General features: G+C 32.0%; 61 protein-coding genes and 4 tRNA genes (2 of these 65 cut by a window edge). 28 read left to right on the top strand and 37 right to left on the bottom strand.

The window, feature by feature from the left end; all coding sequences use genetic code 11:
- The 4 genes from OLM52_RS05480 to OLM52_RS05465 form a co-directional block, all read right to left on the bottom strand.
- Positions 1-170, bottom strand: partial view of a hypothetical protein gene (locus OLM52_RS05480; protein ID WP_264550131.1) — the beginning only. The gene continues 277 nt to the left of window position 1, outside the view; the window shows 170 of its 447 coding nt (coding positions 1-170); its start codon is at positions 168-170; its stop codon lies off the left edge, out of view.
- Positions 171-188: 18 nt separating this feature from the next.
- Positions 189-947: a dienelactone hydrolase family protein gene (locus tag OLM52_RS05475; RefSeq protein ID WP_264550130.1), complete on the bottom strand. Its 759-nt coding sequence runs from the start codon at positions 945-947 to the stop codon at positions 189-191.
- A gap of 71 nt (positions 948-1,018) precedes the next feature.
- Positions 1,019-1,804 (bottom strand): ABC transporter ATP-binding protein, encoded by a 786-nt coding sequence (locus tag OLM52_RS05470; protein ID WP_264550129.1) that lies wholly within the window; start codon positions 1,802-1,804, stop codon positions 1,019-1,021.
- A gap of 2 nt (positions 1,805-1,806) precedes the next feature.
- Positions 1,807-2,832 carry a FecCD family ABC transporter permease gene (locus OLM52_RS05465; protein WP_264550128.1) on the bottom strand — a complete coding sequence of 342 codons (1,026 nt, stop codon included), beginning with the start codon at positions 2,830-2,832 and terminating at the stop codon, positions 1,807-1,809.
- A gap of 137 nt (positions 2,833-2,969) precedes the next feature.
- Between OLM52_RS05465 and OLM52_RS05460 the strand changes: the two genes are divergently transcribed.
- The gene (locus tag OLM52_RS05460) at positions 2,970-4,274 is read left to right on the top strand and encodes an NAD(P)/FAD-dependent oxidoreductase (protein WP_264550127.1); all 1,305 of its coding nucleotides are present in this window, start codon (positions 2,970-2,972) and stop codon (positions 4,272-4,274) included.
- 29 nt (positions 4,275-4,303) lie between these two features.
- A complete protein-coding gene (locus OLM52_RS05455) occupies positions 4,304-4,861 on the top strand; it encodes a hypothetical protein (RefSeq protein WP_264550126.1) in 558 nt (185 codons plus the stop codon).
- 19 nt (positions 4,862-4,880) lie between these two features.
- Here the strand turns inward: OLM52_RS05455 and OLM52_RS05450 are convergent, their stop codons facing one another.
- Positions 4,881-5,933, bottom strand: coding sequence for a DUF3810 domain-containing protein (locus OLM52_RS05450; RefSeq protein WP_264550125.1), 1,053 nt, complete (start codon positions 5,931-5,933; stop codon positions 4,881-4,883).
- Between the two features lie 98 nt (positions 5,934-6,031).
- Here OLM52_RS05450 and OLM52_RS05445 point away from each other — a divergent pair, with 98 nt between their 5' ends.
- Positions 6,032-7,498, top strand: a complete 1,467-nt coding sequence (locus OLM52_RS05445) for an aminoacyl-histidine dipeptidase (RefSeq protein ID WP_264550124.1) — start codon at positions 6,032-6,034, stop codon at positions 7,496-7,498.
- Between the two features lie 59 nt (positions 7,499-7,557).
- Here the strand turns inward: OLM52_RS05445 and OLM52_RS05440 are convergent, their stop codons facing one another.
- From OLM52_RS05440 to OLM52_RS05405, 8 genes are all read right to left on the bottom strand, one after another.
- Positions 7,558-8,526 (bottom strand): hypothetical protein, encoded by a 969-nt coding sequence (locus OLM52_RS05440; protein ID WP_264550123.1) that lies wholly within the window; start codon positions 8,524-8,526, stop codon positions 7,558-7,560.
- Positions 8,527-8,656: 130 nt separating this feature from the next.
- A tRNA-Val gene (locus OLM52_RS05435) sits at positions 8,657-8,734 on the bottom strand.
- A gap of 82 nt (positions 8,735-8,816) precedes the next feature.
- On the bottom strand, positions 8,817-9,203 hold the full coding sequence (locus OLM52_RS05430; RefSeq protein WP_264550122.1) for a DUF4258 domain-containing protein: 387 nt from the start codon (positions 9,201-9,203) through the stop codon (positions 8,817-8,819).
- Between the two features lie 77 nt (positions 9,204-9,280).
- A complete protein-coding gene (locus tag OLM52_RS05425; RefSeq protein ID WP_264550121.1) occupies positions 9,281-10,477 on the bottom strand; it encodes an alanine dehydrogenase in 1,197 nt (398 codons plus the stop codon).
- An 81-nt stretch (positions 10,478-10,558) separates the two neighbouring features.
- Positions 10,559-10,972, bottom strand: a complete 414-nt coding sequence (gene tsaE, locus OLM52_RS05420) for a tRNA (adenosine(37)-N6)-threonylcarbamoyltransferase complex ATPase subunit type 1 TsaE (RefSeq protein ID WP_264550120.1) — start codon at positions 10,970-10,972, stop codon at positions 10,559-10,561.
- 42 nt (positions 10,973-11,014) lie between these two features.
- Positions 11,015-12,568, bottom strand: a complete 1,554-nt coding sequence (locus tag OLM52_RS05415) for a bifunctional response regulator/alkaline phosphatase family protein (RefSeq protein WP_264550119.1) — start codon at positions 12,566-12,568, stop codon at positions 11,015-11,017.
- 106 nt (positions 12,569-12,674) lie between these two features.
- On the bottom strand, positions 12,675-13,436 hold the full coding sequence (locus OLM52_RS05410) for a C40 family peptidase (RefSeq protein WP_264550118.1): 762 nt from the start codon (positions 13,434-13,436) through the stop codon (positions 12,675-12,677).
- An 87-nt stretch (positions 13,437-13,523) separates the two neighbouring features.
- Complete coding sequence (locus OLM52_RS05405; RefSeq protein ID WP_264550117.1) at positions 13,524-14,702, bottom strand: acetyl-CoA C-acyltransferase; 1,179 nt, start codon at positions 14,700-14,702, stop codon at positions 13,524-13,526.
- Between the two features lie 321 nt (positions 14,703-15,023).
- On the opposite strand from OLM52_RS05405, the gene OLM52_RS05400 reads away from it, so the two are divergent.
- The 5 genes from OLM52_RS05400 (at position 15,024) to OLM52_RS05380 (ending at position 16,401) form a co-directional block, all read left to right on the top strand.
- Positions 15,024-15,107 (top strand) — tRNA-Ser (locus OLM52_RS05400).
- Positions 15,108-15,120: 13 nt separating this feature from the next.
- Positions 15,121-15,195 (top strand) — tRNA-Pro (locus OLM52_RS05395).
- Between the two features lie 13 nt (positions 15,196-15,208).
- Positions 15,209-15,282, top strand: a tRNA-Arg gene (locus OLM52_RS05390).
- A gap of 106 nt (positions 15,283-15,388) precedes the next feature.
- On the top strand, positions 15,389-15,880 hold the full coding sequence (locus tag OLM52_RS05385) for a hypothetical protein (RefSeq protein WP_264550116.1): 492 nt from the start codon (positions 15,389-15,391) through the stop codon (positions 15,878-15,880).
- On the top strand, positions 15,865-16,401 hold the full coding sequence (locus OLM52_RS05380; RefSeq protein WP_264550115.1) for a GNAT family N-acetyltransferase: 537 nt from the start codon (positions 15,865-15,867) through the stop codon (positions 16,399-16,401). Before OLM52_RS05385 ends, OLM52_RS05380 begins: the two co-directional genes overlap by 16 nt.
- A 75-nt stretch (positions 16,402-16,476) precedes the next feature.
- Here the strand turns inward: OLM52_RS05380 and OLM52_RS05375 are convergent, their stop codons facing one another.
- From OLM52_RS05375 to tsaD, 8 genes are all read right to left on the bottom strand, one after another.
- Entirely contained in the window at positions 16,477-16,878 is a 402-nt protein-coding gene (locus OLM52_RS05375) for a RhsIA family immunity protein (RefSeq protein ID WP_264550114.1), read from the bottom strand.
- A 62-nt stretch (positions 16,879-16,940) separates the two neighbouring features.
- Complete coding sequence (locus OLM52_RS05370; RefSeq protein WP_264550113.1) at positions 16,941-17,510, bottom strand: hypothetical protein; 570 nt, start codon at positions 17,508-17,510, stop codon at positions 16,941-16,943.
- Positions 17,511-17,515: 5 nt separating this feature from the next.
- Positions 17,516-18,694: a class I SAM-dependent methyltransferase gene (locus OLM52_RS05365; protein WP_264550112.1), complete on the bottom strand. Its 1,179-nt coding sequence runs from the start codon at positions 18,692-18,694 to the stop codon at positions 17,516-17,518.
- A 2-nt stretch (positions 18,695-18,696) separates the two neighbouring features.
- Positions 18,697-19,791, bottom strand: a complete 1,095-nt coding sequence (locus OLM52_RS05360) for an AI-2E family transporter (protein WP_264550111.1) — start codon at positions 19,789-19,791, stop codon at positions 18,697-18,699.
- 74 nt (positions 19,792-19,865) lie between these two features.
- Positions 19,866-20,825, bottom strand: a complete 960-nt coding sequence (locus OLM52_RS05355; protein ID WP_264550110.1) for a zinc metalloprotease — start codon at positions 20,823-20,825, stop codon at positions 19,866-19,868.
- A gap of 279 nt (positions 20,826-21,104) precedes the next feature.
- Entirely contained in the window at positions 21,105-21,746 is a 642-nt protein-coding gene (locus OLM52_RS05350) for a DUF4159 domain-containing protein (protein ID WP_264550109.1), read from the bottom strand.
- Positions 21,739-22,443 carry a 16S rRNA (uracil(1498)-N(3))-methyltransferase gene (locus OLM52_RS05345; RefSeq protein ID WP_264550108.1) on the bottom strand — a complete coding sequence of 235 codons (705 nt, stop codon included), beginning with the start codon at positions 22,441-22,443 and terminating at the stop codon, positions 21,739-21,741. Before OLM52_RS05345 ends, OLM52_RS05350 begins: the two co-directional genes overlap by 8 nt.
- Before the next feature lie 4 nt (positions 22,444-22,447).
- The gene (gene tsaD, locus OLM52_RS05340) at positions 22,448-23,470 is read right to left on the bottom strand and encodes a tRNA (adenosine(37)-N6)-threonylcarbamoyltransferase complex transferase subunit TsaD (protein WP_264550107.1); all 1,023 of its coding nucleotides are present in this window, start codon (positions 23,468-23,470) and stop codon (positions 22,448-22,450) included.
- 159 nt (positions 23,471-23,629) lie between these two features.
- Here tsaD and OLM52_RS05335 point away from each other — a divergent pair, with 159 nt between their 5' ends.
- From OLM52_RS05335 to OLM52_RS05320, 4 genes are all read left to right on the top strand, one after another.
- On the top strand, positions 23,630-28,072 hold the full coding sequence (locus tag OLM52_RS05335; protein ID WP_264550106.1) for a translocation/assembly module TamB domain-containing protein: 4,443 nt from the start codon (positions 23,630-23,632) through the stop codon (positions 28,070-28,072).
- A gap of 134 nt (positions 28,073-28,206) precedes the next feature.
- The gene (gene pfkA / locus OLM52_RS05330; RefSeq protein ID WP_264550105.1) at positions 28,207-29,193 is read left to right on the top strand and encodes a 6-phosphofructokinase; all 987 of its coding nucleotides are present in this window, start codon (positions 28,207-28,209) and stop codon (positions 29,191-29,193) included.
- Between the two features lie 67 nt (positions 29,194-29,260).
- Positions 29,261-30,271, top strand: coding sequence for a type I glyceraldehyde-3-phosphate dehydrogenase (gene gap / locus OLM52_RS05325; protein ID WP_264550104.1), 1,011 nt, complete (start codon positions 29,261-29,263; stop codon positions 30,269-30,271).
- A 70-nt stretch (positions 30,272-30,341) separates the two neighbouring features.
- On the top strand, positions 30,342-31,193 hold the full coding sequence (locus OLM52_RS05320; RefSeq protein WP_264550103.1) for a BadF/BadG/BcrA/BcrD ATPase family protein: 852 nt from the start codon (positions 30,342-30,344) through the stop codon (positions 31,191-31,193).
- A 44-nt stretch (positions 31,194-31,237) separates the two neighbouring features.
- On the opposite strand, the gene OLM52_RS05315 is transcribed toward OLM52_RS05320, so the two are convergent.
- Positions 31,238-31,612: a PUR family DNA/RNA-binding protein gene (locus tag OLM52_RS05315; protein WP_262317676.1), complete on the bottom strand. Its 375-nt coding sequence runs from the start codon at positions 31,610-31,612 to the stop codon at positions 31,238-31,240.
- 69 nt (positions 31,613-31,681) lie between these two features.
- Positions 31,682-33,448, bottom strand: a complete 1,767-nt coding sequence (locus OLM52_RS05310) for an ABC transporter ATP-binding protein (RefSeq protein WP_264550102.1) — start codon at positions 33,446-33,448, stop codon at positions 31,682-31,684.
- Positions 33,449-33,641: 193 nt separating this feature from the next.
- On the opposite strand from OLM52_RS05310, the gene OLM52_RS05305 reads away from it, so the two are divergent.
- The 4 genes from OLM52_RS05305 to yajC all read left to right on the top strand — a co-directional run bounded on the left by OLM52_RS05305 (position 33,642) and on the right by yajC (position 36,534).
- Positions 33,642-34,745: a Glu/Leu/Phe/Val family dehydrogenase gene (locus OLM52_RS05305; protein WP_264550101.1), complete on the top strand. Its 1,104-nt coding sequence runs from the start codon at positions 33,642-33,644 to the stop codon at positions 34,743-34,745.
- Between the two features lie 83 nt (positions 34,746-34,828).
- Positions 34,829-35,770: a transcription antitermination factor NusB gene (nusB, locus tag OLM52_RS05300; RefSeq protein ID WP_264550100.1), complete on the top strand. Its 942-nt coding sequence runs from the start codon at positions 34,829-34,831 to the stop codon at positions 35,768-35,770.
- 11 nt (positions 35,771-35,781) lie between these two features.
- Positions 35,782-36,258 carry a DUF1573 domain-containing protein gene (locus tag OLM52_RS05295; protein WP_264550099.1) on the top strand — a complete coding sequence of 159 codons (477 nt, stop codon included), beginning with the start codon at positions 35,782-35,784 and terminating at the stop codon, positions 36,256-36,258.
- Positions 36,259-36,264: 6 nt separating this feature from the next.
- Complete coding sequence (gene yajC, locus OLM52_RS05290; RefSeq protein ID WP_264550098.1) at positions 36,265-36,534, top strand: preprotein translocase subunit YajC; 270 nt, start codon at positions 36,265-36,267, stop codon at positions 36,532-36,534.
- A gap of 82 nt (positions 36,535-36,616) precedes the next feature.
- Here the strand turns inward: yajC and OLM52_RS05285 are convergent, their stop codons facing one another.
- From OLM52_RS05285 to OLM52_RS05265, 5 genes are read right to left on the bottom strand one after another with little or no spacing between them, the layout of a single operon-like run.
- A complete protein-coding gene (locus tag OLM52_RS05285; protein WP_264550097.1) occupies positions 36,617-37,270 on the bottom strand; it encodes a DUF6565 domain-containing protein in 654 nt (217 codons plus the stop codon).
- Positions 37,271-37,279: 9 nt separating this feature from the next.
- Positions 37,280-37,609 carry a hypothetical protein gene (locus OLM52_RS05280; protein ID WP_264550096.1) on the bottom strand — a complete coding sequence of 110 codons (330 nt, stop codon included), beginning with the start codon at positions 37,607-37,609 and terminating at the stop codon, positions 37,280-37,282.
- Between the two features lie 10 nt (positions 37,610-37,619).
- On the bottom strand, positions 37,620-37,994 hold the full coding sequence (locus tag OLM52_RS05275) for a hypothetical protein (protein ID WP_264550095.1): 375 nt from the start codon (positions 37,992-37,994) through the stop codon (positions 37,620-37,622).
- Positions 37,995-38,007: 13 nt separating this feature from the next.
- Positions 38,008-38,277 (bottom strand): YtxH domain-containing protein, encoded by a 270-nt coding sequence (locus tag OLM52_RS05270; RefSeq protein WP_264550094.1) that lies wholly within the window; start codon positions 38,275-38,277, stop codon positions 38,008-38,010.
- 18 nt (positions 38,278-38,295) lie between these two features.
- Positions 38,296-38,448 carry a lmo0937 family membrane protein gene (locus tag OLM52_RS05265; RefSeq protein WP_264550093.1) on the bottom strand — a complete coding sequence of 51 codons (153 nt, stop codon included), beginning with the start codon at positions 38,446-38,448 and terminating at the stop codon, positions 38,296-38,298.
- 210 nt (positions 38,449-38,658) lie between these two features.
- On the opposite strand from OLM52_RS05265, the gene pyrF reads away from it, so the two are divergent.
- Positions 38,659-39,474: an orotidine-5'-phosphate decarboxylase gene (pyrF, locus tag OLM52_RS05260; RefSeq protein WP_264550092.1), complete on the top strand. Its 816-nt coding sequence runs from the start codon at positions 38,659-38,661 to the stop codon at positions 39,472-39,474.
- A gap of 3 nt (positions 39,475-39,477) precedes the next feature.
- Here the strand turns inward: pyrF and OLM52_RS05255 are convergent, their stop codons facing one another.
- On the bottom strand, positions 39,478-40,236 hold the full coding sequence (locus OLM52_RS05255) for a TIGR02757 family protein (protein WP_264550091.1): 759 nt from the start codon (positions 40,234-40,236) through the stop codon (positions 39,478-39,480).
- Positions 40,237-40,340: 104 nt separating this feature from the next.
- Positions 40,341-41,006 carry an ABC transporter ATP-binding protein gene (locus OLM52_RS05250; RefSeq protein WP_264550090.1) on the bottom strand — a complete coding sequence of 222 codons (666 nt, stop codon included), beginning with the start codon at positions 41,004-41,006 and terminating at the stop codon, positions 40,341-40,343.
- 146 nt (positions 41,007-41,152) lie between these two features.
- On the opposite strand from OLM52_RS05250, the gene msrA reads away from it, so the two are divergent.
- The 3 genes from msrA to OLM52_RS05235 are packed head-to-tail and all read left to right on the top strand — an operon-like array spanning position 41,153 to position 42,851.
- The gene (gene msrA / locus OLM52_RS05245; RefSeq protein ID WP_264550089.1) at positions 41,153-41,806 is read left to right on the top strand and encodes a peptide-methionine (S)-S-oxide reductase MsrA; all 654 of its coding nucleotides are present in this window, start codon (positions 41,153-41,155) and stop codon (positions 41,804-41,806) included.
- Positions 41,807-41,820: 14 nt separating this feature from the next.
- Complete coding sequence (gene folE, locus OLM52_RS05240) at positions 41,821-42,489, top strand: GTP cyclohydrolase I FolE (RefSeq protein WP_264550088.1); 669 nt, start codon at positions 41,821-41,823, stop codon at positions 42,487-42,489.
- A gap of 47 nt (positions 42,490-42,536) precedes the next feature.
- The gene (locus OLM52_RS05235; protein WP_264550087.1) at positions 42,537-42,851 is read left to right on the top strand and encodes a hypothetical protein; all 315 of its coding nucleotides are present in this window, start codon (positions 42,537-42,539) and stop codon (positions 42,849-42,851) included.
- A gap of 12 nt (positions 42,852-42,863) precedes the next feature.
- On the opposite strand, the gene OLM52_RS05230 is transcribed toward OLM52_RS05235, so the two are convergent.
- The 6 genes from OLM52_RS05230 to OLM52_RS05205 all read right to left on the bottom strand — a co-directional run bounded on the left by OLM52_RS05230 (position 42,864) and on the right by OLM52_RS05205 (position 47,596).
- Complete coding sequence (locus tag OLM52_RS05230) at positions 42,864-43,196, bottom strand: DUF6787 family protein (RefSeq protein WP_264550086.1); 333 nt, start codon at positions 43,194-43,196, stop codon at positions 42,864-42,866.
- A 3-nt stretch (positions 43,197-43,199) separates the two neighbouring features.
- Positions 43,200-43,631 (bottom strand): DUF6146 family protein, encoded by a 432-nt coding sequence (locus tag OLM52_RS05225; protein ID WP_264550085.1) that lies wholly within the window; start codon positions 43,629-43,631, stop codon positions 43,200-43,202.
- Positions 43,632-43,710: 79 nt separating this feature from the next.
- On the bottom strand, positions 43,711-44,265 hold the full coding sequence (locus tag OLM52_RS05220; protein WP_264550084.1) for a DUF937 domain-containing protein: 555 nt from the start codon (positions 44,263-44,265) through the stop codon (positions 43,711-43,713).
- Positions 44,266-44,307: 42 nt separating this feature from the next.
- Positions 44,308-45,264: a D-2-hydroxyacid dehydrogenase gene (locus OLM52_RS05215; RefSeq protein WP_264550083.1), complete on the bottom strand. Its 957-nt coding sequence runs from the start codon at positions 45,262-45,264 to the stop codon at positions 44,308-44,310.
- Positions 45,265-45,323: 59 nt separating this feature from the next.
- Positions 45,324-46,394 carry a 3-phosphoserine/phosphohydroxythreonine transaminase gene (gene serC, locus OLM52_RS05210; protein WP_264550082.1) on the bottom strand — a complete coding sequence of 357 codons (1,071 nt, stop codon included), beginning with the start codon at positions 46,392-46,394 and terminating at the stop codon, positions 45,324-45,326.
- A gap of 143 nt (positions 46,395-46,537) precedes the next feature.
- A complete protein-coding gene (locus OLM52_RS05205) occupies positions 46,538-47,596 on the bottom strand; it encodes an acyl-CoA reductase (protein ID WP_264550081.1) in 1,059 nt (352 codons plus the stop codon).
- Between the two features lie 140 nt (positions 47,597-47,736).
- Between OLM52_RS05205 and OLM52_RS05200 the strand changes: the two genes are divergently transcribed.
- Entirely contained in the window at positions 47,737-48,087 is a 351-nt protein-coding gene (locus OLM52_RS05200) for a 4Fe-4S dicluster domain-containing protein (protein WP_264550080.1), read from the top strand.
- A gap of 49 nt (positions 48,088-48,136) precedes the next feature.
- Here the strand turns inward: OLM52_RS05200 and OLM52_RS05195 are convergent, their stop codons facing one another.
- On the bottom strand, positions 48,137-48,673 hold the full coding sequence (locus OLM52_RS05195) for a hypothetical protein (protein ID WP_264550079.1): 537 nt from the start codon (positions 48,671-48,673) through the stop codon (positions 48,137-48,139).
- Positions 48,674-48,876: 203 nt separating this feature from the next.
- Between OLM52_RS05195 and ychF the strand changes: the two genes are divergently transcribed.
- From ychF to OLM52_RS05160, 7 genes are all read left to right on the top strand, one after another.
- The gene (gene ychF, locus OLM52_RS05190; RefSeq protein ID WP_264550078.1) at positions 48,877-49,971 is read left to right on the top strand and encodes a redox-regulated ATPase YchF; all 1,095 of its coding nucleotides are present in this window, start codon (positions 48,877-48,879) and stop codon (positions 49,969-49,971) included.
- Between the two features lie 101 nt (positions 49,972-50,072).
- Positions 50,073-50,738 carry a hypothetical protein gene (locus OLM52_RS05185; RefSeq protein WP_264550077.1) on the top strand — a complete coding sequence of 222 codons (666 nt, stop codon included), beginning with the start codon at positions 50,073-50,075 and terminating at the stop codon, positions 50,736-50,738.
- Positions 50,739-50,744: 6 nt separating this feature from the next.
- Positions 50,745-51,416 (top strand): TIGR02117 family protein, encoded by a 672-nt coding sequence (locus OLM52_RS05180; protein ID WP_264550076.1) that lies wholly within the window; start codon positions 50,745-50,747, stop codon positions 51,414-51,416.
- A gap of 21 nt (positions 51,417-51,437) precedes the next feature.
- Positions 51,438-52,013 (top strand): hypothetical protein, encoded by a 576-nt coding sequence (locus OLM52_RS05175; RefSeq protein WP_264550075.1) that lies wholly within the window; start codon positions 51,438-51,440, stop codon positions 52,011-52,013.
- A 123-nt stretch (positions 52,014-52,136) separates the two neighbouring features.
- Positions 52,137-53,993 carry a DNA topoisomerase IV subunit B gene (locus OLM52_RS05170; protein WP_264550074.1) on the top strand — a complete coding sequence of 619 codons (1,857 nt, stop codon included), beginning with the start codon at positions 52,137-52,139 and terminating at the stop codon, positions 53,991-53,993.
- A 73-nt stretch (positions 53,994-54,066) separates the two neighbouring features.
- Positions 54,067-56,775: a DNA gyrase/topoisomerase IV subunit A gene (locus OLM52_RS05165; RefSeq protein WP_264550073.1), complete on the top strand. Its 2,709-nt coding sequence runs from the start codon at positions 54,067-54,069 to the stop codon at positions 56,773-56,775.
- 193 nt (positions 56,776-56,968) lie between these two features.
- On the top strand, positions 56,969-57,671 hold the 5' end (the start) of the coding sequence (locus OLM52_RS05160) for a formate--tetrahydrofolate ligase (protein ID WP_264550072.1). It continues 971 nt past the right edge of the window; the window shows 703 of its 1,674 coding nt (coding positions 1-703); the start codon lies at positions 56,969-56,971; its stop codon lies beyond the right edge, outside the window.

The raw sequence follows: 57,671 nt of genomic DNA, 5'->3' as shown, positions 1-57,671 counted from the left end.
AAAAAAATAATATTAGGAATAAAATTAATGTTCTTTCCAATAAATTGAATTTTATCAGAAGTTGATATTTGAAAAACATCTTGAATGAAACCACGAAAAAATGATTCTGTCAGAAAAGCTATTCCTGCTCCTATAAAAAATATTATGATTCTCAATATTATTTTTTTCAATTTAAGAGTATTAAGATATTAAAAAATCTCCATAAAAAACGTTTTCATCGCTTCCCAACTTCTTTTGTCGGCTAATTCGTTGTAAGCAGCGCCTTTGCTGTTATCGCTTCCGGCATCTTTATGTGTAAAAGCATGAACCGAATTTGCATAGTAAATCATTTGCCAATCGGCTTTGGTTTCACGCATTTCGTTTTGAAACGCTTCAATTTCTTTTGCTGGAACATAAGGGTCATCTGCACCATGTAACACTAATACTTTCGTTTTAACTTCATTTGTTGGACTACTTTCAGCTTTCCCTAAACCACCATGAAAAGAAACTACACCTTTTACGTTTAAATTTCCTCTTGCCGCTTCAATAGCACCTGTTCCACCAAAACAATACCCAATTACCGCGATTTGATTTTTATCAGCACCAGCTTTCACTAATTGGTCAATTGCTAATTGAATTCTTTTTTGATATTCCACTGGATTGTTTTTGTAGAAACCTGCATTTTTTCCAGCTTCGCCTGTATTTTTTGGGTTATTACCTACACCATAAATATCGGCTACAAATGCATGATAACCCAGTTTAGCCAACGCTTCTGCAGATTCTTTAGCATGTGCATCGACACCCATCCAAGCGGGTAAAACGATGACACCAATATTCTTTGGATTGGCTTGTTGTGCTTTGATAAAAAAACCTTCTAATTTTTGATTACCGTCAGTGTAATCTACTTTGACTAATTGTCCAAAACTATTCATTGTTGCTAAGAGTAAGATAATGTAAATGTATTTCATAACTTTTTTTTAGTAAAATTATGAAAATAGTTAGTTTAGTGCGTTAAACAAAATGTAAAATTGGAATAAAACTATTTGATTTTAAATTTTCCAATGGAAGGATCAAAAGTCAAATGTTCGGTATCAAATAAGGTGTTGAAAATTCCAGTTTGAATTAAATTACATGGCTGGTCTTGCATTATTTGAGTTGGTGTAAACACAATCATTTCGTCACTCATTTGAATCGCTAAGTCGATGTCATGTGTAGAGTAGAGAATGGTTTTACCAGTTTCATGTGTGAGTTTTTGCAACAATTTTAGTAAAGTTGCTTTGTGAACCAAATCTAAATGTGTCGTAGGTTCATCTAAAATAATAATCGAAGTATCTTGTGCTAAAGCACGTGCAATCAAAACAATTTGTAATTGACCATCGCTAATTTCATCATGCTTTTTGTTGACTAAATGCTGAATTTCGGTTAATTCAATTGCATCGTTGATTTTGATTTTATCTTCACCAGATAATGTTCCCAACCAATTGGTATAAGGTTGTCTTCCTAAGGCAATAATTTCGTAAACGGTTAAATTGCTTGGGGGTAATTTTTCGGTTAAAACGATACTTAATTCTTGCGCCAAAACCAATGGTTTATAACTTTGAAGCGGTGTATTGAGTAGCGTAACTTCACCTTTTAATGGTGTAATAATTCCTGTTAAAGTTTTTAGAAGCGTAGATTTTCCAATACCATTTTCACCAATTAATGCAATTAATTTTCCTTTTTCAAAACTTAAATTAATATTTTTTGCAATAGTAATCGTCTCCGATTTTGATTTGTATCCAATCGAAAGATTTGAGGTTTGAAGGGTGAAATTTTGTTTGCTCATGATTAAAATCGTTTCTTTCTAATTAACAACCATATCACCACGGGTGCTCCAATTACTGAGGTTATCGCATTAATAGGGAGTGTAATATCATTTCCTGGAACTTGTGCAATCGTATCGCAACAAAGCATTACAATCGCGCCAAGCAATAGCGTACTCCAAAACAATACAAAATGATTACTGGTTTGAAATACTAATTTTGCCATGTGTGGAACCGCTAAACCGATAAACGCAATTGGTCCTGCAAAAGCGGTAATACTTCCTGCTAAAACACTCGTTGCAATAATGATTAAAAAACGCGTTTTTTTATAATTGATTCCGATACTTTGTGCATATTTTTCTCCCAATAATAAAGCGTTTAAAGGTTTTATAACTATGAAACTAATTCCAATTCCAATAACAACAAAAACCGATAAAAGTGAAATTTCATTCCACGATAAATTAGAAATACTTCCCATCGACCAAAATGTAAATTTCTGCAATTTTTCAGCTGTAGTAAAATAAGCTAAAACAGAAACTATTGCACTTGTAAAACTGCCAAACATTAGTCCTACAATCAATATAGCCATTGTGTCTTTTAATTTTTGAGAGACTACTAAAACAGCCATTAAAACTAGAAAACTGCCTAAACTCGAGGCTAAAACCAATCCGTAATTCGATAAAAAGAAAGATGAAATAAAAGTTGGTAAAAATCCAGTTCCTAAAATAATAAAAGCAACACCCAAACTCGCCCCTGAACTTAATCCTAAAACATAAGGTCCAGCCAATGGATTTCTAAATAAAGTTTGCATTAAAAGTCCGCTCATTGAAAGCCCAATTCCAACTAAAATAGCGGTAATGGCTTTTGGAAAACGAAAATTCCAAAGAATGATTTCCCAACTTTCCTTGCTCATTTTTTGAGATAAAAGGCCTTTTATAACCTCTTTCAACGGAATAGCAACTGAGCCTAAGCTAATATTTACCAAAAACAAAAAAAACATTGCTAATAGCAAAAGTAGGAAAAGGAAGTTTTGTTTTTTGGTAAACCGCATGCTTGAAATTTTGGCTAAATTACATTATTTGAAATAAATTATTTCTATGTAGTTTGAATTTAATTGATTTTTTCAAGTGATGATTTCTATGAGCATATTTTAAAAAATCCGTATCTTTGAAATTCAAGATTAAATCAATGAACATACCTCGTAGTAGTTTTCCTCGAATTGTCATCATCGGTGGTGGTTTTGCAGGAATTTCCCTAGCCAAAAAGCTTCGAAATAAAAATGTGCAAGTTGTTTTATTAGATAAACATAATTATCACAACTTTCAACCTTTAATGTATCAAGTGGCAACAGGCGGTTTAGAACCAGATTCTATTGCTTATCCTATTCGTAAAGTGGTACAAGAATTTAAAGATGTTTATTTTCGCTTAGCAGAAGTGCGAGAAATTGATGCTAAAAACAATAAAGTAATTGCTGATATTGGCGAACTAAAATATGATTATTTAGTTATAGCAACGGGTTCAAAAACCAATTATTTTGGAAATAAAGAAATCGAACGCAATAGCATGGCGATGAAAACGATTCCGCAATCGTTGAATATTCGTAGTTTGATTTTGGAGAATTTTGAACAAGCTTTACTTACGAATGATATCGATGAACGTCATAGTTTGATGAATTTTGTTTTAGTAGGTGGCGGACCAACAGGAGTGGAGTTGGCAGGCGCTTTAGCCGAAATGAAAAAAGCGATTCTTCCAAAAGATTATCCCGATTTAGATGTTCGAAAAATGGAAATCAATCTGATTCAAAGTGGTGATAGAATTCTGAATACAATGAGCGAAAATGCTTCAGAAAAAGCAGAAAAGTTTCTGTTGAATTTAGGTGTTAGCGTATGGAAAAACGTTCGTGTAACAGGTTATGATGGAAAAACAGTGACGACCAATTCAGATTTATCATTCGATTCCGCAACTGTAATTTGGACAGCTGGCGTGCAAGGCGCTTTGCCTCACGGTTTAAAATCGGATAGTTTCATCAAAAATGTAGACAGAATAAAAGTCAACCAATACAATCAAGTAGAAGGGTATGAGAACCTATTTGCGATTGGCGATATTGCGGTAATGACTTCTGAAGTCTATCCACAAGGTCATCCCATGATGGCACAACCCGCTATGCAACAAGGCAGATTATTAGCCGAAAATTTAATTCGATTATTAGATAAAAAAGAGTTGAAACCGTTTGTTTACAAAGACAAAGGTTCGATGGCAACTATAGGAAGAAATAAAGCGGTTGTCGATTTACCAAATTACAAATTTAGTGGTGTTTTTGCTTGGTTTGTGTGGATGTTTGTGCATTTGTTTTCACTAATTGGATTCAAAAATAAAGCAGTAGTATTCCTAAACTGGGTGTACAATTACATTCGTTTTGACCGAGAAGCAAGATTGATTATGCGTCCGTATAAAAAGAGAAAATTAGTAAGTTTTACAAGTGATGAGCTGTAATAATATAATTAGTTAATAAAGGTTAAATTATGAAATTAAGAGAAATAAAAAAGAGGTATTATTTGCTAATAATATTAATTGTTATCTCTATTGGCTTTTATAAATATCTATATACTTCTTGCCCAAAAATGAATCCTGATTATTTTAGTTGGTTTCCTTATATTGAAAATGATATTTTGATTTTTGAAACAGCTAATAAAGATCAAATACAATTAAAAGTTGATTATTTTGAAGTTAATCATACAGATAGATATAGTCGATTCACTAAATGTGGACATTGTGAAGACTATGTTCATATGATTTTAAATAATCAAAATGATACATTAGATATAACTATGAATAATTTAGATAATGAAAACAGTTATTTTGGTTATAGTTTTGATTGTTATTATAATTCTGAAGAGTTTTATGGATATCATAAAGATACAATCATTAATAATAAGAAAACAGAAATTATTTCAAATAATAAATGTTTAATTGTAAAAGATAAAGGAATTATTAGCTTTAAAGTTAATGATAAAATTTACAAATTAAGTAAAGTAATTCGAATTAATAAAGAAAGAAAAAACATTAAAGGAGGTTGCTAACTTTTCCCTAATCCCTTTATTACTTATCGTCATACCCAATCGCTAATCCCACAAACTTGCTATAGCCTTCCATGCCGTCTTTTTGTTGGTTGGCTTTTAGGAAATTATCGTAGAAATATTCAAAAAAGGTATTGATGGGCGTTTGGTATTGTTTCCAAAAGATTTTATTCTCTTCAAAGTTTTTCAAAACGCCTTTGTTGATTTTTTTTACAAAAGGCTTCGAACTTCCTTCTTGTAAGGCTTCCAAATTATTTAACGCATAACGCAATGCAAAACTGTATGCTGAATATTGGAAATACAAATCGTCATTTTTTGAAGCGGTTACAAATCCGATGAAATTGCATTCGCTTTCGCTTCCAATTCCTGTTTGATGTGCCATTTCGTGGCAAGTGGTTAAAGGCGAAGTGTATTTAGGTTTCAAATAATTGACTTGCGCTTCATTGGTAAACGGATTCAAATATCCACCAAATCCCATATAACTCAACGGATAACTAAACAACGACGATTTGATGCTTTTTACTTCGTAACGGAATTCTTGTAAATCGGTTGGGATGTTATCATACCCTTTTAAAGCCAAATTGTAAATTTCTTCATCCGAGTACGGAATCACAACGGCTAATGAATCATTTTTTGTGATTTGCAATTGTAATTCGTTGGTTTTTAATAACATTTTTTCAGCAAACGTTTTTAATTGTTCTGCCGAATATTCTTTTTCAATCTGCAATTTATCATGCAACGGAATACGGTAATAATTCATTCCCCAAAGAATATGAAAGAAAAAATAAAACACCGAAACCCAACTCAATATTGCTAATCCGTTATTTTTCCACTCTTTAAAAAAGCCAATTCGGTGCTTCCAAATCCATCTAAATAAGAGTAAAATCAGTATAAAATAGATTATATCACCAAATGAAAATGGCAACCAACCCAATGCTTTTCTCGACAAGAAAGCTAGTTTTGGATAAAAACCTTTGCTGTACCAATTTTCTACAAAATCAGGAAATAAACCAATCGTTTTCACAATGATGATTTGGAGGACTAAAAATAAAGGAAGGATGAATTTTCTTTTCACAGCATATTTTAAAATGTAAATATAATCACAAATCAATTTGTAAAGAAATTAAACTTTGTAACTTTGTTGCTTAGACACTTAAAAACTACAAAAATATAATGAGCCAAGAAATTAGAAATCTGGAACCAAAGCCACTTTGGAACAAATTTGCCGATTTGAATGCTGTGCCACGGCCTTCTAAAAAAGAAGAACGTGTGATTGAATTCATGAAGAACTTCGGAACCAGTTTAGGATTAGAAACGTTTGAAGACGAAATCAGAAACGTTATCATTCGCAAACCAGCAACGCCAGGAATGGAAAACCGCAAACCAATTGTTTTGCAAGGACATTTGGATATGGTACACCAAAAAAATAATGATACGAATTTTGATTTCGACACGCAAGGAATCGATATGTATGTCGATGGTGATTGGGTTCGTGCAAAAGGAACTACACTTGGTGCTGATAATGGGTTAGGAGTTGCGATGATTATGGCGATTTTAGAATCTACTGATATTAAACATCCTGCAATTGAGGCTTTGTTTACGATTGATGAAGAAACTGGAATGACAGGTGCTTTGAACTTAAAAGGTGGTGTGTTACAAGGTGAAATTTTATTGAATTTAGATACTGAAGAAGACGATGAAATCGACATCGGTTGTGCGGGAGGAATTGATGTAACAGCTACAAGAGGTTATAACGAAGAAGAAACACCAGAAGGTTCTGTAGGTTATACCATTACTGTGAAAGGTTTACAAGGTGGACACTCGGGAATGGATATTCATAAAGGATTAGGAAATGCCAACAAAATCATGAACCGTTTATTATTTGACGGATTTGAGAATTTTGGATTGCAAATTGCTGAAATTTCAGGTGGAAGTTTGCGTAATGCAATTCCGAGAGAAAGTGTAGCGAAAGTTATTATTGCTGAAATGTATGATGAAGCGTTTGTTTTTGACATGCAAGAAGTAATTGGCGACATCAAAACCGAATTCAAAACGATGGAACCAAATTTAACGATTGAAATTGTTAAAAATGATTCGATTCCAGCGAAAGTAATGGATTTGGGAGTGCAAGAAGGTTTGTTACGAGCGATTTATGCAGCACACAACGGCGTTTACAGAATGTCGGCTGATATGGAAGACTTGGTAGAAACTTCTAATAATATTGCAAGAGTGATTGTAAAAGACGGACAAATTTCGATTCAGAATTTAACGCGTTCATCAGTGGAAAGTTCTAAAATGGATTTAGCAAATAGCTTGCGTTCGGCGTATGAATTATTTGGTTGCGAAGTTGAATTTGGAGGAAGTTATCCAGGTTGGACACCAAACGTGAACTCGGAAATTTTAGACGTATTGACTTCTATATATGAGAAACAAAACGGAGATAAACCAAAAGTAGTTGCGTGTCATGCTGGATTAGAATGTGGTATTTTAGGTACGAATTATCCAAACATGGACATGATTTCTTTTGGACCAACGATTCACGGAGCACACAGCCCTGATGAAAGAGCATCCATTAAATCGTCTCAGAAATTTTGGAAATTTGTGATTGAAATTTTGGAGAATATTCCGCTGAAGAAGTAAAAAAATAAAGATAAAAATCCCGCATTTGCGGGATTTTTTTGTAGTGGGTTGTAAAATAATTATTTGGCTTGCATCTGATTAAAAAAGAATTTGATAACTTCTAAATTCATTTCTGAAGTTGTCCAATGTCCTACATTTTCATAAGTTACAAAAGTTGCGTTTACATTATTATTCTTATAGATTTCTTGGCATTTCAAATATCGATTTTGTACATCGTTTCCTAAATTTGAATTAATTAAATTACGCTCAATATCGCTATAAGCATCATCAAACTGTACGGCATCATTATCATCTAATTTTCCCATATAGATAAATTGAGGAATGGATTTAAATTGATTTATGTCAAAATTTTTATTGAATAAATGATGAAAATCATGAATCCCAAGAGGATAATTAAATTTCATTTGGTTGATTTCCTTTTCAGGAAGCATTAATTCTCCATTAAATCCGCCGATTGCTATTGCTTTAATTTTTTCAGGATGAATAAAAGCAAAACGATTTGTAAAAGTAGCTGATGCGGAAAAGCCATTCATGAAAATTTTGTCTTCTACTTGAATGTTAAATTTTGTCAAAATGTTTTTTGCCTCTTTAATCATTTCTAATAATTGTAAATCTAATCGTTTTAGTTCTTGTGAATCTTCTAGAATAACATCTCTATCTAAAGCATGTGTGTAAATTAAAGGATGAGATGAAGGTCTAGGAAAAATAGGAACTAATAATGGAATTTTTAACATCTTGGAAACGTTATTTCCGACAGAACTTACTGTAGTCAAATCGATAGCATATTTTTCATGAACACTTATACTGTCTGATGTTTTACCAGTATTATTGGGTTCAACAAGGAGAACTGTTTTTTTATTTATTGGAGTTCCTTTTGGAATAAATAAAATATAATCGTTTTGAAAACCTTTATCAATATTCTTTTTGATAATAAGTAAACTGTCTTTTTTAAATACTTCTAATTTTGAATCCTGAGCAATTGATAATAGAGAAGTTGACAGAAAAAGTAAAATTAAGATAAATCGCATAACTAAATCATTTAGATAAAGTAGACGCTTTGATTATTTATTTGTTACATTTTGAAATTGTGGATATTTTATAGATTCAAAATAGACAAAAGGTAAAATAAAAAAATCCCACATTTCTGTAGGATTTAATTGGTGGGCGATGAGGGGTTCGAACCCCCGACCCCCTCGGTGTAAACGAGGTGCTCTGAACCAGCTGAGCTAATCGCCCCAATAAGATGCTTTACTATTACCGTATTGCGAGTGCAAATATACAAGGAATATTTGTTTTTGCAAGTGTTTTGGTAAAAAAATTACTTTTTTTCTATCTTTTCTAATAAGACTTTGTTGGTGTAATTAACCATTGTGATGGTAATTTCTTCATTATTAGCAGTTTTGCCTTCAATAACATAAATCTTGCCTTTTTTGTAGGGTTCGTTACTTTTTGAAAAATCTACATCTCCATAACGTAAACTTTGTTTGATATCTTCCATTGTAACCCATTTTTCTGCTAAAGATTTTTTGGCTAGTGAGTCAATATCTAACGATTTACTTCTTAAATCTTTTAAAACACGACAATTTGGTAAGTAGCAAAATTCTACCCCTTTGTCACTCGCTTTTGCTTTTAAAAACCATATTACAAATATTGCTCCTAAAAACAGTCCAAATAAATAATAAGCCAAACGAAACTTAAATTTCATAATAGTATAATTTGTGCAAATTTAGTATAAATTAAACACATAAACACTGAGATTTATTAGTGTTTTTTTATGCAATTTTAAAAAACAATTAGGTTGATATCTCTGTGTTCTAAATTAAACCAATCGGCAATTGCTTTATTGGTTAACAAACCGTGATAACTATATATTCCGTTTTTTAAACCTCTATTGCAACGAATAGCACTCTCAATGCCTCCATCTTCTGCAATGTGTAGCAAGAAAGGTGAGATGATGTTACTAATCGACATAGAAGCCGTTTTAGAATAACGGGAAGGAATGTTTGGCACACAATAATGTATTACACCATTTTTAATAAAAGTTGGCTTTTCATGTGTAGTGACTTCTGAAGTTTCAAAACAACCGCCTGTATCGATGCTTACATCTACAATAACAGCGCCTTTTTTCATGTGCTCTACCATGGTTTCAGTAACTACGATAGGTGCACGGTTTTTACCTTTCATAGCTCCAATAGCTACATCACAACGACGTAAGGCTTTTAAAAGCGATTTTTCTTGTATAGTTGAAGTAAATATTCTTTGATTTAAAGTGTTTTGTAAACGACGTAATTTAGTAATCGAATTGTCAAATACTTTCACACTCGCACCTAATCCTAAAGCGGTTCTTGCGGCGTATTCTGCAACTGTTCCTGCTCCAATGATGACAACTTTTGTTGGCGGAACTCCAGTAATGTTTCCGAATAATAGCCCTTTTCCAATATTCTCACCAATCATTAATTCGGATGCGATTAAAATTGACGCTGTTCCTGCAATTTCTGATAGTGATTTTACAGCTGGATACGAACCATCTTCATCTTTTATGAATTCAAATGCTAAAGCGGTAATCCTTTTGGTAGCTAAAGCTTCAAAATATTCTTTTTTCTGTGTTTTTAATTGAATTGCTGAAATAACGATGGTTTGTGGATTCATCATTTCGATTTCGGCTAAAGTAGGTGGTTCTACTTTTAAAATCATCGGGCAACCTAACACTTTTTTGGTGTCTTGTGTTATTTCGGCACCTGCATCACTGTATTCTTTATCGGTATAACTTGAACTTTCTCCCGAACCAGATTCAATCATTACGCGGTGTCCATGAGAAACTAGTGAAGAAACGGCATCTGGTGTTAAACAAATACGACGTTCTTGGTAAGAGGTTTCTTTTGGAATTCCAATAAATAATTCGCTTTTATGTCGAGCAACTTCTAGCTTTTCTTCTTGAGGAAGTAATTGCGATTTTGAGAAAGGACTATAAATAGACATAGCGATTGTTTTTTGGTTGTGCCAATTTAGGAATTATTTTTAAATTAGGAAATAGAGATAAAAGAAAAGGATAAGAATCTTCTAATTCTTTAAAACCAATTCTCTTTTTCCATCTGCCATCACTTTTATTGAAATGCTAGCGTGGTCTATTGGAATTAAATTTGGCGTTTTTTCTGGCCATTCAATAAAGCACCAATTATCAGAATAAAAATATTCATCCAATCCCATATCATAACCTTCTTCTTCCGAATTCAATCGATACAAATCAAAATGATAGACGATTTCTCCTTCAAACGTTCTATATTCATTCACCAAAGAAAATGTTGGGCTACTTGAATTATCTTTTACCCCTAATTCTTTTACTAATTCTTTAATAAGAGTTGTTTTTCCAGCGCCCATTTGTGCGTGAAACGTAATGACTTTTTTTAATGAAGGCGTGGCTAATATTTGTTTGGCAACGTTTGTGATTTCGTCTAATGAAAAAATTATGGTCATATATTCTAAATTAACTGTACATTCAAACTTATTGCAACACTATTACCTTGGTTCTAAAACTAAAAACGGAATCACCATTTCTTCCAATGATATTCCTCCATGTTGATAGGTATTTCGGTAATAGCTCACGTAATGATTGTAGTTGTTTACGTATGCCAAAAATAAATCATTTTTTGCAAAAATGAACGAACTACTCATGTTTAACGCAGGTAAACCGATTGTTTTTGGGTCTTTTACTGCAAAAACATCCTTGTCTTCGTAGGTTAAACTTCTTCCTGTTTTGTAACGAAGGTTTAAACTGGTGTTTTTATCACCAATTACTTTTGATGGATTTTTACAATTTATGGTACCATGGTCTGTGGTTAAAATTAGTTTAAAGCCTTGTTGTTGTGCTTGTTGAATCATGTCTAATAGGGGAGAATTCTTAAACCAACTCACGGTTAATGAGCGATAGGCTTTATCGTTAGAAGCCAATTCTTTGACCACATCCATTTCAGTTTTTGCATGTGAAAGCATATCTACAAAGTTGTAAACAATAGTAGTCAAATCATTGTTTTTTAACGATTTGAAGTTGTCTGCAAGCTTTTTTCCTGAGGCAAAATTGGTTATTTTATAATATTCTTGCTTGATGTTTAATCCCAAACGTTTCAATTGTTCGGTTAAAAATTCGGCTTCAAATAAATTTTTTCCACCTTCATCTACATCATTTTTCCAATATTGCGGAAATTTCTTTTCCATTTCTAAAGGCGTTAAACCAGAGAAAATGGCATTACGTGCATATTGTGTAGCTGTTGGTAAAATAGAGAAGTAGCTCACTTCTTTTTCTAATTTGTAGTGATTATTTACGATACTTTCAAATGCTTTCCATTGATCATAACGCAAGTTATCAATTACTACAAATAGAATGGGTTTGTCTTTTTTACGGATTTCAGGCGCAACTAACTCACCAAAAATTTCATGAGAAAGTACTGGTTTGTCTGCTTTTGGAGTAAACCAATCTTCATAATTACGTTCGATAAATTTACCAAACTGTGCATTGGCTTCGGCTTTTTGACTTTCAAGAATTTCAACCATACTTTGGTCTTCTATATTTTCAAGTTGTAGTTCCCAAAACAATAGTTTTTTGTACAATTCAACCCAATCTTCATAGGAGCGCACCATAGCCATGTCCATTGCAATTTTGCGGAACTCTTTTTGATAATCCAAAGTAGTTTTCTCTGAAACCAATCGCGAATGGTCTAAATTCTTCTTCAAACTCAATAAAATCTGATTTGGATTCACGGGTTTTATCAAATAATCAGCAATTTTAGAACCGATAGCTTCTTCCATAATATATTCTTCTTCACTTTTTGTAATCATAATTACTGGAACTGAAGATTTTTTTTCTTTGATTTCTGCTAAGGTTTCTAAACCACTTAAACCTGGCATATTTTCATCTAAAAAAACAATGTCAAAGTTTTCGGTATCAAATAAATCAATGGCATCTTGGCCGTTGTTGCAAGTTGTTACATGGTAATTTTTCTTTTCTAAAAAAAGAATATGTGGTTTTAATAAATCAATTTCATCATCTACCCAAAGTATTTTTATCTGGCTCATTTCTTCTTAATTTGTGTGCAAGTTAGTACATTGTAAACGTTGAATGTATTAAGAAAAGTATAAAGTTTTAACTTATTTCCATAAAAAAATCCTGACAACATCAGGATTAAATTATCTTTTTAATAACTCTTAATTTATGGGTGTGTCGATTAACGTCTGCGTTATAGATTCCTAAATGGTCTAAACGATCAATTCGCACTTTTCCTGAAGCATGAATAATGTAATTATTTTCCATCATGATGCCTACGTGAATGATATTTCCTTCATCATTGTCAAAAAATGCTAAATCACCAGGCTCACTTTCCTCAATAAAACTCAAAGGTTCGCCTTGTGTAGCCTGTTGTGAAGCATCACGTAGTAGATGATAGCCGTTTAATTTGTAAATCATTTGGGTAAACCCAGAGCAATCAATTCCAAATGGCGATTTTCCACCCCATAAATAGGGCGCATTCAAATACATAAAAGCTGTTTTTACTAATTCCGATTTTGGTTTTTCACCGCAAACTTTCAAGCCTTCAAAACTGTATTTACTTGTGTTTATTTCTTCATTCTCTAAAAATGACAGAGAAGCACCTAAAGGAATTGGTGTTAATTGATTGTTTGGTGTTGTAATATATTCGATTAAATCGGCATTTAAAACACTTGGAGCTTCGTTTAAAAACAAATATTGTTCTTCGTTTATTGGCTGATATTGTTTGTTATCTATCCAGCCTACATAACCATCATAGGCCAATTCTACTTGTGCCCATTTAGCGGTAAGTTCAATAATTTTAAAGTGTTCGCCAAAGAGCAATTGCGAAACTTGCTCACTTCTGTCGCTGGCTTCGGCTCTAATAGGTACAATGGCTAAATTGCAAATTCCAAACATAGTTGGTTTAAATAAAAAATGATGAATTATGAATTCAATTACAAATGTAATTAAATTTCAAAATTCATCATTAGTAAAAGTTATAAATTATGCTCTTTCAATCACAATTGCAGAAGCACCACCACCACCATTACAAATTGCGGCCGCACCAATTTTTGCATTATTTTGATTTAAAACACTGATTAATGTTACGATAATACGCGCCCCTGAGCAACCAAGAGGATGACCTAAAGATACTGCACCACCGTTTACATTTATTTTAGAATTATCTAATCCTAAGATTTTTGCATTTGCTAATCCAACCACAGCAAAAGCTTCGTTGAATTCAAAGAAATCTACATCTGAAACAGATAAGCCAGCTTTTTCTAATGCTTTTGGTAATGCTTTTGCAGGTGCAGTTGTAAACCATTTTGGTTCTTGAGCCGCATCTGCGTATGATTTGATATAGGCTAATGGAGTTAATCCTAAAGCTTGTGCTTTTTCTTCGCTCATTAAAACTAATGCTGCAGCTCCGTCATTAATAGTAGAAGCATTTGCCGCTGTAACCGTACCCTCTTTGGTAAAAACGGGTGCTAAAGAAGGGATTTTATCTAATTTAACATTGGTATATTCTTCATCTTTTGTTACAACAATAGCATCACCTCTTCTTTGAGGAACTTCTACAGGGACAATTTCTGCATCAAATCTACCGGCTTCCCAAGCGGCTGCCGAACGTTCGTAAGACTGAATTGCGAAGTTATCTTGATCTTCTCTAGTGAAGTTATATTCTGATGCACATAAATCAGCACAAACACCCATTGCATTGTTGTCATAAGCATCAGTAAGTCCGTCTTTTTGCATGCCGTCTACTAAAGAAGTTGGTCCAAATTTTACACCATTTCTTAAGTGTACGTAATGAGGAATCAAACTCATGTTTTCCATTCCACCAGCAACCACAATTTCAGCATCACCCGCCATGATGGCTTGAGCACCTTGCATAACAGCTTTCATACCCGAAGCACAAACTTTATTTACAGTAGTACAAGCAACATTTTCAGATAAACCAGCATATAAAGCGGCTTGTCTTGCAGGAGCTTGACCGTTTCCGGCTTGAACTACATTACCCATTAATACTTCGTCAACAAGTTTTGGGTCTAAATTGATTTTATTTAAAGCACCTTTAATAGCAGCTGCTCCTAATTTTGTAGCAGGTACACTTGATAAAGCTCCCATAAAACTTCCAATTGGAGTTCTTACGGCAGAAACTATAACTACTTTTTTGCTCATGATTGTGATTTTTAATTTGAATTGCGAATTTACTAATTTTATTCTAATTTGGATAAAGAAAATATCATAATTCTAATAAAAAGGGGAAATGAAATTGGGTATTGATAATTTGAGAAAATGATTATAAAACAAAAAGGAAATACTGTTTTTGTAAAATAATTAAAATTATCTGTTTTTTTGGATAATGTTATTGTATTGAATATAAGCACTTTTAAGATTTATATTTAAAAATAAATAAAAAAAGTCTAATAATAGTTGTATATTAACGAATGAAAACATACATTTGCAACCGCAAAAAAGATAAGTTCTTGCAGAATTAAAGGAGAGGTGCCGGAGTGGTAACGGAGCAGATTGCTAATCTGTCGACGGGTAACCGTCGCCAGGGTTCGAGTCCCTGTCTCTCCGCTTTTTTTGTCTTCGGGGTGTAGCGTAGCCCGGTTATCGCGCCTGCTTTGGGAGCAGGAGGCCGCAGGTTCGAATCCTGCCACCCCGACAAAAATAAAATAGGTTGCGTAGCTCAGCTGGATAGAGCAACTCACTTCTAATGAGTAGGTCCCAGGTTCGAATCCTGGCGCGATCACAAAAAAGCCTTGCAAACGCAAGGCTTTTTTGTTTTTTATAGTTTCTTGATTATTTTTGGAATTTAGGTATATTTGAGAATGCTTAAAGGCTAAAAAATAATTTAAATGACAACTACAATTCAAGTATTAGTATTTATAATTTCATTTTCAAATTTATTTGGACAAAAAAATGGTACTATTAAAATAGATGATAATACTAGTATTTATTGGGAAATACAACAGTTTGATACTTCTAAACATACCTTTGAATATTGTTTAGAAAGTGATTTAAGATATTTGTGTAAAATTGACAAACAAGATTGGTTTGGTTCTGATAGAGGATTAGATTTTCCGAAAAATGAATTAAAGAAATTAGAATTAATTATAAGTCAAAAAAGAATTCCTTTAGAAACTAGTCAAATGTTTAACCCGAATTTTTCTGGAGCGCTTTTTGAATCACAATTCGAATTAAAAAGATTTAAAGATCATTATATTCTTTTTGCATTTTTTTCTGATGGAGCTGGAAGTTATTCTGCTCATTGGAAAATTGAAAATGGAAAATCGGAGCGAATTGTACTTTCTATTGAAGAAGAATTTTTTGAATGGCAATTGGAATAAAAGGCATTTTAGTTTTACTTGATATTTATACTAATTCACTCATGGAAGAACAATTTAACAAAACCATTATATCGAAAGCCATCACAGAAGATGCTAAAATTTTGACTGATATTACCAAAAAGTCAAAAGCGCATTGGGGTTATTCTAACGAACAAATGGAGAGTTGGTCTTCACAATTGACGATAGCCACAAATTACATTGGAACAAACGAAGTGTATAAATTGGTAATGAATGATTTGGTTGTTGGTTATTATTCTTATGTTATTTTAGAAGAAAATGTGGTTCAATTGGATAATTTATTCTTACTTCCTGAATATATAGGATTAGGATTGGGAACATTTTTAATGAGTGATTTTTTAGACAGATGTAAAGCTTTAAAATTTCAAAAAGTAGTTCTCGAAGCTGATCCAAACGCTGAGAATTTTTATAAAAAACACGGTTTCAAAACGATTGGACAAATAGACACCTCTATAAAAGATAGGTTTTTACCAATAATGGAACTCCATTTAGATTTGAAATAGAATTTTATTCACTCTATTTGTTAAGTGCAATAAATGATAACTGGTTGAATTTCAATTTTTAAGATAATATCATAATTAAATCCCTTCATATTTTCCCTCTTCGTCAATTAGATATATTTCCTCTAAAAACCATTTTTCATCTACTTTTATAAAATGATACTCATAATCTGATTCTAAATAGTCAAATTCTTTGTCTCTAAATTTTGTAGTAATTATGGCTTTGTTTTTTTTGATAACTTCTTTGATTATTTTTTCTTGATCAGGACAATGATTAGAATTGCTTCCATAAGATATTCCTTGATGGGTTTTACTTGATTGGCAATATTTTGAGATTAATTTTTTGTATTCAAGTTCTATTTTTTCATCATTGGTATTGGTTTGACTCAGATTATAAGCAAAATCATTCCATTTTTTATAGTCTTTTATGAATTCAATAGTAAGTTTAGAAGGATTGTTTAATTTACTTTCCTGTGACATTACATTAAAATTAAAAAGAAAACATACTAGAATTAGATAAATTACTCTCATAATTATAAATATTACTCCACACACTTCAAATATTCCATAAAATAGCGCGCTGGATTTGATTTTGTTTTTAACGTTTCTGATTCTAATTCGGCTTTTAAAACAAAATCTTTGGTTTCTCCTGCAAATTGAATACGCATTAACGCTATTGGACTATTTTTTAGCTCTTCGTAGTTGGTTTTTGTAAAATAGAAAAACGCATTTAAAATTCTAATGTTATTTTTAGTTGTAGCATCATAATTCAAATCGCTACAAATTTCTTCAAATGCATTGACTAATGTGATGATTTTTCCATTGTCTAATTGAATGAATACTTTTGAACTTTTGCCAAGACAATTGGTTGGTATAAAATCGTTACTTTTTTGGAGTAATTGCATATTTAAAATGGGAACTTCATCCTCATTTACAAGAGAAAAGAACAAGTAATCGCTTGAACTACCAAAAATTTTCTCGTGCATTAATTTTTGAGGCAACACTTTTAATGATGTTGAATCGGTTTTCTCTTCTATGTCGTAGGCGCAATCTTTGGTTTGTGCTAAGGCAAATACAGGAATAAAAAGCAAAAGGGCAAGTATCTTGTTCATGAATTTTAAATTTTTGTGCAAAGTAAAACTATTTTTTCGTTTTTTATGTTTGTGGTAAAAAAAGCAAACAATGTGCCACCATCACTAATTTTATATTTCTTTTTGATGTCTTCTACTTTTAACGGAAAATTTCGTGTTGTGACATTCATTTTTTGGTTTTGAATGTGTTTTTTTAAGTCGTTTTTTTGAAACGGAATTTCGTGCATAATTTCAAATCTTCTGCCTTGAAAATCTTTAATTTCATTAGCGGTGTATAGATGCGAATGTTGGTGCAATTTATCCAATGCAAATAGCTCGGAAATGGCTTCAAATCCACCCGTTTTCAATAATGAAGCATTGGGTTCATAAAGATATTTTTTGGGTAAACTATATGTTGCTTGGTAGTTTTTTGAAAGTTGGATTATTGTTGAAACGATTTGCTGTTTTTCAATATTAACTGCAATAATTTCGGGTTGATTCACAAATGATTTTTTGATTTTCCATAACAATTCTTTCACTTCATTTTCAACTGCTACAATATGAATCGAAGCAACGTTTTTTAATTCGTTTAAACCAGCTTGAATATCTAAAATGGGTGCAGTTTTGATTAAAATAGTGTCTGAATATTGATAATAAAAATCTTGTAAATCAACAACATTTGGTAAACAGTCGGCTAATAAAAACACTTTTCCTTTGGCATCATTTCGTCTTGAAGGATCTATATAAATGCAATCAAAATGTTGATTCAATTGTCTTAAAATATCGGCGCTATCGCCAGAAATACAAGTTATATTTTTGGTTTTTAATTGTTCGAAATTATGCTGTACAATTTTTGATAATTCTGAATTGATTTCACAATGAGTAACCATTTCAAATTGTTGTGCAAAGTAGTAATCATCAATGCCAAATCCGCCAGTACAATCGATTAAATTTTTGCCAGAAACCAACGAAGCTTTGTATTTTGCGGTAAGTTCTGAAGAAGTTTGTTCAATTGAAATTTTCTCAGGATAGATGATGTTTTTTGTTGAAAACCAAGTTGGTAATTTATCTTTTGCTTTCTTTTTGGAAACTATTTGATGGATGATTTCGGTATAATTTATTGCTGGGAATGGGTTTTTCTTTAACGCTAATTTTGCGCTATCAGAGCCTAAGTTATCTGCAATAAAATCTTGGATTTCAATATGTAAAAGTTGTTCAATATTCAAAACTACAAGTTTTTTGTAAGTGCTTTAATGAATTTATTGTCTGGCAAAAATTCTTTTCCAATGACTTTCAATGAGGTATAAAATGGCACAGCGATAATCATTCCTGTGATTCCAAATAAAATACCAGCAATTAAAATCACTAAGAAAATTTCCAAAGGATGCGAATTTGTGCTTTTCGAAAAAATAAGTGGAGAACTAAAATTGTTGTCAATTACTTGTACTAACGACATTCCTATTAAAACATAAATTGCTGTTGGAAGTGTTTCGCTGGCAAAATCAGCACCAGAACCAATTCCGCTAGTCATAATTAATAAACTAGCAACTACAGAAGCAATTAAAGGACCAACATAGGGTACAATGTTAAAAATAGCGCACAATAAGGCAATTATAATAGCATTTTCTACGCCAAAAATGATAAACACAATTAGGTATAAAAGCATGATAATAGTCAATTGTAGCAATAATCCAAGAAAATAACGCGATAATAATCTGTTAATATCATGAATTGAGTTCAATACTTTTTCTTTTTGACTTTCGGGTAATAATCTTTTGAATTTAAGGTATAAAACATCTTTTTCTTTTAAAAGGAAGAATGTAATAAAAAGCACTGAAGCAAATCCCATACTAAAGTTTCCTAACGTACTTAAAAAACTATTTAAAAAGTTCGGAATAAATTCAAAAGTTGCAAAAGAGGACAATTTACTACTTTGAATAAGTTGTTTGGTATTGATATTATATGCGTCTAAAAAAACGGTAATATTTTCTAAAAGTAAATGATAATTTTTTTCTAATGAGCTAATATCCAATAACGACAAGTTTTCTCCTTGTGCCAGTAAAAGCGGTACAAAAAGCAATACAAATCCTGAAATTACAAGAAAAGCGATTAGTAATGAGGTGATAACCGCTAATGTGTTTTTAAATTTGAATTTTGTTTTTAAAAAAGTCACTAAAGGATTCAATAATAAAGAAATAACGATCGCTATCACACAGTAGATAATAACGGTTGCTATTTGATAAAGAAAAAATAATGCTAAACCGGTTGCAATTAATAGAGCAACAGCTTTTACAATTCCGAGGGATATATCTTTTGAAGTCATTATTTTTATTTTTGCTAAAATAAAAAAAACTCGCCAATAAATAGCGAGTTTTCTCAAATAACAATTAATTAAAATTAAGGCTGTGCAAAAGAATTTCTTGCACCACCAGAAGCAAAAATGGATAACATTCTACTTTTTTGACCGTTTGAAAACATATACATACCAGCATCATCTGTGTAATCCATGTAATTCATAGTCATTTCGATTGGATTTCCTGAGCAAGTTGAATAATGTGGAAATGCAGGAATACCATAATTAGCAGTATTGTGAGTTGGAGTATCAGCTACTAAATCGCTTCCGCAAGTAGCATCCCCCCAGATGTGTCTTAAGTTCATCCAGTGACCTACTTCGTGAGTTGCTGTTCTTCCTTTGTTAAAAGGAGCTGTGGCAGTACCAGTTGTTCCTAAATATTTAGAGTCTACAACAACACCATCAGTTGCAGAAGAGCCTCCTGGGAATTGTGCATAACCTAAAATTCCACCTCCAATTGTACAAACCCAAAGGTTTAATTTCGTTGTTGGTGAAGTAGGAGCAATCCCTTTTTGAGCTGTTTTTTTCATAGCATCTCTTGTTCCCCATGACGATTTATTAACGTATTTTCGGTTAACAGCATCTAGTACAAAAGAGATTCCAACATTTGCTTTTACGCCAGAAAATGTTGCAGGAACTTGATTAAAATCGGAATTAGTTGCATTGAAATCTTTATTTAAAACGTCTATTTGTGATTGAATTTGAGCAAGTGAAATGTTTTCAGCACTTGTGCGGTATAATACATTTACTACGACCGGAATTTGAATTTGTCCGTTTACTAATTTGCCAGTTCTTATCGCTTCAGATGTGAATTCTTCAATCTGTTGCATTCTTTCTGCCAATTTTGGATCTTGTCTCATTTGTTCTTCATGAACTTCATGAGAAGCACAACCTCTGTGGTCATGAATTAATTGTGATTTTCCTTCAGCAGTTGTTGATGTTTCATCATTACTACAAGAAAATAAAAATAGTAGGGCGAATGCGGATAAAAAGATTTTTTTCATAAAATAAAAATTAAGTTAGTTAATTTGGTTGTTGAACAAATATCAGCGCTATTAATTTTTATTTTTTTACAGTAAATCAAAGTTTCTGCAAAAAGGAGTCATTAATTTTAAAAACCTATAAATGTTCATTCCAAAAATAAATAATTTTGTAGAATAACTGTTACAGATTTTCTGTACATTTTATATTTTTTTTTCCAGTGTTTGTTGAGATTGTTAAAAATATAAAAGAATTTTTCAATAAAAATGATAAATAAATATGAATTTATCAGTATTAAAAAATCAATTTTTAAAAACGTAGTTGATGATATTGGCACCCATTTTAAGCGCTTTTTCTCTAACATATTGCGGATTATTGTGTACTTCTGTATCTTCCCAACCGTCACCTAAATCGGTTTCATAGGTATATAGGAGCACAATTCTTTCTTCAATGAATATCCCAAAAGCTTGAGGCTTTTTGTTGTCGTGCTCGTGAATTTTTGGTAATCCACTAGGAAAAGAATAAGGTTCCTGAAAAATTTGATGATTTGAAGGAATTTCGGTCAATGGATTATCTGGAAAGATTTTTTTGATTTCTTTTCTTATGTACTCGTCCATTCCATAATTATCATCAATATGTAAAAATCCTCCAGAAGTAAGATAATTTTTAAGATTTATAACATCATTTGCACTAAAAACCACATTTCCATGCCCTGTCATGTGTATAAAAGGGTATGAAAAAATTTCTGCACTACCAACTTCAACTGTAGCTACTTTTGAATTGATTGTGGTATTTATGTTTTGATTACAGAATTTGACCAAATTAGGTAAAGAAGTTGGATTTGCATACCAATCGCCACCACCAGCATATTTAGCAACGGCAACTTCTTGGGTATATCCCAAATTCCATAGCAACAAAATTCCAATTAAAAATAATTTATTCATTCAGTAATGCAATTGTATGGCAAGCAACTAATGCTGCGGTTTCTGTTCGTAATCTTGTGTTTCCCAAAGTTACAGGAATAAATTGATTGGCAATAGCTAAATTAATTTCTTTTGTAGAAAAATCACCTTCTGGACCAATTAAAATAGTCACTTTTTTATTTTTAGTTATTTCTTTTTGAAACGATTTTTTGTCGGTTTCTTCACAATGCGCAATAAATTTTTGTCCGTCGATATTCGATTTAACAAATTGCGATAGCGAAATAGGCTCGTTTATTTTTGGTAAATAATAATGCAATGATTGCTTCATTGCGGCTTGAATAATTTTTTCGGCTCGATCAATTTTATATACTTTTCGTTCTGAATGATCGCAAATAATTGGCGTAATTTCGTGAATACCAATTTCAGTAGCTTTTTCTAAAAACCATTCCAATCGGTCGTTCATTTTGGTAGGAGCAACGGCAATGTGCGTGTAAAAACTATCGGGTTTTTGAAAGGTTTCTTTTGTGATTTTTACTTCACATTTTTTTTCGGAAGCAAGCATAATTTCCGATTCAAATAAGTAACCTAATCCATTTGTAATGAATATTTTATCGCTTTCTTTTTTGCGTAATACTTTAACAATATGTTTGCTTTCCTCTTTATCAAAAAAGAAGTTAGAATCACCATTTTTTATTTCAGAATTATAGAATAGTTGCATAGTTTTAAAATTCAATTCGTGCTTTAGAAACCACATCAGCATCGCTAAAATTTTCTTCTAGAAAATTATAATAGCCTACAATTCCAATCATTGCAGCGTTATCTGTTGTGTATTCAAATTTAGGAATATACGTTTTCCAGCCGTATTTTTTTTCAGCTTCTTTTAAGGTAGTTCTAATTCCAGAATTTGCAGAAACGCCACCACCAATTGCAATTTGCTTAATGCCAGTTTCTGCAACGGCTAATTTTAATTTGTCCATCAAAATTTCAATAATCGTATATTGAATAGAAGCACAAATATCGGCTTTGTTTTCTTCTACAAAATTTGGATTTATCGCAACATTTTTCTGTATAAAATACAAAATTTGGGTTTTTAATCCACTAAAACTAAAGTTCAATCCTGGAACTTTTGGTTTGGTAAACGGAAATGCTTTTGGGTTGCCTTCTTGCGCAAATTTATCCACTAAAGGGCCACCTGGATAAGGAAGTCCTAAAATTTTTGCACTTTTATCAAATGCTTCTCCAACGGCATCATCTGTGGTTTCACCTATGATTTCCATTTCAAAAAAGCTCGTCACTTTTACAATTTGGGTGTGTCCGCCCGAAATAGTCAAGGCTAAAAACGGAAATGTGGGTTTATCATAACCTTCTTCGGTAATAAAATGTGCCAAAATATGCGCTTTCATATGATTAATTGCAATCAAAGGAATGTTCAACGCCATGCTCATTGATTTAGCAAATGAACCACCAACTAATAATGAACCCATTAATCCTGGACCTTGTGTAAATGCGATACAATTTAAATCTTCTTTTGTAATTCCAGCTTTTTTAATGGCAACATCTACTACGGGAACTATATTTTGTTGATGGGCTCTCGAAGCTAATTCGGGAACGACACCGCCATATTCTTCATGAATAGCTTGTCGAGCTACAATATTTGATAGTACAACATCGTTACAAAGTATGGCTGCAGACGTGTCATCACACGAACTTTCTATTGCTAAAGTATATATTTTTTTATCTAACATTTTAGGCACGAAATTTGAATTAAAGATATAGTAAAATATACTACAAAAATCCTTATTTTTGTTGGGTTAATCCCAAAAGGATTAAATTGTTGCAAATTTAAAACAAAAGAACGTATCAAAAAATTTAAAAAAATACTATTTCGTTCCTTACTAGGAATTTTGTTGTTACTGCTCTTATTGAGTGTGCTTTTGTCGTTGCCATCGGTTCAAACTTATTTGGGTAAATATGCTACTGAAGAGATCAACACATCTTTTGGAACCAATCTTTCTATTGGTACAGTTGCAATCACTCCTTTTGGAAGTGTTAAACTTGGAGAAGTTCTTGTTTTAGACCATCATAAAGACACTTTGTTCTACATAAAAAAGCTAAATACTTCAATTTTAAGTTTTAAGAAGATTTACAATCCTGGACATCCTTATTTGAAAAATGTGGTGATGCATGGATTAGATGCGCGAATTGTAAATTATAAAAATGAAGATTACACTAATTTAGATAAGTTTATTGAAGCTTTTGATGATGGTTCACCTTCTTCAGGAAAATTCCGAATGAAAGCTAATAAAATGACCCTTTTTAATAGTCGTTTTAGATATATTGATGAAAACTTGAAATCGCCAAAAGTTTTGGATTTCACTAATCTTAATGCGAATATTGAGGACTTTTTCATAAAAGGAGCCAATGTTACTACTTTTATTGATCAACTAACTTTTAAAGACCACAGAGGTTTAGAAGTGAAAAAGTTAACGGCAGATTTTACCTATACCAAAAAAAATATTTTATTAGAACAATTGGCAATGAATACGCCAAATTCTGAAATGAAAGGTAGGGTTGAGTTAAAATATGATCGAAAAGATTTTTCAGATTTTAATAATAAAGTGGTTTTTGATGTTCAGTTTGATAAAGCAGCAATTGCTTCAAATGATTTAAACTTTTTTTATAATGAATTTGGTAAAAATAATGTTTTCTATGTTGATACGCATTTAATTGGAACATTAAATAATTTTACCACTCATTATCTGAAATTAACGGATAAGAATCAGTCGGAAATTATTGGTAAGGCTAATTTTCAAAATCTTTTTGGAAAAGGAGACCAAGAATTCTACATGAAAGGTAGTTTTGATAGAATTACTTCAGACTACAATGCTTTAAAATCTATTATGCCAAGAGTTTTAGGTAAAAATTTGCCATCGGTGTTAGCTAAACTTGGTCGTGTTGATTTAAATGGTGATGTAGAACTCACTCAAAAATATATCAATGCAAATGTTTATTTATTATCAAAATTAGGGATTGTAGATGGCGATTTAGCGATTCAAAACATTGATAATATTGATAATGCTTCTTATCAAGGAAATATTAAATTAGATAATTTTGATTTAGGAGCGTTGCTTTCACAAGAGGATTTAGGTAAAACTTCGCTTGATTTAGATGTAGATGGAAAAGGATTTACTCAAAAATTATTAAATACTTCAATTGTTGGAACTATAAATAAGTTTTATTATAATGGATATAGTTATCAAAATGTAACGGTTGATGGTAGCATGAAAATGCCCTACTATAAAGGCTATTTTAATAGTAATGATCCTAACTTAAAAATGGATTTTGATGGCGTAATTGATTTGAGCGACAAAGCAAATAATTATGATTTTAAAGCCCAAATTGATTATGCTGATTTACATATTTTAAACATTTACAGAAAAGATTCAATAGCAATTTTTAAAGGAAATATTAATTTTAAAGCTAAAGGGAATTCAATAGATGATTTAGCGGGAAAACTTGAAATTAACGATGTTTCTTATCAAAACAGTAAAGATTATTATTTCTTTGATGATTTTGAAATTAACTCCACATTTGATGCAACGAATGTAAGGACAATAACAGTAAATTCACCTGACATTATCAGTGGTGAAGTAATAGGAAAATACAAAGTAAAAGAAGTCGGTAAAATTGTAGAAAATGCATTAGGAAGTTTGTACGCAAACTATTCGCCTAATAAGTTAGGAAAAGATCAGTTTTTACATTTTGATTTTACGATTTATGATAAAATTGTTGAAGTGTTTATTCCAGAAGTAAAAATTTCAGAAAATACTCGCTTTAAGGGTAAAATAAATGCTGATGAAGGTAAATTTGAATTGGATTTTACATCGCCAAATATTATAGCATTTGAAAATCAAATTCAAAATGTAAAAATTGATATTGACAACAAAAATCCGTTATATAATACCTATATTTCAGTTGATACCATAAAAAATAAAAACTATAAAATTGCAGATTTTAACTTGATTAACTTAACACTTAATGATACTTTATTTGTACGTTCAGAGTTCAAAGGAGGCAATCAAAGTCAGGATAGTTATGATCTAAATTTATATCATACAATTGATGAACTCAAGCAATCAGTGGTAGGATTCAAAAAATCGGAAGTTAAATTTAAAGAATATACGTGGTTTATCAACGAAAATGAAAGCAATGATAATAAAATTGTGTTTGATAAGTTCATGAATAACTTTGATTTTCAAAAAATCAGTTTATCACACAACAACCAAAAAATGGACTTTTTTGGAACCATGCGCGATTCTACTTTTAAAGATTTTCAACTTACATTTAATGATGTAGACTTAAAAAAAGTAACACCTTCATTGGATAGCTTGTCATTTGGTGGTAAACTAAATGGAAATGTGAAATACAAACAGGATAAAAATGTTTATGATCCTCAATCAAGTGTTACAATTGATAGTCTTGAAATCAATCGTATTTTAATAGGTGATTTAAATTTTGACATTGAAGGAAATGAAAATTTTAATCAATTTAAAATTGCTTCCACGCTAAAACAAGATGGAAATGAACGTTTCTATTTAGACGGAGCAGTAAATTTTGTTGGACAGCAATCAAGTTTGGCATTAGAAGCGGGTTTTGATAAATTCGATTTAGCACCTTTTGGACCATTATTAGGAAGTGTACTTTCAGATGTTAGAGGAAATGCTACCGGAAGAGCCACTATCGCAGGAACATTATCTGATCCAGAAATTGATGGAAGGTTGTATTTGAACGATGCAGGAATGCGTGTACCCTATCTTAACGTTGATTATGCCTTTGAAAAAAATGCAATAATTGATCTTACGGAACATCAATTTAGTTTCAGAAAAATTGAAGTTTCGGATACAAAATATGACACGAAAGGTATTTTAGACGGAAGTATTCGCCATAAAAAATTTAGTGATTGGCAATTAGATTTACATTTAGATTCTAACAATATTTTAGCATTAGATACTGAGGATAGTGAAGACACACCTTATTATGGAACAGCATTTATGAAAGGTAAAGCTAGTATTACTGGGAGTATAAATGCTTTAAATATAAAAGTTGCAGGTGAATCTGAAAAAGGAACATCAATTAAAATCCCTGTAAATGATAGCGAAGATATTGGTGATAATTCCTTTATTAAGTTTATGACAGTAGAGGAATATCAAAAAATAAAACAAGGAAAAGTTGTAGAAAATAACAAATATCAAGGAATAGAATTGGAATTCGATTTTGACATCGACCAAGATGCAAATATTGAAATTATTCTTGATCGATCATCTGGTCATGCTATGAAAGGTTCGGGTGTTGGATCTATGCAAATGAATATCAATACGTTAGGGAAATTTGAAATGACAGGTGACTTTATTGTACAAGAAGGGGAATATAATTTTATGTATGGCGGCTTAATTGATAAAAAGTTTAAAGTAGAAAAAGGAGGTACGATTCGCTGGGATGGTGATCCAATGAATGCTGTTTTAGATTTAGTTGCTACTTATAAAACCACTGCTAATCCTGCGGTATTGCTAGAAAGCGCTTCTTTTAATAGAAAAGTAGATACCAACGTTTCTATTTTGTTGAACGGTAATTTAAGCAATCCTGAACCTGATTTTAATATCGATTTCCCAAATGTAAGTTCGGTTTTAAAAAGTGAAATTGATTATAAATTACAAGATAAAGATGCCCGACAAACACAAGCTTTTGCATTATTAGCAACTGGGTCATTCGTGACTTCAGAAACGGCTGGAAATGCGGCTTATGGACCGTTATTTGAAAGAGCCAATTCGTTAATCAATAGCTTGTTTGCTGATGAAGATAGCAAGTTACAACTTGGAGTGGATTACAATCAAGGTGATCGACTAAATGAAATTTCTGATAGGGTTGGAGTTACCATGAGTACTCAAATTAATGACAGAATATCAATCAATGGAAAAGTTGGAGTTCCTGTAGGCGGTGTAACTGAATCTGTAATTGTAGGAAATGTAGAAATTTTGATGCAACTAAATGATGATGGAACATTGAATGCACACGTATTTAATCGGGAAAATGACATCAATTATATTGGAGAAGGTATTGGTTATACTCAAGGTTTAGGACTAACCTATAATGTAGAGTTTGATACATTTAAAGAAATGATTCGTAAAATATTTACCCGTAAAAAAGACCAATCAGATACCTCTAATTCAAATGATGAAGCACCAGATTCAGATTTCCCACCAGAATATTTAGAGTACATAAATGACAGAAAACCTAAAAAGGTTGAGACTCCAAAAACGGAACCTCTAAAAGTTCCAGAATTAGAATAATTCTTCAATTTTTAGCAAGAAAAATAAAAAGTTATTAACGAAAACGTTTGAATTTGCTACTATAATTAAATAGTTAGCAAAAATGCTCTCGTTTTACATTTTCGTTTATTAACTTTACATAAACAAACAATAAAATGACTTCAAAGATTAAAAAAATAGGTGTTTTAACTTCAGGTGGAGATTCACCTGGAATGAATGCAGCGATTCGATCTGTTGTTCGAACTTGTGCTTATCACAATATCGAATGTTTGGGTATTTACAGAGGATATCAAGGAATGATTGAAGGTGATTTCAAAGAGATGGGACCTCGTTCTGTAAACAATATCGTAAACAAAGGTGGAACCATTTTAAAGTCCGCTCGTTCAAAAGAATTTATGACCGCTGAAGGCCGTAAAAAAGCATACGATAATTTGGTAGAAGCAGGTGTTGATGCCTTGGTTGTAATTGGAGGTGATGGTTCATTTACAGGGGCAGAAGTTTTTAATAATGAATACGGCTTTCCAGTAATGGGAATTCCTGGAACAATTGACAACGATATTTTTGGAACAAGCCATACCTTAGGTTTTGATACGGCTTTAAATACTGTAGTTGATTGTATAGATAAAATTCGTGATACGGCCAGTTCTCACAACCGTTTATTTTTAGTTGAAGTAATGGGAAGAGATGCGGGTCATATCGCTTTAAATGCTGGAATTGGTGCTGGAGCAGAAGAAATACTTATTCCGGAAGAAGATTTAGGATTAGATCGTCTTTTAGAATCGTTACAAAAAAGTAAAGCGTCAGGAAAATCTTCAAGCATCGTTGTTATTGCAGAAGGCGATAAAATTGGAAAAAATGTATTCGAATTGAAAGATTATATCGAAGAAAATTTTCCAGAATATGATATTCGAGTATCGGTTTTAGGACACATGCAACGCGGTGGTTCGCCATCATGTTATGATAGAGTTTTAGCCAGTAGATTAGGCGTAAAAGCTGTTGAATCTATTTTGGAAGGAAAATCAAACTATATGGTGGGAATTCTTAATGATAAAGTTGCCTTAACTCCATTAGAACAAGCCATTAAGGGTCATGCCGAAATTGATAAAGAATTATTGAGAGTTTCAGATATAATGACTACATAAAATAAAAAAACAATATAATATTAATATTCGCTCAAAGCATAAAGCTTAAAGCCTAAAGCCAAAAAAAATGTCAAAAGTAAAGTTAGGAATTAACGGATTCGGAAGAATTGGAAGAATTGTTTTCAGAGAAACATTTAACAGAGATAATGTAGAAGTAGTAGCTATTAATGATTTATTAGATGTAGATCATTTAGCCTATTTATTAAAATACGATTCAGTACACGGTCGTTTTGCAGGAAAAGTAGAGGTTAAAGATGGAAATTTGTTTGTAAATGATAAATTTATCCGAGTTACTGCAGAAAGAGATCCAAAACTAATTAAATGGGACGACAAAGATGTAGATGTGGATGTGGTTGCAGAATGTACAGGAATATTCACAACTTTAGAAACGGCTCAATATCACATTGATGGTGGTGCAAAAAAAGTAGTTATTTCAGCGCCTTCGGCAGATGCTCCAATGTTTGTTATGGGAGTTAATCACACAGAAGCAAAAGCAACAGATACCATCGTTTCTAATGCGTCTTGTACTACAAACTGTTTAGCACCATTAGCAAAAGTTATTAATGATAATTTCGGAATTGTTGAAGGATTAATGACTACAGTTCACGCTACAACAGCTACTCAATTAACTGCAGATGGTCCTTCAAGAAAAGATTGGAGAGGTGGTCGTGCTGCAAGTGTAAATATCATTCCATCTTCAACTGGAGCAGCAAAAGCGGTTGGAAAAGTAATTCCGGCGTTGAATGGTAAATTAACTGGTATGTCATTCCGTGTTCCTACAGTTGACGTTTCTGTAGTTGATTTAACAGTTAAAGTTGCTAAAGAAACTTCTTACGATGAAATTATGGCAGTTTTGAAAAAAGCTTCTGAAAACGAAATGAAAGGGATTTTAGGATTCACAGAAGACGATGTGGTTTCTCAAGATTTTGTTGGAGATTCAAGAACTTCTGTAGTTGATGCAAAAGCTGGAATTGGATTGAATTCTACCTTTTTCAAACTAGTTTCTTGGTATGATAACGAATATGGATATTCAAGCAAATTAATCGATTTATCAGTTCACGTAGCTGGTTTAAAATAATATATTTCAAAAAAATCCCGTTGGACTTGTTCAACGGGATTTTTTGCTACCTAACCAAATCAAAACCCAAATGAAATTATTAGTTGACAGTGGATCTACAAAAGCCGATTGGATTGCTATTGATGATGACGGAAAAGTATTATTCACAACACAAACTCTAGGTTTAAATCCAGAAGTTTTAGATAAAGAAGAAATCATCAATCGTTTAGATGATAAATTTGATATTTCTCACAATAAAGACAAAGCAACGCACTTATTCTTTTATGGTGCAGGTTGTGGAACCGATAGAATGAAGAATTTTCTTTCTGATGTTTTTCAAGTCTATTTCAAAAATGCAGCAATTGTTGTTCATGAAGATACCTATGCTGCTGTATATGCAACTACGCCAAAAGATACAGAAGCAATTGTTTGTATTTTAGGAACGGGCTCAAATTGCAGTTATTTTGATGGAAAAGTGTTGCACCAAAAAGTACAATCATTAGGTTATATTGCTATGGATGATTGCTCAGGAAATCGTTTTGGACGTCATTTATTAAGAGGTTATTATTTCAATAAAATGCCTAAGGAATTGGCTATTGAGTTTGAAGAAGAGTACAATGTTGATGCTGATTATATTAAGCATAATTTATACAAAGAACCTAATCCTAATGCTTATTTAGCAACATTTGCAAAATTTTTAATCAAACACAAAGACACCGAATTCTGTCAAAAATTCATTCACAGAGAAATGGAAAGTTTTGTAGAAAACTACATTGAGCAATTTGACAATTGTAAAGAAGTACCCGTGCATTTTGTGGGTTCAATTGCTTTTTACTTGAAAGATGAATTAACAGCAGTTTTATCTAAACATGGAATCCAAATTGGAAATGTTTTGCGTCGACCAATTGATGGTTTGATTGCTTATCATATCATGAATAAATAACAATAAAAAAGCCCATTACATTAATAATGGGCTTTTTTTTACTCTTAAATATCGTCAAAATCGATATTTGTAAAACTTTCTGCTGATTTTATTTCTTCGACATCATCAGAAAAAGATTCTCTTTTGAAATCTTTTTGGTGTCTTTCAGAAATTACTTCTTCACCTTTTTGATCTAAAACAAAATCTGTCATCTCGTCTAATATTTCTCTAAAAGCAGCAAAATCTTCTTTGTATAAATAAATTTTGTGTTTTTTAAAATGGTATGATCCATCTTCTTCTGTAAATTTTTTACTTTCTGTAATTGTAATGTAGTAATCTTCTGCTTTTGTTGACCTTACATCAAAGAAATAAGTTCTTCTTCCTGCACGCAATACCTTAGAAAAAATTTCTTCTTTTTCTAACATTTCATTTTCTCTCATAATCCTACTGTCAAATTAATTAGTTATAGCTATTCAAAAATCTAAAAAAAAATTGGATAAAACAAAAAATTAATCGATTTCTTTTTCTGAAAGTTGTTTTAAATACAATTGTTTGTAGTAGCCGTTTTTGTCTAATAGTTGATTGTGAGTGCCTTGTTCAATTATTTTACCTTCTTCAAGGATTATAATTTGATCTGCATTTTTAGCCGAAGAAACTCTGTGACTTACAATTATTGTGGTTTTATCTTTGCAATAAGCTAATAAATTGTTTAGAATGGTTTCTTCCGTTTCGGTATCTACAGCACTTAAGCAATCGTCTAATAATAGAATAGGCGCATTTTTTATTAATGCACGAGCAATTGAAACCCGTTGTTTTTGCCCGCCTGAAAGCGTTATGCCTCGTTCACCTAAAACAGTTTCATATTGTTCATTAAATGTGATGATATTTTCATGAACTACAGCTTTTTTAGCGGCTTCGATTACTTCTTCATCTGTGGCGTTTTCATTGCCAAATTTAATATTGTTTTTGATACTATCTGAAAACAAAAATGCATCTTGTGGCACTACACTAATCTGATTTCGTAAATCGTATAAATTTACCTCTTTAATGGATTTGTTGTCCATCAAAATATGACCACTAGTAGTATCATATAATCTGCTAATCAAGGTTAGAATGGTTGATTTTCCGGAACCTGTTTTTCCTAAAATAGCCAACGTTTTTCCTTTTTCAATACTGAATGAAATATTGTTTAAAGCCTGAATATTTGTATCTTCATAAGTAAATGATACATTTTCAAAGGTTATTGTTCCAGCTACTTTTGTGCGTTCCGTTGTGGTATTTTTAATTTCGGGTTCTTCTTTTAAAAATTCATTGATCCGTTTTTGAGATGCTTCAGCTTCTTGAACTAAAGAAGAAACCCAACCTAATGATGCTACTGGCCAAGTCAACATATTTATGTAAAGAATAAACTGAGCAATTACACCAATACTTGCAATTTCAGGATCACCATTCATGTACATTGAACCACCAACAAAAACCACTACTAAATTACTCAATCCAATAAGCAAAATCATTAACGGACCAAAAAGCGAATTTACTTTTGCTAAATCCATTGCTTTGGTTTTGCTTTGTTGTGTTAAATCAATAAACTCTTCTTGTTTTTTAGTTTCAATCGCATAAGCTTTTATTACACGAATTCCCGAAAAAATTTCTTGAGTAAACGAAAATAAGTTGGATAAATTTTGTTGAAAAGCACCACTTCGTTTATGAATTTCAGAACTAATTTTAAAAATACTGTATGATAATAATGGAAGCGGAAGCAAAGAATACAAAGTTAGTTTTGGTGAAATATTATACATGTAAATTACCACAATAGTAAATCGCATTAATGTATTTAGTGAGTACATTACTGCTGGGCCTACATACATTCGTACTTTTCCAACATCTTCACTAATTCGGTTCATTAAATCACCTGTGCGATTGCGTTTGTAGAAACTTTGCGATAAATTTTGATAATGATTGAAAATTTCATTTTTTAAATCAAATTCCACATAACGCGACATCACAATCAATGTTTGACGCATTAAAAAAGTGAAAAATCCAGCTATAATTGTGGTAATCAGGATGTAAAAAATGTTTTTTAGTAATGAAACTTTTAATAATTCAACATCTTTTGTTGACGATTTTACATAATCTTCAATTACTTTTATTGAATTTCCAATAAGCTCTGGAGTAAATAATGAAAAGATTTGTGCGATTATAGTTATAAATAAGCCAAGTAAGAAGCGATATTTATATTTGATAAAGTATTTGTTTAAATATTGTAATTCTTTCATAGTATTTTTAGTTGTTGTAACATTTTCGTATCTATTACATTAAAAAGCTAACGTATTGATAATGAAGGATTCTAATTTTTTACAACATTTCATTGCTAAATTATTAAAATAAATATAAATTATTGAATCATTTTAAAATTATTCGTAATATTGTAATTAAATATTGAATAATTTTCAACCCAATTCATATCACATGACAGCAGATTTATTAAAAGCAAGTGAACTTCATAAAGTAGACCCAGTTTTTGGTCAAGTTTCTTTTGATGGTCATGAACAAGTTGTATTTTGTAACGACAAAGATACAGGTTTAAAAGCAATTATTGGAATTCATAACACAGTTTTAGGACCCGCTTTAGGTGGAACAAGAATGTGGAATTACACAAATGAATGGGAAGCTTTAAATGATGTACTACGTTTATCTCGTGGAATGTCTTTTAAAAATTCACTTTCTGGTTTAAATTTAGGTGGCGGTAAAGCCGTAATTATTGGCGATGCAAAAACGCAAAAAACACCTGAATTAATGACAAAATTTGGACAGTTTGTAGATTCATTATCAGGTAAATATATCACTGCAGAAGATGTAGGTATGGAAACAAAAGACATGGATATTGTTAGAGAAGTAACAAAACATGTGGCTGGAATTTCTGTAGAAAAAGGTGGTTCAGGAAATCCTTCTCCTGTTACAGCTTATGGTGTTTTCGTAGGTATGAAAGCAGCAGCTAAATATAAATTTGGTTCAGATAATTTAGAAGGTAAAAAAGTATTGGTACAAGGAATTGGTCACGTAGGTGAGGTGTTGGTTCAACATTTAACGGAAAGTGGTGCAATTGTAACCGTTACAGATATTAATGAAGAAAGAGTACATCAAATAGGAGCTAAATATGGCGCTAAGATTTTTACTGGTGCTGATTTGTATAGTGCTGACGTAGATGTTTATGCACCATGTGCTTTAGGAGCAACAATTAACGACAACACAATTCACAACATTAAAGCTTCAATTATTGCAGGTGCGGCTAACAACCAATTGGCAAATGAAGCGGTTCATGGAAAAATTTTGAAAGAAAGAGGTATTTTGTATGCTCCAGATTTCTTAATCAATGCGGGTGGTGTTATCAATGTATATTCTGAATTAGTAAATTGGTCAAGAGAGCAAGTAATGCAAAAAACAGAAAACATCTATAATACAGCATTAGAGATTTTCAAATTTGCAGATGATAACAATATTACAACCCATCAAGCGGCATTTTCAATGGCACAAAAACGTATTGATGATACAAAAAATGGGTTAAACAAGTAATTCGTTTTAAATAAAATTGTATTTTTGCAGAGCGAAAGGAGCTATTCTTTCGCTCTCTTAATTTTATAAAGTTCTTAATTAGTATGTTAAACAGAAGACATATCCGAGTAAAAGTGATGCAAAGTATTTATGCAATGCACCAACATCAATCAGATAATTTAGATAAAGAAGAAAAATTCTTGTTTCAAAGTATCGAAAACACACAAGATTTGTATTTATTATTGCTTTCGGCACTGATCGAAATCAAGAAAAAAGAAGAAGAATACATTGATTTGGCTTCAAAAAAACATTTAGCTACTAAAGAAGAACGCAATCCAAGCTTAAAATTTATTCAAAATAAAGTTTTGATTCTTTTATCTGAATCAGAAGCCTTAGAAAATGCTTTAGACGATAGAAAAATCAAAAACTGGAAAAATAACGACGATATTATTTTATTTTTAATTGAGTCAATAAAAGCAAGTAACTTATATAAAGATTACATGCAAAAACCAGAAGGTAGTTTTGATGATGATAAATATTTCATGGCAGATTTATTTACCGAAGTAATCGCACCAAGCGACAAATTATATGATTATTTAGAAGATTATAAGTTAACTTGGGTTGATGATTTACCAGGAATCAATACGTTGATTTTAAAGCAAATTAAACAACTAAAATCGGTTAATGATACTTTAGTTTTACCAAAGGTTTACAAAGACGAAGACGATAAAGAATTTGTAAAAAATTTATTTAGAAGAACGGTTTTAAACGAAGTAGAATTATCAAAAGAGTATATTGATAAAACACCAAATTGGGATGTAGAACGTATTGCAGAAATTGACACCATTATTCTTAAAATGGCTATTTGCGAATTATTAAAATTCCCATCTATTCCAGCAAAAGTAACAATTAACGAATATTTAGAAATTGCAAAAGAGTATTCTACACCAAAAAGTAGTATTTTTATCAACGGAATTTTAGACAATTTAGTCAAAGAATTTGAAAAAGATAACAAATTAAAAAAATCGGGTAGAGGTTTATTATAAAATTTAAATAGATGATGAGAAAATCAATTGGGTTATTCGCCCTTTCATTAGTTGTATTAACAACAGCTTGTAAACAAGAAAGTGCTGCAGATAAAATCACAGATGCAGATATTAAAGCTATAGAAGCAGAAAAAGCATTAGTTGGAAAATTACCAAAAGTTCAATTAGACAAAGAAATTCATGATTTTGGAACAATTGCAGAAGGAACTGTAGCTGAAACAGAATTTATTGTAACCAATACGGGTGAAGGTGATTTATTGATTGTAGATGCAAAAGGAAGTTGTGGTTGTACCGTTCCTGAACCACCAAAAGATCCAATTAAGCCAGGAGAATCAGCACCTATTAAAGTATCTTTTGATTCAAAAGGCAAACCAGGGGCACAAGAAAAAACGGTAACATTAACGACCAACTCAGAAAATGGTAAAGAAATGTTCAAAATCAAAGCTAACGTAACACCAATGGCTGGAAGTACAGCACCAAACAAATAATTTATTATGGAACCAAGTTTAATAATACAAATCGTATTAATGATTGCCGTGTTTTATTTTTTATTGATAAGACCGCAACAACAAAGAGCAAAAAAAGAAAAAGCATTTGAAGCAGCTTTAAAAGTGGGAGATAAAATCATTACTAAATCTGGCATTCATGGAAAAATTGCTGAAATGAATGAAGATACTATCGTAGTAGAAACTATGGCAGGAAAAATCAAAATGGAAAAGTCAGCTATTTCATCTGAATTGAGTGCTAAATTAGGTGCAAAATAGTATCAAATTTACTTACAAAACATAATAAAAGATGCCAAACTAAATAATTAGCTTGGCATCTTTTTTTTGAATCAATAATTAACTATTCTTTTGCTTCTGAATTTTCTTCAGCTTTTGAACCCATTCTATTTAAAGTATACATAGGAGCAAATTTGATTTTCAAACCAGCAATTTTATTATTGTCAGAACTTGATAAACCTTCATTTTCAACCGTATTTTTTCTTGTATCTAATGCTTCATATAATAATTTGATTTCATCCCAATCTTCTCTTGAATACGCATCTTTGTTTTTTTCTACAGTAGACACAAAGTTGTCATAAACACTTAGAATATTGGTTTTGTTAACCCAATTAAAACTCATATCGTCACCCATATCATTAGATCCAAAAAGAGCTGTTCTTACGGCTGATTTTGTTACTGTTTTTGGTTGTTGTGCTAAATAGCTAGATTTATATAGTTCATATTTATCACTTGATACTACAATTTTTCCTTCGTATTCTTCACGATTCTCAAGTTCTAATAGCGCATTTTCAGCTATTAATTTTCTTCTTTGATGATCATTTTCGATACTATCCCAGTCTGTTTTTAAATCAGCAACTGCAACATTATTTATTGAGTCTACAAACATTTCATAGTCTGCTACAGCTTTTTCAGCATAGGTTTCTTTTTCGTTTTTACAAGAAATTAATGTAAATACCGATAAAACGGCAATAAGTAAAAATTTTAAATTTTTCATTTTGATTGATTATTTGTTAGTAATTTTTGAAAGTAATTTGGTTACCGCAAATTGAACGCCATAACCAATAATTTTTTTAAATGTATTTTTTGAATCTCCAACTACCATTTTGTTAGATAAATAACCACCAACAATACTTGTAATGGTAGTAAATAAATTATTTTTATTAGTAGCTGTTTTGTAAAACTCAGAAACACCTTGCTCTACGAGACTAAAAACGGTTACACTTTTCTGAACAACAAAGTATTGTGCTTTTAGTTCTTGAAATTCATTGGCATGTTTTGCTTTTAACGCAGCAATTTTTTGGTCAAGAATGTCGGTTTGTTTTAGTGTTTTCATGTTCAAATCTTTAAGGCTTCTCTGTTTCTTTTAGCCGCTTTTTTTCTTTTAGTAACTTAGAAACGATTAAGTTATCGATAGGTATTTTAATCAAACTTTTTCGGAATATAAATACTATAATTCCTAAGATGAAATAAAATCCAGAGACAATAAAAAAGCCTAAAGCATTATTTCCTAAAAGATTACCAATAAAAAAACTAATTCCGATGTTAACAAACAAAGTAAACATTCCTACTATAATTGAAATTGAAATTACTACCGTTAATGATGAAATCACATCTGAAGTTTTCTCAATAGTATGTAGTTTTAGTAGCTCTAAACTAGTTTTAGAATACTGTTCTGCTTTTTTATAAAGAAGTTCTACATTTGAGGCTATGTTTTCCATTGTTATTCCGTTTTTATTTCGAAATTTCGTTATTCATTCGTTCTAATTTTGATTTTCCTTCTTCAATAGCATCTTCTGCACTTGATGCAAAACTTGAATATTGATCCTCTATAGAAGCAACAAAATCATTAAAATTACCTTGTAAATTATCCTTTAAATCGGTTCCTTTTTGAGCAATTTTTCTTCTTGTATTACTTCCTTTATCTGGGGCAAACAAAATGCCTAATAAAGCGCCAACAGCTAGTCCACCTAATACGCCTACAACAACATCTGAATTTTTCATATTATTATTTTTATTGATTTATATTTCTCTTCCTTTGATTAATCTAAATAGAATGGCAATTACTGCTATTACTAATAAAATATGGATAATTGAGCCCACACTATAGACAAAAAATCCCAATGCCCAAAGAATAACAAGCACTATCGCTATGGTGTATAATAAATTTGACATATATTTATAATTTAAAGTTACTTCTCGGATAAGTTAAGTTATTCAACCTATTTTAATTATTACAAAGGTGTAATGTATTGAATCATTTTGTGTTACATTACAAGGCTTAAATGTTATATATTTCCCACTTTTAATAAAAAAACTAGGCTTTGACTTTCCAAAACTTTAAACTAAATTTGCCAAACAACTAACTTTAAACTTAAAACAGTTTTGACAACACAACAATTAACGGCTCAGATTCATTCAAAAAAATCTTTTCTTTGTATTGGCTTAGATGTCGATTTGACCAAAATTCCACAACATTTATTACAAACCGAAGATCCAATTTTTGAATTCAACAAAGCAATTATAGATGCAACTCATGATTTATGTGTTTCTTACAAACCAAACACTGCATTTTATGAAGCTTATGGTATAAAAGGTTGGCAATCGTTACAAAAAACCATTACTTATATCAACGAAAATTATCCTGAAATTTTTACAATTGCCGATGCAAAACGTGGCGATATTGGTAATACTTCAAGCATGTATGCCAAAGCTTTTTTTGAAGATTTAAACTTCGATTCGGTTACTGTGGCACCTTATATGGGAAAAGATTCGGTTGAGCCTTTTTTGGCTTTTGAAAATAAGCACACGATTTTATTGGCTTTAACTTCAAACGAAGGCGCTTTTGATTTTCAAACAAAAAATAATTCTGAAGGTCAAGAATTGTACAAAGTAGTTTTAGAAACCTCAAAAGCATGGAAAAATGCTGAAAATTTGATGTATGTTGTTGGAGCTACTAAAGCAGAATATTTTACCGAAATTAGAAAAATTGTACCCCATAGTTTTTTATTGGTTCCTGGTGTTGGCGCTCAAGGCGGAAGTTTAGCAGAAGTTTGTAAATACGGAATGAGTGATACTGTTGGACTTTTAATCAATTCGTCACGAGGCATTATTTATGCTTCAAACGGAACAGATTTTGCAGAAAAAGCAAGAGAAGAAGCATTGAAATTGCAACAAGAAATGGCTGAAATTCTTAGATAAAAACTAAAATCCTTCAAAAACGCCTAAACCAAATAGTGCAAAATCATATTTTACAGGATCATTAGCATCAAGTAATCTTAAATTAGCATCCAATTCAGCTAATGCTTTTGCGTCGTTTTGTTTGCGAATCAGTAGCTTTAGTTTGCGAGCCACATTGCCCGAATGCACATCTAACGGACACGAAAGCTGAGCAGGTGAGATGTTGTTCCAAATGCCTAAATCGACACCTTTGTTGTCATCACGAACCATCCAACGCAAATACATATTGATGCGTTTTGCAGCAGAACCATTCAATGGATCTGAAATGTGTTTTTCAGTTCGTGCCAAATGTGGTGCTTCAAAGAACAATTGTTTAAATTCAGAAATCATGTGTTGCATTGTAGCATTTTCTTTCGAAAAAACCGCTTCTAATCCGTAATGATTGACGTAAATGTGTTGTAAGCCTTTCACAAATCCCACAAAATCTTGCCCGTTAAAAGTGCGATGCACAAAATGTTCTAACGTTTCTAATTGTGTTTCTGAATGATTCATGACGAAATCGTAAGGCGAATTTCCCATCAAATCCATCATTTTTTTCGCATTGTTGATAATCATTTTGCGATTTCCCCAAGCTATGGTTGCTGCAAGAAACCCAGCAATTTCAATATCCTCTTTCACCGAATACAAATGCGGAATCTGAATCGGATCGCTTTCAATGAAATTCGGATTGTTGTACAGTTCGACTTTTTCGTCAAGAAATTCTTTTAACTCGGATGGTGTCATTTTTTGGTTTAACATATAAGTCATATAAGTTCTAAAAAACTTAAATGTACTTTTGGTTACTTTTAAAGTTAATTTTAGCTTTTATGACTTATATGTTTATTAATTTAAATAGTTACAATATTCCCATCCACCATCGTCAGTTTTCTATCTGCCATATTGGCTAATTCTTCGTTATGGGTAACAATTACAAAGGTTTGTCCAAATTCATCACGTAATTTAAAAAACAATTCGTGTAAATTTTCGGCTGTGGTTGTATCTAAATTTCCCGAAGGTTCATCGGCAAAGATAACGGCTGGTTTATTTATTAAAGCTCTGGCAACAGCAACACGTTGTTGTTCTCCGCCCGAAAGTTCACTTGGTTTGTGATGTGTTCGTTCGGCTAAACCTAAATAAGATAACAAGCGTTTTGCTTCGCTTTCAACTTCTTTTTTATTGCGATTTGCTATAAATCCTGGAATACAAACATTTTCTAAAGCGGTAAATTCGGGTAACAATTGATGAAATTGAAATATAAATCCCAAATGCGTGTTTCTAAATTTCGATAAATTTTTATCATTCAGGTTGAGCACTGATTCACCGTTAATTTCTAAAACAGTATTGTGTTCTTTCTTGGGAAGGTCTAACGTACCTAAAATTTGCAATAAAGTAGTTTTTCCTGCCCCTGAAGCTCCTACAATTGAAACGATTTCCCCTTTTTTAATATGCAAGTCAACGCCTTTTAAAACGTGTAATGTGTCGTAATATTTATGTATGTTTTTTGCAACTATCATAATCCAAGATTTCTACAAAGAAACAAAGATTTTATACAAAAGAAAAAGTTTGCTACAGTTTCTAATCATAATCAAACTATAAAAAATAGTTAAATAGTATTTTTGTTTAATATTTTGACTACATTTGTTAAACAAATAAAATGTTTATGAAAAATGAAGTAAAGTTAATTGTATTATTTTTTTGCTCTATTGTAATTTCATGTACAGCAAAAGAAAAACCAATTGTGAAGGCAGAATTTAAAGAACCAACAAAACTTAATGTAACAGAAGGTATGGAAATAGCAACATTTGCAGGTGGATGTTTTTGGTGTACAGAAGCCGTTTTTTTAGACATCAAAGGAGTAGAAAAGGTAGTTTCGGGATATATTGGTGGTGTAACTAAAAATCCTACCTATAAAGAAATTTGTACTGGAACAACGGGTCATGCTGAAGCAATTCAGATTACATTTGATCCTGAAAAAGTTGCTTACGAAGATTTATTAGAAATATTTTTTGCAACACACGACCCTACAACATTAAATCGTCAAGGAGCTGATATAGGAACGCAATATCGTAGTGAAATTTTTTACCATTCTTTAGCGCAAAAGGATAAAGCAGAAAACTATATCGCTTTGATTGAAAAAGAAAAATTGTATGAGAAAAAAGTGGTTACAAAAGTTTCTACGGCTACCATTTTTTATCCCGCAGAAGAATACCATCAAAATTATTACAATCAGAATGCAGAACAAGGTTATTGTCAAATGGTAATTGCACCCAAATTAGAAAAATTGCGTAAATATTATAAAACAAAATTAAAATAGAAGAAGATATAGCTATGAATACTACTATTGAAAAAGAAATATTTGATATCATTGGCGATAATCACCAAATGACATCTGCTGAAACACCAATGAGAGCCGATGCTTTCTTCAAATCTGATGCTGAAAAAATGGAAGTTATTGAGCACCATTTTGAAATTATTATGAAAGAATTGGGTTTAGATTTAACAGATGATAGTTTGCAAGGAACACCGCATCGTGTGGCAAAAATGTTTGTTCAGGAAATATTTTCGGGATTAAATCCTGCAAATAAGCCCAAAATATCTGTTTTTGACAATTCGTACCAGTATGATAAAATGTTGGTGGAAGCAAATATCAGTTTTAATTCTACTTGTGAGCATCATTTTTTACCAATTGTTGGAAAAGCGCACATTGGTTATGTGTCTTCTGGAAAAGTTATTGGTCTTTCAAAATTGAATAGAATAGTTGATTATTATGCACGAAGACCACAAGTTCAAGAGCGTATGATTATGCAAATTTTTAACGAATTGAAATCGGTTTTAGAAACTGAAAATGTAATGATTGTTGTTGAAGCAACTCATTTATGTGTTTCAAGTAGAGGAATTAAAGATGAAAGTAGTTATACTTCAACTTTACAGTATGGTGGTGTATTTAATCAGAAGGAATTTCGTGATGATTTTTACAAAATGATTCATAAAGAATAATTTGGCATTTGTTTTGTATATTCGTAATTGAATTTACAAATTAAAAAATGGTAGAAGAAATTGTTGATAATCCGGTTCCACCCTTAAAAAATGATAAAACATCAAAATTAATTTTATGTTTATTATTTGATGCTATTGGTATGTTGTCCTATTTAGTTCCTGTTTTTGGTGAGGCAATTGATGTGGTTTGGGCACCAATTTCAGGAATATTGTTGGTAACTATGTTTAAAGGTACAGCGGGAAAATTAGCGGGAATTTTTGGTTTTATAGAAGAATTAATTCCTTTTGTAGACATAATACCGACGTTTACCATCACTTGGTTTTATACGTATATCATTAAAGGTGGTAAAGGACAAGAATAAAAAAAAGGAGCTTTATTGCTCCTTTTTTAGTTTAGAATCTACATATTTTGAAATGAAACCCAGTTTCATTCGGTCTAACATCTTTTTTTCAAATTCCCAAAAAAAAGCGAATTGTCCAAATACAAAACCAACAAACACTAATAATACTTGATAAATAGGAAAAATAAGAATCAACCTTAAAACTCTATACAACCAATGAGGTTGGAACGTTTCTGGAATTCCTATTAAATTTAAAAAGGGTTTTGCTAATTGTAGTGAACTAAAACCTGTAATTGCAAATACAATGAAAATAATGGTTAATTGCCAGTTTGAAGTTACATTCCAGCGTTCTTTGAGTTTTTTCATAAGTTAAATTCTGGGCACAAATCCGCCTAATTGTTGTTTATTAGTGAGTTGAAAATAGACTAAATAATTGTAAATCATATAATTTACTTCATAGCCATAGTCAACAGTTGTTTCATAATTAATAATCATTTCATATAAATTTGGATTGTATTGAGAAGGCAACATTGCTCTTCTGTTCCATTCTAAAACCCAAATTTTGTTTCTTGCTTCTAAATACGATTGCGAATAATAATTTCTTGGTTTGGCATTGCTATTAAACCAAGAAGTAAATCCACCATCAATTATAATAACATCATATTCAATCGCCTCGTTTGATATACGAATTGTATCGCTTTCTAGTTTTGGTTTGTCTTCAAAAGTTTTTTGAGTTTTGGATGAATTACAAGCCACTAGTACCGAAATGACTACAAAAAGTAGTGTAACAATTGATTTCATAGCTTTAGTATTAAGAAAGTATAAAGATAAAAAAAAGCATCGATAGTACCGATGCTTTTAGCTTTTTATGATAGAAAATTTATTTTCCAAAAAGTTTCCCTAGTAAACCTCCTAAACCTCCTTTTTTAGAAACAGCAGCCATAGCATCACCCATATCTACTTTTCCATCATTATTTTGATCTAAACCAAATTGACCTCCATATTTTGAAACAGCGTCCATTAATCCGCCACCTTGACCTCCTGAAATAGCACTTACTAAGTCGTTCATGTTAAATCCTGGTTGGTTTGGGTCTTTCGCTTTATTAATTAATCCTCCTAAAATTTGAGGGATTAATCCTCCAGCAACACTTCCAGCAGCATCGGATGATAAACCAAATTTTTCGCCTAAATTTCCTGTTACTTTTTCTGTCAATTGTTGTATAACGGGATTGTTTGCATCAATGGGCGTATTTCCGCTTAACATTCCTGATAAATCACTAATATTTCCATTTGCTACCATATCTTTTAAACCTGAAAGTATTGAACCTCCGGCTTCTTGCATTACGGCATCATTTTGTTCATTTGGTACAGCTGGATTATTTACCACAGCTTCACCACCAAATTGTTTTACTAATTCTGAAAGTTGATCAAACATAATAATAGGGATTTTAGTTAGTTAAATTAAAGGTAATAAATTTTAGTCATTTTTTAATAGACTAATTATTTGTTCCGCTAGCTCTGTACCAATTCGATCTTGTGCTTCTTCTGTAGCGGCTCCGATATGTGGTGTCAAAGAGATTTTTGGATGCATTAAAATTTGAATTTCTGGTGTAGGTTCGTTTTCAAAAACATCTAATCCAGCAAATAATACTTTTCCTTCGTCTAAAGCTTCAATCAATGCAACTTCATTTATTACACCTCCACGGGCACAGTTAACAATTCCTACATTTTCTTTCATGAGTTCAAATTCAGCCTTGTCAATCACATAACCATCTTGCGCAGGAACGTGAAGCGTAATAAAATCAGAATGTTTGAAAATATCTTCTAATGATTCAGTAACAATTTCAACATTGATAAATTGTCCGTTGTAAAAATCAACGCGAATAACGGCTTCGTTTACATACTTATCTGCCGCAATAACTTTCATTCCAAGACCTAAAGCCATTTTAGCTACAGCTTGACCAATACGACCAAAACCAATAATTCCTAATGTTTTTCCACGAAGTTCAATTCCGTTTGCATAAGCTTTTTTCAATCCGTCAAAATTGGTATCACCTTCTAATGGCATATTTCGGTTAGCATCATGTAAAAAACGAACTCCTGTAAATAAATGCGCAAAAACTAATTCGGCTACACTTTCAGAAGAAGAAGCTGGGGTATTGATTACATGTAACCCTTTGCTACGTGCATAATCTACATCAATGTTATCCATTCCAACGCCACCACGACCAATGATTTTTAATCCTGGGCAAGCATCTATAATATCTTGTCGCACTTTGGTCGCACTTCTTACCAAAATTACTTTTACATCATGTGTGTTAATATAGTTGGCAACTTGTTCTTGCGCCACTTTTGTAGTGATGACTTCAAAACCTCCTTTTTCTAATGCTTTGATACCACTTTTTGAAATTCCGTCGTTTGCTAAAACTTTCATTCTATATGTTTATGAGTTTATAGTTTAGAAGTTAAAAGAACATCTAAACTGTAATTTTATTAAATATTTTTCTCTAATTCTTGCATTACATCCACCAAAACTTGTACACTTTCTAATGGAAGTGCATTGTACATTGAAGCGCGATACCCACCAACAGAACGATGTCCCGCTAATCCAGAAATTCCAGCTGCTTTCCACATGCTGTCAAATTTTTCTTGATGCGCTTCGTCTACTAATAAAAAAGTTGCGTTCATAGTACTTCTATCTTCTTTTGCGGCAGCTCCTTTGAATAAAGGGTTTCTATCAATTTCAGCGTAAAGTAAGTTTGCTTTTGCCTCATTAATTTTTTCGATAGCAGCAATTCCACCCAATTTTTTCAACCATTGAAGGGTTAAAAGTGATGCATAAATAGGAAATACTGGAGGCGTATTGTACATACTTTCTTTCGCTATATGTTGTTGATAATCTAACATATTTGGAATAGTTCTGCCTGTTTTTCCTAAAATATCTTCTTTAACCACTACTAACGTAGTACCAGCTGGCCCCATATTTTTTTGAGCGCCTGCATAAATAATATCAAATTTTGAAAAATCTAATGTACGTGAAAAAATATCTGAACTCATATCACAAACCAATGGAATATGTACTTGAGGAAACGATTTCATTTGGGTTCCAAAAATAGTATTGTTACTTGTGCAATGAAAATAAGAGGCATCAGTAGGAATTGAATAGTCTTTTGGGATATGATTGTAATTTTCTGATTTTGATGAAGCTACAACAATTGTTTCTCCAAAATGTTTGGCTTCTTTGATAGCACTATTTGCCCAAGTTCCTGTATCTAAGTATGCTGCTTTTCCATCAACTTTCATTAAATTGTAAGGAATCATTAAAAATTCTAAACTAGCTCCACCAGCTAAAAATAAAGCTTGATATCCTTTGCCTTCTAATCCTAAAAGTTCTAAAACTAAAGCTCTAGCTTCTTCCATTACAGCAACAAAATCTTTGCTTCGGTGTGAAATTTCTAAAATTGATAATCCAGAATTGTTGAAATCTAAAATTGCTTGCGCCGATTTTTCAAAAACTTCTTGTGGAAGAATACATGGACCTGCGCTGTAGTTGTGTTTTTTCATTATGTTTATTGTAGTTATGTATGTTTTTTAAAAAAGCAAATTTCGGAAATAGCGATTAAAAAACGAGTTATAATTTGATAATAATTCCGCCATGTTATTAACGAAAACCTTGTAGATTTTGCAAATAAATAGTAATAATGTAATTATATTTTTGATAAAAAGGCAAGCGTATCAACATTATCTGCATAATCCCACAGTCTTGGTTGTTGTGTTTGCCCAAAAGAAACACTGTTTTCAATTAGGTTGTTAGAAACCACACATTGAATTTGTTCTGCATCAGTGTTTAGTCGATTTTTTATCTCGTCTATGTTCTCATAAAATTCATAAAATACTGAGGAAATAGGTGAGGCGTAACTAGAATCTTCTTTAATTGTTAAAAATTCATTGTCCAATAATTGAAAATTACTCATTAAGAAAACCGCTTTGTTGTAATCGTAATTATTCGCATATTTTTCATATTGAATTACCTCACGGTATTCATACATTGCTTTAAAAAAAGCATCAAAATTGTAATCTTTAGGAACAAATAGTTTTGAAACATTTCGACAACCTAATCCAAAATATCGAAAAATATCTTCACCCAAACCCACTAAATCTTCATGTGATTCAGTTCCATCTAAAACAGCAACCGAATTTCTGTTTTTACGAATAATACTTGGTTTGTCTTTAAAATAAAATTCAAAATAACGCGCTGTATTGTTACTTCCGGTGGCAATTACGGCATCAAAACCTTCTAATTTTCCTTCAACAAATGTTATTTTTGAGTTAAGTTCGGGTTGAATGGAAATTAAATATTTTGCTAGAAATTTTAATAAATGTTGGTCGTTTGAAGACGTTTTAACCAATACATCATGCCCAGAAATTAGTACCGAAAGAAAATCATGAAAACCTACTAAAGGAATATTTCCTGCTAAAACTAATCCTATTTTTTCGGGTGTTGTTTTTGAAAAATCGTAAGGAGAAAGCCATTGGTTTAGGTTGGTTTCTGTTAATGCTTTTGCCCAAGATTGAACACTAAAATAAACTTGCTCGGGAGTAAACCAACCATTGTGTGATTGCGATAATTCAACTAACGAAATGAAATCAACATAAAATAAATCGTTTTGCAAAACCGACACGTCTTTGGTGTTTTTTTCTAAAGAAAATTGACGTAAAAAATTCCCTAATTCAACAAAACTCGATTTTATTTCACTTTGTAACATTTGTAACTTGTTTATATTTGGTTTACATTGTATTTTTGTAGCGCAAAAATAAGTAATTAGTAATTAGGCAAAAGGCAAAAGTTTGAAAACTTAGTAAAAAAACTAAACAATTAAACTTTTAAACAATTAAACTGAAAAACATGGCAATTATTATAACAGACGAATGTATTAACTGTGGCGCTTGTGAGCCTGAATGTCCAAACACTGCAATTTATGAAGGCGCAGATGATTGGAGATGGAAAGATGGTACAAAATTGAGTGGAAAAGTAATTTTACCAGATGGAACTGAAGTTGATGCTGATGCAGCGCAAACACCAGTATCAGATGATATTTATTATATTGTTCCAGGAAAATGTACTGAATGTAAAGGTTTTCATGAAGAACCTCAATGTGCAGCGGTATGTCCTGTAGATTGTTGTGTGCCAGATGATAATCACGTAGAAAGCGAAGAAACGCTTTTAAATAGACAATCTTTTTTACATAACGAATAAAAAAAATCCTGATGCAAATCAGGATTTTTTTTTCATAGCAATTGTGATTTTATTTTAAGGCAATATATTTTTCAAATGAAATTGTATCCGAATTTGAATTATATTTTTCTAAAACTAAATTTCCTTCCACATCAAAATATGCAATTGCAGTATTGTTTTTATAATGATAGATAAAACTATTCGTGGTTGTTTTTCTCAAAAAAGCTTTTTCTTTACCATCTTCAGATAAAATACGATATCCCTTACTATCTAGAGCAATATCATATTTTTTATTATTAAACAAATAAACAGATGAACGATCAATATCTACAGTTCGTGTTGAACCATCTGGATTGGTTACAGTTGTTGTGTTTTCTATAACTACTGGCGAATCCTTCAAATCCATATTGATGTTTTTAGGTTCTTGTTCTTTCAATTCAATGTTTTGAACTTCTCTCGTATTTTCTTTTTTTACATATGTTTTTTCACCTTTTGAATCTGTAACTGTGGTGGTGGTGGTTTTTGTTTCGTCTTTTACATTTTTATTTTGCCCTAGTACTGAATGGGTTGAAAATAAAAAAAGTGTAGCGATAAATAATGATTTCATGATGTATGATGTTAAATATTAATAAGTTATAAAGATAGATTTCAATCTATAAGTCATGTTATACAATAAAAAAGAATTGTTACATATTTCCAAGTTTAGTTTAATTTGATTGTAATAAAATAAATGAACACACGCTTTGGGTCAAACTTTGTGGCTTTCCAACTTTTAAACTATATTTGCACACTTTTAAAAATACATTCATAATGAAAGCAGGAATTGTAGGATTACCAAATGTTGGAAAATCAACTTTATTTAATTGTTTGTCTAATGCAAAAGCGCAAAGTGCAAACTTTCCATTTTGTACTATTGAACCCAATATTGGTGTGGTAAACGTTCCAGATCCACGTATTAATCGTTTGGAGGAATTGGTTAAACCAGAACGAGTGCAAATGGCAACGGTAGATATCGTAGATATTGCTGGATTGGTAAAAGGAGCAAGTAAAGGTGAAGGTTTAGGAAATCAATTCTTAGGAAACATTAGAGAATGTAATGCAATTATTCATGTTTTACGTTGTTTTGATAACGATAATATCGTGCACGTTGATGGTAATGTCAATCCAATTCGCGATAAAGAAACGATTGATATCGAATTGCAATTAAAAGACTTAGAAACGGTTGAAAAACGTTTGGAAAAAACCAATCGTGCAGCAAAAACTGGAAATAAAGAAGCACAAGCTGAAAAAGCGTTATTAGATAGAATTCGTGAAACATTATTAGCGGGAAAATCAGCTCGTACAGTAATTCCTCAAAATCAAGATGAAGTTGATATGATGGAAGAATTCCAATTAATTACCACAAAACCTGTTTTATATGTATGTAATGTAGACGAAGCTTCGGCAGTAAACGGAAACAAATATGTAGATCAAGTTCGTGAATTAGTAAAAGACGAACAAGCAGAAGTAATCATTCTTTCAGTAGGAGCAGAAGCCGATATTACTGAATTAGAAAGCTATGAAGAGCGTCAAGTATTCTTAGAAGATATGGGATTGACTGAGCCAGGTTCGGCAGTGTTAATTCGTGCCGCTTACAAATTATTAAAATTACAAACGTATTTCACGGCGGGTGTTAAAGAAGTTCGCGCTTGGACTATCAATATTGGAGATACAGCTCCAAAAGCAGCCGGAGTAATTCACACCGATTTTGAAAAAGGATTCATCCGTGCAGAAGTTATTGCATTCGAAGATTTCTCAAACTACGGTTCAGAAGCTAAAGTAAAAGAAGCTGGAAAATTAAGAGTAGAAGGAAAAGAATACATTGTAAAAGATGGCGATGTGATGCATTTCCGTTTTAATGTGTAATTTTTAGAATATAGAAAATAGAGAAACCGTTGAAGCAATTCAGCGGTTTTTTTGTGGCATAACATTTGTATTTGCAAAATAAAACAAACTATCAAACTACCATGAAAAATCTTCTAATCCTTCTAGTAGCAACCCTTTTTTTTACTTCGTGTAAGGAATCTGCTTTAAATAATAGTTTTATCTATTTTTCTGAAGCCCAACCCACAAATGTTGATATCATAACTGAATTTCCTAAAAAGTATATTGGAACCTATGCGATGGATTATTCACATCGATTAGTTATTGAATCAAAATATATTTGCATCAATGAAATTGAAACAATTACTGCTTTAAAATCAGAATTAGATTCTATTCCCGAATTTGAATTGCGCAATAATCAAGTTTTTGATAAATCAGAAAATAAAAGTTATAAAACATTCATTAAAGGTGATACAATTGCTTTTGAAGTAGAACGTTTGGATACCATTTTTTCCTTTGCCGAAAACGAAATTGCTAAAGAATATAAATCTTCTTTGGTTTTGAATAAAAAAGTGGATGAAAATTATGTGACAAGTATTATTAAAGTTTCGAGTTTAGGCATAAAACACATTCAACTAGGAACCAAAAAAGACTTTACAAAACTAAAAATAGAACTAAAAATCCCATTTCAAGCCAAAATAATTGAAAATGATACTACAAGTGTGGTTTTAACACCTTCTCGTGCCGATTTTAGAAAGTTATTACGAAAAGAAGGTTTTGAGTACGAAAGCAATTACTTGTTTAAATAAAAAGCAATGAAAGTCTTCAAAAAATTCCTAAAATACACTACATTTTTCCTTTTAGGGATTATTGGTTATTTGCTTGTGGTTACCTTACTTTCCTATATTTCTGTGAATGATGGTTTGGTAAAAAGTCATAAAGAAATTCCAATTTACATCCTAACTAATGGAGTGCACACCGATGTTGTTTTGCCTTTAAAAAGCGAACATTACGATTGGACCAACCAACTCAAAACTGAACATACTAAAGCAAAAGACACAACAATGAACTATGTTGCTTTAGGTTGGGGAGATAAAGGTTTTTACTTAGAAACTCCCACTTGGGCAGACTTAAAAGCAAGTACGGCTTTAAAAGCGGCTTCAGGATTGAGTTCATCGGCAATGCATGTAACGTTTTACAAAGAGATGAAAGAAAGTAAGTCTTGTAAAAAACTTCAAATTTCATCCAATAATTACAAAAAGTTGATTCTATTCATTAACGAGTCTTTCCAAACCAAATCTGGTGAATTTCTAAAAATTGAAACCGAAGCCGTTTACGGAAAACACGATGTTTTTTATGAAGCTAACGGAAGTTATTCGCTATTTTACACCTGCAATTCTTGGGCAAACCAAGCCTTAAAAGCTGCCAATCAAAAAGCCGCTCTTTGGACAATTTCTGATAGTGGCATTTTTAGACATTATGAATAATAGATTGATTATTTTTACAAAATGAAATTATTTTTATTTGCTTTAATTGCAACTATATTTTTTTGGACTAAAAAAGATTTAGTTGAAGATAAGAAGTTTAACAATTATAAAGTTACTGATACAATAAAAAATGTTGATACACTTTTAATTGGAGATTTAAATTCGGATAAAATTCCAGATACGATATTTCGAATTTATCCTCAAATATTGAATATGACAAAGGATTATGACGGAGATTGTGTGAATAATGCTTGTGATGTTACTTTTAAGTTTTCGTTTACAGACCAACAAATTGTAATACATAATGCAATTGGTGCGGGAATTGAGAATTTAGGAGATATTAATAAAGATGGTTTTTCGGAATTTTCTATTTTCCCACATTGGTACATCGGTTGTTGGGGAAAGATTCAATATTTTACTTTCAAGAATAACGAATGGAAAAATTTCGGTTTTGCTCGTGCAAACATATGTGAAGAATTTACTTTTGAGAAACATTTGAAAATTATTTCATCTAAGAAAATTAAAGTTATGGAAGTCTATCCAAACAAAGATTATTCTGAAATGATACAAAGATATAAAACACTAAAATTGGATTAATTTTATCTTTTTCCTTTCTTCTTTTTTCTATGTTCTTAACCGCATTTTGTCAATAACTTATCAGTTTCTGGCTTTCAATCTTTGGAGATATGTGCTATATTGCACAAAATCCAAATTCTGTCTATGTTAGAGCAAAATCAATACACCGAAGACAATATACGTTCCTTAGATTGGAAAGAACACATTCGTATGCGTCCCGGTATGTATATCGGAAAACTAGGTGATGGTTCTTCGCCCGATGATGGTATTTATATTTTATTAAAAGAAGTATTGGATAACTGTATCGATGAATTTGTCATGGGTGCCGGAAAAACCATAGAAGTTACCATCAAAGACAAACTCGTTACGGTGCGCGATTATGGTCGAGGCATTCCGTTAGGAAAAGTAGTCGATGTAGTTTCCAAAATGAATACGGGTGGAAAATACGATTCCAAAGCCTTCAAAAAATCAGTAGGTTTAAATGGTGTCGGTACAAAAGCCGTAAATGCACTTTCCAATTATTTCCGAGTAGAATCGGTGCGTGATAACCAACAAAAAGCAGCGGAATTCTCTGCCGGAAATCTAACCTTAGAAGAAGACGTTCAAGAAACAACCAAGCGTAAAGGAACCAAAGTTTCGTTTATTGCTGATGAGGCGATTTTCAAGAACTACAAATACCGTAATGAGTACATCATCAAGATGCTCAAAAATTACTGTTATCTAAATACGGGATTAGTCATTTATTACAATGGTGAAAAGTATTTTTCTGATAACGGTTTAAAAGATTTATTAGAAGAAGCCATTCACGAAGACGATATGGTGTATCCAACGATTCATTTGTTGGGCGACGATATCGAAGTGGCTATTACACACAGTAAATCGCAATATTCAGAAGAATATCATTCGTTTGTTAACGGACAAAATACTACGCAAGGAGGAACGCATTTAGGTGCTTTTCGTGAGGCGATTGTAAAAACCATCAAAGAGTTTTACAACAAACCTTTTGAAGCTTCGGATATTCGTAAATCCATAGTTTCCGCTATTGCTGTTAAAGTAGAAGAACCGGTTTTCGAATCGCAAACTAAAACCAAATTAGGTTCTACCGATATTGGTCCGAATGGGCCTTCGGTGCGTTCGTTTGTGAATGATTTCATCAAAACGAAGTTAGATAATTTTTTACATAAAAATCCAGAAGTTGCTGATGCGTTATTGCGTAAGATTTTACAAGCCGAACGCGAACGTAAAGAGCTTTCAGGTATTCGAAAATTAGCCAAAGACCGCGCTAAAAAAGCCAGTCTGCATAATAAAAAATTACGCGATTGTCGTGTACATTTAACCGATGCTAAAAACCCAAGAAGTTTAGAAAGTACGCTTTTTATTACTGAGGGAGATTCGGCTTCTGGTTCCATTACGAAGAGTCGTGATGTGAATACGCAAGCGGTTTTTAGTTTACGTGGTAAGCCGTTGAATTCGTATGGAATGACAAAGAAAATTGTATACGAAAACGAAGAATTCAATTTATTACAAGCTGCATTAAACATCGAGGAAGACATGGGCGATTTACGTTACAACAATATCGTAATTGCAACCGATGCCGATGTCGATGGAATGCACATTCGCTTGTTGTTGATTACGTTTTTCTTGCAGTTTTTCCCTGAGTTGATTAAAGACGGACATTTGTATATTTTACAAACGCCTTTGTTCCGTGTGCGAAATAAAAAAGAAACGATTTATTGCTACAGCGAAGAAGAACGAGTAAACGCCATTGAAAAACTAAAGCCAAAACCAGAAATCACCCGATTCAAAGGATTAGGAGAAATTTCGCCAGATGAGTTCAAACATTTCATTGGGCAAGACATTCGATTAGATCCTGTTATGTTAGATAAAGCCACTTCTATTGAAACCTTGTTAGAGTTCTACATGGGTAAAAACACCCCAGACCGCCAAGAGTTTATCATTAATAATTTGAAAGTGGAGTTGGATGTGGTAGAGAAGAATTAGTATTCAGTGTTCAGTTTATAGTGAGCAGTGATTTTGAACTTAAAAAATATACTGAAAATAATTCAGCATAAAAATGAAAGACGAAGAAGAAGATAACATCATTCCAAACGAAGACGAAAATTTCAATAATCAAGACCAATCCACAAATGAGGAAGGTTTTGAAGATATTCGTGTTTCAACAGGACATCATTTTTACGAAAACAACGAAAATCCAGAAGACACCATTACCAAAGTTACAGGAATGTACAAAGATTGGTTTTTGGACTACGCTTCGTATGTAATTCTAGAACGTGCAGTTCCAGCGATTGAAGACGGTTTTAAACCGGTACAACGTCGTATTATGCATTCCATGAAAGAGTTAGATGATGGGCGTTACAATAAAGTAGCCAATATCGTTGGTCACACCATGCAGTATCACCCTCACGGAGATGCGAGTATTGGTGATGCCATGGTGCAAATTGGTCAAAAAGACCTAATCATCGATATGCAAGGAAACTGGGGAAATATCTTAACAGGAGATAGTGCAGCAGCTTCCCGTTACATTGAGGCCCGAATTTCAAAATTTGGTCACGATGTGTTGTATTCGCCAAAAATTACCGAATGGGGAATGTCATACGATGGTCGTCGTGCCGAACCAATTAATCTTCCGGTGAAGTTTCCATTGTTGTTAGCACAAGGCGCTGAAGGTATTGCCGTAGGTTTATCGACCAAAGTGTTACCACACAATTTTAACGAATTAATAGACTCGTCTATCAAAATATTAAAAGGGAAACCTTTTACCTTATTTCCTGATTTTCCAACCGCAGGTATTGCTGATGTTTCCAATTATAATGATGGATTACGTGGTGGACGCGTGCGTGTGCGTGCCAAAATTGGGCAGTTAGACAAACAAACTTTGGTGATTACCCAAATTCCGTTTTCAACCAATACATCTACGTTGATTGATAGTATTTTGAAAGCCAACGAAAAGGGGAAAATCAAAATCAAGAAAATTGAAGACAACACGGCTGCTGAGGTTGAAATTTTAATTCATTTGCCAGCTGGTGTTTCTCCCGATAAAACAATTGATGCGTTGTATGCATTCACAGCTTGCGAAACTTCGGTGGCGCCTTTAGGCTGTGTGATTGCAAATCATAAACCGTTGTTTATTGGGGTTTCTGATATGTTGAAAATTTCGACCAACAGAACGGTTGATTTGCTCAAACGCGAATTGGAAATTCAGTTGGACGAATTAGAAAATAAATGGCATTTCTCTACGTTAGAAAAGATTTTCATTCGTGAAGAAATGTACATCGACTTCAAATTGTATTCCGACAGAGAATCGTTGTACAAATATATGTATGACCGATTTGAGCCGTTTTTAAAATCATTTGTTCGAGAAATTAACGATGATGATTTGCAAAAATTAACGCAAATTCCAATGATTCGTATTACACGTTTTGACTCGGATAAAGCGGATGAAGCGATTTCGAAACTGGAAGCTGAAATGGAACAAGTCAAGTTTCATTTAGATCATATTATTGATTATACGATTGATTTCTTCCAAAAACTAAAAGACAAATACGGAAAAGGGCGCGAGCGTCAAACTGAATTAAGAAGTTTTGATAATATTGAAGCTACGAAAGTAGTTTTGAGAAACACAAAACTATACGTGAACAAAGAAGAAGGTTTCTTTGGAACAGGCTTAAAGAAAGACGAATACGTTGCTGATTGTTCAGATATCGACGATGTAATTGTATTCCTTCGCGATGGAAAAATGATGGTAGCAAAAGTGGATGATAAAAAATTCGTAGGAAAAGATATTATTCACATCGCTGTTTTTGATAAAAACGACAAACGAACCATTTACAACATGATGTATCGTGATGGTAAAAACGGTTCGACTTTTATCAAACGTTTCAATGTTTCAGGTGTAACTCGTGATAAATTTTACGATTTAACACAAGAAAAACCAGGTTCAATGGTGTCTTATTTCTCTGCCAATCCAAACGGAGAAGCAGAAGTAGTAACGATTTTATTACGTCAAGTAGGAAGCGTGAAAAAACTGAAATGGGATGTTGATTTCTCTGATATAGCTATCAAAGGAAGAGCTTCACGAGGTAATACAGTAACCAAATATCCAATCAAAAAAATCGAGTTAAAAGAGAAAGGAATTTCGACTTTACGTCCGAGAAAAGTTTGGTTTGATGACACAGTACAACGATTAAATGTCGATGGAAGAGGTGAGTTGTTAGGCGAATTTCGTCCAAATGATCGTTTGTTGATTGTGAACCAATCTGGAAAACTAAAAACTATTATTCCAGAATTAACCACACACTTTGATGAAGATATGATTGTGTTGGAAAAATGGAATCCAAATAAACCGATTTCGTGTATTTATTACGATGGTGAAAAAGACCGTTATTTTGTAAAACGTTTCTTAATTGAAAACGAAAATAAAGAGGAAATTTTTATTACCGAACACGAAAAATCGCAATTAGAGATTGTTTCTACCGATTGGCGTCCAGTTGCTGAGGTTATTTTTGCCAAAGTAAAAGGTGTTCAAAAAGAAAATCAAACAATTGATTTAGAGCAATTTATTGCGGTTAAAGGCATCAAAGCTTTAGGTAACCAATTGACTGCTGATAAGTTGAAACAAATTAATTTATTAGATCCATTGCCTTACGAAGAACCTGAAGAAATTGCTCCTGAAGAAATCGAAGTTGCTGGAGAAAACAATATTTCAGACGATATTCAAACTGAATTAGACGACGACGGACAAATAACGTTGTCTTTAGATTAAAATTAAAAGATGTTCGAAAGGTTTTATGTTTTTTGTCATGCTGAATTCGTTTCAGCATCTAAATTTTAGAAACTGAAACAAGTTCAGTTTGACAGGGAATGAACTTTTTTGAACATCTTTTTTATTTGATTTTTATCATATTTTTTAAAAATTTCATTCGCTAATTTTACTATAAATTATAACACAACAACTAATGTCAACATTTCCATCAGACATTGAAATTGCACAAAATGCAACCATGTCTCACATTAAAGAAATCGCTAATAAAATCAATATTTCAAACGACGATTTAGAATATTATGGCAAATACAAAGCCAAATTACCCTTACACTTACAACACGAAAATCCGAAAGGAAAACTAATTTTAGTTTCTGCCATGTCGCCTACCAAATATGGTGAAGGGAAAACCACTATGTCAATTGGTTTAACCGATGGATTGAATTACATCGGTAAAAAAGCAATTGCGGTTTTGAGAGAACCCTCTCTTGGACCTGTTTTTGGTTTAAAAGGAGGTGCTGCTGGTGGTGGTTATGCCCAAGTTTTGCCTATGGAAGACATTAATTTGCATTTTACAGGTGATTTCTCTGCGATTGAAAAAGCAAATAACTTGCTTTCGGCGATGATTGATAATAATCTGCAAAATCAAAAATATTCTTTGAATTTAGATCCGAGAACAATTGCTTGGAAACGAGTAATGGACATGAACGATCGTTCGCTTCGTCATATTATTATTGGTGTTGGTGGTAAAACAAACGGAATGTTACGCGAAGACGGTTTCAATATAACACCCGCTTCGGAAGTGATGGCGATTTTGTGTTTGGCAAAAGATTTAGAAGATTTGAAACTTCGTTTAGGAAATATTTTTATTGGAAAAACGTTTGATGGAAAGCCTATTT

Origin of the sequence: Flavobacterium sp. N2820 (assembly GCF_025947285.1) — a bacterium.
Classification (GTDB): Bacteria; Bacteroidota; Bacteroidia; order Flavobacteriales; family Flavobacteriaceae; genus Flavobacterium.
The sequence above is the reverse complement of the archived record's forward strand: the minus strand, read 5'-3'. Positions and strand labels throughout refer to the sequence as shown.

Bases quoted from the DNA above. Each gene is read 5' to 3' on its own strand.
- OLM52_RS05475 (WP_264550130.1), bottom strand. From the start codon at position 947: ATGAAATACATTTACATTATCTTACTCTTAGCAACAATGAATAGTTTT.
- OLM52_RS05470 (WP_264550129.1), bottom strand. From the start codon at position 1,804: ATGAGCAAACAAAATTTCACCCTTCAAACCTCAAATCTTTCGATTGGA.
- OLM52_RS05465 (WP_264550128.1), bottom strand. From the start codon at position 2,832: ATGCGGTTTACCAAAAAACAAAACTTCCTTTTCCTACTTTTGCTATTA.
- OLM52_RS05460 (WP_264550127.1), top strand. From the start codon at position 2,970: ATGAACATACCTCGTAGTAGTTTTCCTCGAATTGTCATCATCGGTGGT.
- OLM52_RS05455 (WP_264550126.1), top strand. From the start codon at position 4,304: ATGAAATTAAGAGAAATAAAAAAGAGGTATTATTTGCTAATAATATTA.
- OLM52_RS05445 (WP_264550124.1), top strand. From the start codon at position 6,032: ATGAGCCAAGAAATTAGAAATCTGGAACCAAAGCCACTTTGGAACAAA.
- OLM52_RS05440 (WP_264550123.1), bottom strand. From the start codon at position 8,526: ATGCGATTTATCTTAATTTTACTTTTTCTGTCAACTTCTCTATTATCA.
- OLM52_RS05430 (WP_264550122.1), bottom strand. From the start codon at position 9,203: ATGAAATTTAAGTTTCGTTTGGCTTATTATTTATTTGGACTGTTTTTA.
- OLM52_RS05425 (WP_264550121.1), bottom strand. From the start codon at position 10,477: ATGTCTATTTATAGTCCTTTCTCAAAATCGCAATTACTTCCTCAAGAA.
- tsaE (WP_264550120.1), bottom strand. From the start codon at position 10,972: ATGACCATAATTTTTTCATTAGACGAAATCACAAACGTTGCCAAACAA.
- OLM52_RS05415 (WP_264550119.1), bottom strand. From the start codon at position 12,568: ATGAGCCAGATAAAAATACTTTGGGTAGATGATGAAATTGATTTATTA.
- OLM52_RS05410 (WP_264550118.1), bottom strand. From the start codon at position 13,436: ATGTTTGGAATTTGCAATTTAGCCATTGTACCTATTAGAGCCGAAGCC.
- OLM52_RS05405 (WP_264550117.1), bottom strand. From the start codon at position 14,702: ATGAGCAAAAAAGTAGTTATAGTTTCTGCCGTAAGAACTCCAATTGGA.
- OLM52_RS05385 (WP_264550116.1), top strand. From the start codon at position 15,389: ATGACAACTACAATTCAAGTATTAGTATTTATAATTTCATTTTCAAAT.
- OLM52_RS05380 (WP_264550115.1), top strand. From the start codon at position 15,865: ATGGCAATTGGAATAAAAGGCATTTTAGTTTTACTTGATATTTATACT.
- OLM52_RS05375 (WP_264550114.1), bottom strand. From the start codon at position 16,878: ATGTCACAGGAAAGTAAATTAAACAATCCTTCTAAACTTACTATTGAA.
- OLM52_RS05370 (WP_264550113.1), bottom strand. From the start codon at position 17,510: ATGAACAAGATACTTGCCCTTTTGCTTTTTATTCCTGTATTTGCCTTA.
- OLM52_RS05360 (WP_264550111.1), bottom strand. From the start codon at position 19,791: ATGACTTCAAAAGATATATCCCTCGGAATTGTAAAAGCTGTTGCTCTA.
- OLM52_RS05355 (WP_264550110.1), bottom strand. From the start codon at position 20,825: ATGAAAAAAATCTTTTTATCCGCATTCGCCCTACTATTTTTATTTTCT.
- OLM52_RS05350 (WP_264550109.1), bottom strand. From the start codon at position 21,746: ATGAATAAATTATTTTTAATTGGAATTTTGTTGCTATGGAATTTGGGA.
- OLM52_RS05345 (WP_264550108.1), bottom strand. From the start codon at position 22,443: ATGCAACTATTCTATAATTCTGAAATAAAAAATGGTGATTCTAACTTC.
- tsaD (WP_264550107.1), bottom strand. From the start codon at position 23,470: ATGTTAGATAAAAAAATATATACTTTAGCAATAGAAAGTTCGTGTGAT.
- pfkA (WP_264550105.1), top strand. From the start codon at position 28,207: ATGACTTCAAAGATTAAAAAAATAGGTGTTTTAACTTCAGGTGGAGAT.
- gap (WP_264550104.1), top strand. From the start codon at position 29,261: ATGTCAAAAGTAAAGTTAGGAATTAACGGATTCGGAAGAATTGGAAGA.
- OLM52_RS05320 (WP_264550103.1), top strand. From the start codon at position 30,342: ATGAAATTATTAGTTGACAGTGGATCTACAAAAGCCGATTGGATTGCT.
- OLM52_RS05315 (WP_262317676.1), bottom strand. From the start codon at position 31,612: ATGAGAGAAAATGAAATGTTAGAAAAAGAAGAAATTTTTTCTAAGGTA.
- OLM52_RS05310 (WP_264550102.1), bottom strand. From the start codon at position 33,448: ATGAAAGAATTACAATATTTAAACAAATACTTTATCAAATATAAATAT.
- OLM52_RS05305 (WP_264550101.1), top strand. From the start codon at position 33,642: ATGACAGCAGATTTATTAAAAGCAAGTGAACTTCATAAAGTAGACCCA.
- nusB (WP_264550100.1), top strand. From the start codon at position 34,829: ATGTTAAACAGAAGACATATCCGAGTAAAAGTGATGCAAAGTATTTAT.
- OLM52_RS05295 (WP_264550099.1), top strand. From the start codon at position 35,782: ATGATGAGAAAATCAATTGGGTTATTCGCCCTTTCATTAGTTGTATTA.
- yajC (WP_264550098.1), top strand. From the start codon at position 36,265: ATGGAACCAAGTTTAATAATACAAATCGTATTAATGATTGCCGTGTTT.
- OLM52_RS05285 (WP_264550097.1), bottom strand. From the start codon at position 37,270: ATGAAAAATTTAAAATTTTTACTTATTGCCGTTTTATCGGTATTTACA.
- OLM52_RS05280 (WP_264550096.1), bottom strand. From the start codon at position 37,609: ATGAAAACACTAAAACAAACCGACATTCTTGACCAAAAAATTGCTGCG.
- OLM52_RS05275 (WP_264550095.1), bottom strand. From the start codon at position 37,994: ATGGAAAACATAGCCTCAAATGTAGAACTTCTTTATAAAAAAGCAGAA.
- OLM52_RS05270 (WP_264550094.1), bottom strand. From the start codon at position 38,277: ATGAAAAATTCAGATGTTGTTGTAGGCGTATTAGGTGGACTAGCTGTT.
- OLM52_RS05265 (WP_264550093.1), bottom strand. From the start codon at position 38,448: ATGTCAAATTTATTATACACCATAGCGATAGTGCTTGTTATTCTTTGG.
- OLM52_RS05255 (WP_264550091.1), bottom strand. From the start codon at position 40,236: ATGACACCATCCGAGTTAAAAGAATTTCTTGACGAAAAAGTCGAACTG.
- OLM52_RS05250 (WP_264550090.1), bottom strand. From the start codon at position 41,006: ATGATAGTTGCAAAAAACATACATAAATATTACGACACATTACACGTT.
- msrA (WP_264550089.1), top strand. From the start codon at position 41,153: ATGAAAAATGAAGTAAAGTTAATTGTATTATTTTTTTGCTCTATTGTA.
- folE (WP_264550088.1), top strand. From the start codon at position 41,821: ATGAATACTACTATTGAAAAAGAAATATTTGATATCATTGGCGATAAT.
- OLM52_RS05235 (WP_264550087.1), top strand. From the start codon at position 42,537: ATGGTAGAAGAAATTGTTGATAATCCGGTTCCACCCTTAAAAAATGAT.
- OLM52_RS05230 (WP_264550086.1), bottom strand. From the start codon at position 43,196: ATGAAAAAACTCAAAGAACGCTGGAATGTAACTTCAAACTGGCAATTA.
- OLM52_RS05225 (WP_264550085.1), bottom strand. From the start codon at position 43,631: ATGAAATCAATTGTTACACTACTTTTTGTAGTCATTTCGGTACTAGTG.
- OLM52_RS05220 (WP_264550084.1), bottom strand. From the start codon at position 44,265: ATGTTTGATCAACTTTCAGAATTAGTAAAACAATTTGGTGGTGAAGCT.
- OLM52_RS05215 (WP_264550083.1), bottom strand. From the start codon at position 45,264: ATGAAAGTTTTAGCAAACGACGGAATTTCAAAAAGTGGTATCAAAGCA.
- serC (WP_264550082.1), bottom strand. From the start codon at position 46,394: ATGAAAAAACACAACTACAGCGCAGGTCCATGTATTCTTCCACAAGAA.
- OLM52_RS05205 (WP_264550081.1), bottom strand. From the start codon at position 47,596: ATGTTACAAAGTGAAATAAAATCGAGTTTTGTTGAATTAGGGAATTTT.
- OLM52_RS05200 (WP_264550080.1), top strand. From the start codon at position 47,737: ATGGCAATTATTATAACAGACGAATGTATTAACTGTGGCGCTTGTGAG.
- OLM52_RS05195 (WP_264550079.1), bottom strand. From the start codon at position 48,673: ATGAAATCATTATTTATCGCTACACTTTTTTTATTTTCAACCCATTCA.
- ychF (WP_264550078.1), top strand. From the start codon at position 48,877: ATGAAAGCAGGAATTGTAGGATTACCAAATGTTGGAAAATCAACTTTA.
- OLM52_RS05185 (WP_264550077.1), top strand. From the start codon at position 50,073: ATGAAAAATCTTCTAATCCTTCTAGTAGCAACCCTTTTTTTTACTTCG.
- OLM52_RS05180 (WP_264550076.1), top strand. From the start codon at position 50,745: ATGAAAGTCTTCAAAAAATTCCTAAAATACACTACATTTTTCCTTTTA.
- OLM52_RS05175 (WP_264550075.1), top strand. From the start codon at position 51,438: ATGAAATTATTTTTATTTGCTTTAATTGCAACTATATTTTTTTGGACT.
- OLM52_RS05170 (WP_264550074.1), top strand. From the start codon at position 52,137: ATGTTAGAGCAAAATCAATACACCGAAGACAATATACGTTCCTTAGAT.
- OLM52_RS05165 (WP_264550073.1), top strand. From the start codon at position 54,067: ATGAAAGACGAAGAAGAAGATAACATCATTCCAAACGAAGACGAAAAT.